Here is a 46,161-nt window from a genome sequence, read left to right as displayed (position 1 = left end):
TCGCTCCCACAGGGGTATACACAATCCTGTGGGAGCGAGCCTGCTCGCGATTATGAGCGAAGCGAATGCTGCTTAAGAAACCTGAACCCGCCGCTTCTCGACAATCCGGCTACGGCCATACAGCACGATAATCGCAATGATCGCCACCGCCTGAGCACTCAGCGAATACGCATCCGCGTGAATCCCCAACCAGTCGAAGTCAAAGAACGGCACCGGCCGGGTACCGAAGATCCCGGCTTCCTGCAACGCTTTCACACCATGCCCGGCAAACACCACCGACAAGGCGCACAGCAAGCCGGCGTTGATGCTGAAGAACAACGCCAACGGCAACTTCGCCGAACCGCGCAGAATCACCCACGCCAGCCCGACCAGCAGCACCAGCGCCGTCGCACCACCGGCCAGCACCGCGTTATGCCCCGCAGGACCGGCCTGCAACCACAGGGTTTCGTAGAACAGAATCACTTCGAACAATTCGCGGTACACCGAGAAAAACGCCAGCGTCGCAAAGCCGAAGCGTCCACCGCCGCCCACCAGGCTGGTCTTGATGTAATCCTGCCAGGCCGCCGCGTGGCGACGGTCGTGCATCCACACGCCGAGCCAGAGCACCATGACCGCGGCGAACAGCGCAGTCGCACCTTCCAGCAACTCACGTTGCGAACCGCTGACATCGATCACATAAGCCGCCAGCGCCCAGGTGCCCAGACCGGCCAACAACGCCAGGCCCCAACCGACGTTGACGCTGCGTACCGCCGACTGCTGGCCGGTGTTGCGCAGGAACGCGAGGATCGCCGCCAGCACCAGAATCGCTTCAAGCCCTTCGCGCAGCAGAATCAGCAGCCCGGAAATGTAGCTCAGGGACCAGCTCAAACCATCGCTGCCCAACAGGCCGGCGGACTCTTTCAGTTTGGCCTTGGCCGTGTCCAGACGCTGCTGGGCCTGAGCCACCGGCAAACCATCCTGGATCGACTGACGGTACGCCATCAGCGATTTCTCGGTGTCTTTACGAACGTTGGCGTCGACGTTGTCCAGCGAGCTTTCGACCAGCTCGAAGCCTTCCAGATACGCCGCTACCGACAGGTCATAGGCCTGGTCGTGATCACCCGCGCGGTACGCTGCAATGCTCTTGTCCAGGGTTGCAGCGGTGTAATCGAGCAGCTGCGCCGGGCCACGCTTGACCTGCGGCGGCTGAGCGCGTTGCGCGCGGTAGGTCGCTGCGGCTTGCGGGCCCTCGGCGGCCTGCACTTCGGCCGGCGTCTGGCGGGCCAGATCGGCGATGTTAAAGGTTTTCTCGCTCTGCGCTGCCGCCGGATCGGCACTGAAGCTGGCGATGTAGGTGGCCAGGTCCCAACGTTGACGTTCATCCAGCTGATCAGCGAAGGCCGGCATGTCGGTGCCTTCGACGCCCAGGCCCAAGGTGCTATAGATCGCGTAGAGGCTAAGGTGATCCATCCGCGCGCTATCGCGCAGATTGGACGGCGGCGGCGTCAAGCCGAGGCCGGCCGGGCCGTCACCGGCACCGGTATCACCATGGCAGACCGAGCAATGTTGAGCGTACAGCGGCGCGCCACGGGTCGGGTCCGGGGTGATGATCGGCGCCTGGCTGATTTCATAGGCGACGGCCAGCTTCGCACCGAGCTGCCGGGCCTGGCGAGCGACCTCCGCGCCGTCCTGATGTGCAGCGATCGCGTTGCGCAGCGTGCTGACGCCCTGCTCCAGCGCGGCTTTCTCCGGCTTGGCCGGCATCGCGGCGATCACACCTTGCAACGCTTTAATGGACTCCAGCTGTGCGTGGTAGTCGGACTCATTGGTGACCTTGCCCGCTTGCACCGACTCAGGGTAGTCCGCCCCAATGTAATCGAGCATGTGAAGCGCTTGCGGCGCGCCTTCCACGGTGTCGGCCAGCAGATTGAGGCTGCACATGGCAAACAGCGGGAACACCAGCCAGGCCAGGAAACGGGACGGGGCAGTCATGAATGAATCTCAATTGAAAATACGAAGTAACACATTGTTCCCTCCCAATGACTTTCACTCAAGCTTTGTTGTGCGAGAGGATCCGCGCTCAGCGACATGAACCGGCCGGTTGCGTGCCCCATGGATAGTGGCACTTGGCAACAGTATGGGATTAAAAAGCCATTACATTGCCAGCATCCTTCCCTATAATGCCGCGCCCTCGTTATTACGATTGGGCATTTAAGCTCCTCTTTTTATGAGGAATTGGCAGGACGCCAGACGCCGCCAATAGGTCCTATCAGCCGACCCGCATTCGCGGCTGCTTACTTTCAGGGAAGAAGTACCCCATGGCATCCCGCGCCCTTACCGTGATTGCGCTCAGCGCTGTCACCCTGCTTTCCGGCTGCTCGGCCTTTCGCAACTACGACTCCGAACTCGCCCAGACCAACCAGCAACTGGCCTCCGGCAATGTCGACGCCGCGCTGACCCTGCTGGAAAAGAACAACACAGGCACCGACAAAGACCTGCTCTATTACTTCGAAAAGGGTGAACTGCTGCGCGCCAAGGGCGATCTGTCCGGCAGCCAGAACGCCTGGGGCAGCGCCGACGTTGTCGTCGGTCAATGGGAAGACGCGGTCAAGCTGGACACCGGCAAGTACCTCGCCCAGTTCGGCAGTTTCCTGGTGAATGACAAGGTTCGCCGCTACGAAGGCTACGACTACGAAAAAGTCATGCTGACCACGCAGATGGCCCTGAACCTGCTGGCCGTGAACGACTTCGACGGCGCACGCACCGCGATCAAGAAAACTCACGAGCGCGAAGCGGTGATCGCCGACCTGCGCGACAAGGAATACCTCAAGAGCGAAGAGGAAGCCGAGAAAGAAGGCATCAAGACCGAGTACAAAGACCTGCAAGGTTACCCGGTCGCCAGTCTTGACGCGCCAGAAGTGGTCAGCCTGAAAAACAGCTACCAGAGTGCGTTCAGCCATTACCTGGCCGGTTTCGTCTACGAAGCCCTGGGCGAAAAAGACCTGGCCGCGCCGGGCTATCGCAAAGCGGCCGAGCTGCGCCCTAACACTCCACTGCTGGAGCAAGCGCTGAAGGATCTCGACAAGCCAAATGGCAAGAGCGAAGACAGCGACATCCTGATCGTCGTGCAAAGCGGACTGGCGCCGGCCCGGGATTCGATTCGCGTCCCGCTGCCGCTGCCCATCAGCGGCAATGTGGTGATCACCCCGCTGTCGTTCCCGATCATCAGGCCTGACAGCTCCACCGCCACGCTCGCCCAGATCGGCGTCGATGGCCAGCAACTCACCCTGACCCAGCTCAACAGCACCACCGCCATGTCCCGCCGCGCCCTGCGTGACGACATGCCGGGGATCATCGTGCGTACCGCCGTCCGCGCCATCAGCCGTGGCGTCGCGCAAAAGAAAATCAACGAAACCAACCCGCTCGCAGGCCTGGCCGTTGGCATTTCTTCAGCCGTGCTCGAAGGCGCCGACACCCGCACCTGGCGCACCCTGCCGGACTACACCCAAGTGGTGCGCCTGCGCCTGAAGAAGGGTGAACACCAGATCACGCTGCCGAATGCGGTGGGCGGTTCGGTGGTCAAGGTCAACGTGGATCAACGCTATCAGGTCATCAGCCTGCGCGCCGTGGGCAATCAGGTCTTCGCCAGTGGCGTGGCCGCTCATGTGATGCCGAGCGCCAGCCAAACCGCTGTTGCCAGCCTTAAACCTTAAGAACGGAGTCTTCAGATGCGCTTCAAACTCATCGCTGTCGTCGCCCTGGCCCTGCTGGCCGGTTGCGCCACCCCGCCACCGCCGGAGCCAGGCAGCGCCGCCAGCAAGGTCGTGGCCATGGGCAAGCTCAAGAACATCGTGGTCGGCGCCATGCGCGTGGCCCGGGAAAACGGCTTCATGACGGTCAACGTGCAGCTGAGCAACACCAGCTTCAACAACAAGACCTTCTACTACCGCTTTGCCTGGCTCGGCCCTGAAGGCTTCCCGATTGCCGAAGAAGAAACCTGGAAAAGCCAAACGATGTACGGCGAACAGACCAGCTTCATTCAGGCCATCGCGCCCACCCCTAAAGCCGTGGATTTCCGTCTCGAAATCAAAACGCCTTAACCCCTCTTCGTTCAGTTTCAGAGAGCACTCCCATGTTTGCACGCTTTTCGTTCATCGCCGTTATCGTCCTCCTGGCCAGCGGTTGCGCCAACACTTCACCGACGCTGGGTAGCAAAAACATCAGCTACGGCGACACCAAGGCGGTAGAAACCGTCACCAACGAGTTCGGCTCCACCGACCTGCAGATGATCGCGGAAACCATGACGCGCTCCCTGGCCCAGTCCGGCATTCTGCAGGGCCGTCCGGTGGTTCAGGTCTACGACGTGAAGAACAAGACCAGCGAATACATCGACACCCGTGAAATCACCACCAGCATCAAGACTCAGCTGATGAAGTCCGGCACCGCGCGTTTCGCCAGCGACAACACTGCGATGCAGAGCCAGGTCGACCAGCTCAAGCTGCAGAACCAGAGCGGCCTGTACAAGAAAGGGACCGTGGCCAAGACCGGCAACATGATCGCTGCCAAGTACCGTCTTGAAGGCTCGATCAGCTCGATCGTCAAGCGCAGCGCCGACTACAAGGACGTCTTCTATAAATTCAGCCTGCAATTGATCGATGTTGAAAGTGGTCTGGCCGAGTGGATGGACGAGAAAGAGATCCGCAAGACCACGGAGCGTTAATCAATGCGCGCATGGATTGGCATGATGGCCCTGGCTTGTTCGTTCAGCGTGCAGGCAGCGCCTAAAGTTGCGGTGACGGACCTCGCGTACCAGGAGCGGGTGGAGCAGTACATCCACATCGTTTCGGCACAGAGCAACTTCCAGGCAAATCGCTTCAGCGCCAGCGGCTCTTCGAGCTACAACGAAATCGAAGCCACCAGCAGCTATATCGAGCAAGGTGAGTTGCGCAAGTTCACCGGCGACATCAAGGGCGAAATGCTGCGCTCCGGGATGTTCCAACTGGTGCAAGGCACGCCGTATACGGCGGCGTCCAAGGGTGACGTCTATGACGTGATCAAGCGGATCAAGGCCGGCAACTTTAAGGGGGCAGACTACGTGCTGTTCGGCACCGTGTCGGACATCGATTTCAACCGCGACGTCACCGAGCTCGCCAACACCGACAGCTACTCGGCAGTGCTGGCGTTGACCCTCGTGGCGGATTTCAGCTTGATCAACACCCGGACCTTCGCCATCACCTCCGCCTTCACGGCGATGGGCGAAGGCCAAGACACCAAGCTGATGAACCAGCGGGACGTTCGCGTTTCACTGAACCGTCCCCGGGTGGTGCGTGACGTGTCCAAATCCTTGGGCGAAGACGTGGCCCGCCAGTTGAGCCAGCAACTGGGTGGCGGCGTTGATGAGCAACCGGGGCAAGTCCCGCAGCGCAACAACCTGCCGCGGGATACGGCGCCGGTGATCCTGAATTGACTTGCGTTTGATACCTCTGTGGCGAGCGAGCTTGCTCGCGCTCAAGTGCGCAGCGCTCACAAGATATTGGGGCCGCTTCGCGACCCAGCGCGAGCAAGCTCGCTCGCCACAAAATGAAAAAGGCGACCGCCAGGGTCGCCTTTTTTGTGCCAGAACGCTTTACGTCGCAGCTCTGCGCAGCGTAGCCATAAACGCCGCAGCACCAATGAACAACCCAGCGAAGGTACGGTTCATTCGTTGTTGCTGCTTGGGCGTACGCAACAGGCGCAACACTTTGGACGCCAGCCCGGTATAGCCGGCCATGACGATCAGATCGACGCAGACCATGGTCACGCCAATGATCAGGTACTGCGCCAGCAGCGGCGCATGGGGGTCAATGAACTGCGGCAGCACGGCCAGCATGAACACCAACGCCTTGGGGTTACTGATGTTCACCAGGAAACCACGGAACACCAGGACAAGCGGTTTGCCAATTGGGCGCACCGCCGCGTTATCACTCATGTCGCTAGGTAGCGCGCGCCATTGCTTGACCGCGAGGTAAACCAGGTACGCCACGCCGAACCATTTGATCGCATGGAAGGCCGTGGCCGACGCCGCGAGAATCGCACCGACACCGGCGCCGACAATCGCAATTTGCAACGCCAGGCCCAATTGCAGGCCCAGGGCGTTCCAGTAACCGCGCCAGAAACCGTATTGCAGACCACTGGACATCGACGCAATGGCGCCGGCACCGGGAGACAGGCTGATCACCCAGCAGGCGGCAAAAAACGCCAGCCATGTTTGAAGCTCCATCGCACACCTCGACTCAGACTCGTAACAGACGTCTAAGCTAATGCGGCTTTGGGCGGATGACTACCGATTTTTTGCAGGATGTTGCGACTGCCGACCAGCGTTTTATGGCCTCGGGCCTCATCGTCGGGACAGGCAACAGAAGACTTACTTTTCAAACCCGCTGGAAGGAAACACATCACTGCCGCGCCAACGGCGAACCGAACGCTGGAAGAACAGGCTGTTGGGGACTTGCACCATCGCACTGCCCGTACCGAGTTCTTCAGCTTCGATCAGCGTGGTGTACAGCAGATTGATCGCCACCACCCGACCTTTGACGCCGGGCTTGTCGGTGGTGTCCACCAACTCGACCACGTCGCCGAGGCGGAACGGGCCGACAGTGAAGATCAGGATCGCGCAAAGCAGATTGGAGAGCACGCTCCACATGGCGAAAAACGCCACCGCCGCAACCGCGACAAAGCCCGACAACGCCGTCCAGAGCACCGTCGCCGACACCCCGAGGCGTTCCAGCACAAAGATCAGCGCACTGCCCATGATCAGCCAGCGCAGGCCGCCACGCAGCGGCATCAGCAGCTGCGGAGGAAACGGGTAGCGCTCGCCCAGACGGGTCAGGCCTTTTGCGACAAACCGCTGGGCGAAATAACCGGCCAACAGAATCAGCAGGATCTGCACGACAAGCCAGATCGGCTCGACCCACACCGCAGGCAATGGCAGCTTGAACGCCTCCATCAGGAGAGCGCCTCCAGCTCCGCCTGCATGCTTTCGAGCAGTTCCAGGGCTTCCATCCAGGCTTCTTCCAGCTCGGCTTCACGCACCTTCAGTTTGGCCTGTTCCGCCAGCAGATCGCGCAAGTCGTTCTTGCGCGCTGGCTCGTAAATATCGCTGTCGCCAAGGCTGACATCGATTTTCGCCAGCTTCTCGTGCAGCTTGCCCAACTCGGCTTCGAGCTTGTCCGCTTCACGCTTGTGCGGTGCCAGTTGCTGACGCAACGCTGCCGCCGCCTGGCGCTGGGCCTTCTTGTCGGTTTTGTCCGGGTTGACCGGGGTGGTGCTGACCGGGGCATTGCGCTGGCGATAATCCACCAGCCAGCGGGTGTAATCCTCCAGATCGCCGTCGAACTCCTCGACCTTGCCGTCCGCCACCAGATAGAAATTGTCGGTGGTGCTTTTAAGCAAATGACGATCGTGAGAGACCACCAATACCGCGCCACTGAATTCCTGCAGGGCCATGGTCAGCGCCAGGCGCATTTCCAGGTCCAGATGGTTGGTCGGTTCGTCGAGCAGCAACAGGTTCGGCCGGCCCCAGGCGATCAATGCCAGTGCCAGACGGGCCTTCTCGCCACCCGAGAAATTCAGTACGGGCTCGTCGATCCGCGCACCACGGAAGTCAAAACCGCCGAGGAAATCGCGCAGGGTCTGCTCGCGCTCGGTCGGGGCCAGGCGCTGCATGTGCAGCAACGGGCTCGCCTTGGAGTCGAGAGAGTCCAGCTGATGCTGGGCGAAATAGCCAACAACGGTGTTCTCGCCACGGGTCAGTCGGCCGGACAACGGCTCAAGCTCACCGGCGAGGTTTTTGATCAGGGTCGACTTGCCTGCACCGTTAGGGCCGAGCAAACCGATCCGCGCGCCGGGGGTCAGTTGCAGCCTGACCTTCTCCAGCACGGCTCGCTCACCGTAACCCAGGCGAGCGTCGGAGATATCAATCAGCGGGCTGGAAATCTTGTGCGACTCGCGGAAAACGAAGTCGAACGGCGAATCAACGTGGGCGGCGGACAGCTCTTCCATCCGCTCCAGCGCCTTGATCCGGCTCTGGGCCTGACGGGCCTTGGTGGCCTGGGCCTTGAACCGGGCGATGTAGCTTTCCATGTGCGCACGTTGCGCCTGCTGCTTCTCGTACGCCTGCTGTTGCTGGGCCAGACGTTCGGCGCGGGCGCGCTCGAAGGCGCTGTAGCCGCCGCGATAGAGGGTGATCTTGCGCTGATCGACATGCGCCACGTGGTCGACCACGGCATCGAGGAAATCCCGGTCGTGGGAAATCAGCATCAAGGTGCCGGGATAGCTTTTGAGCCACTCTTCGAGCCAGATGATGGCATCGAGGTCCAAGTGGTTGGTCGGTTCGTCGAGCAGCAACAGGTCCGAAGGACACATCAATGCCTGCGCCAGATTCAGACGCATCCGCCAGCCACCGGAGAAATCTCCTACCTGACGATCCATCTGATCATTGGTGAACCCAAGGCCGGCCAGCAATTTTCGGGCGCGGGCGTCGGCCGTGTAACCGTCGGCGCTGTCGAGCTCGGCATGCAGGCGGGCCTGAGCGGCACCGTCATGCGCCGCTTCGGCGGCGGCGAGGTCGCGTTGCACCTCGCGCAGGCGCAGGTCGCCATCGAGCACGTAGTCGACCGCCACGCGATCGAGGGTGTCGATCTCCTGACGCATGTGGGCGATGCGCCAGTCTGCCGGCAAGAAGCAATCGCCCGAATCCGGGTGAAGGTCACCCAGAAGCAAGGCGAACAGGCTCGATTTGCCGGCGCCGTTGGCACCGATGAGGCCGGCTTTGTGGCCGGCGTGCAGGGTCAGCTCGGCGTCTTCTAGCAGACGTTGCGGGCCACGCTGTAAAGTCAGGTTCTGAAGTCGAATCATAATGGCGGCGGAGTCTACCAGCTTCGCTCGCAACTGGCGCGAGTAGCACAATGTCCTCTGACCTGTGGAGCTTTTCCATTACCGCTTATTCCCGGCCCGGCGTTGAACGCGCCTGCCTGGACCTGCAAGCCGGGGGTGCGAACGTGTGCCTGCTGCTGTGCGGTTTGTGGCTGGGAGAGCGTGGCGTTACCTGCAACGAACACCGTTTGCAGCTGCTTCGCGATATTGCCGGGCCTTGGGATGCGGACGTGGTTCAACCGTTACGCGCCTTGCGCCTGCAATGGAAAGCCGCCGCCAGCGAGGATGCCGGGCTGAATGATTTGCGCGAAGAAGTGAAGTCACTGGAGATCGAGGCCGAACGGCATCTGTTGTTGCGACTGGAGCGTTTGGCCCAAAGTTGGCCGCAGTCTGAGGCGACCGATTTATCGGCCTGGCTGGAAGGCATGGCGGCTGGCGCCGCCCACCTGGACCGCGACGCGCTGCATCAGCTGCGCGTCGCGGCAACCGGCACTTAGGAAGCGCTGGTTGGTGTGGAGCTGTTGCTCGACGATGCGGCTGGCGTTGGCGCAGGCGTTACTGTCGAGGTGGTTGCCGCTGGAGCAGGCGAGACCGAAGCAGAAGGTGCTGGCGTCGCTGGCTTGGCAGCAGGCGCAGGGGTCGGCTTCGCAGCGGTGACCGGTTTTTTCACGGCCGGTTTTGCCGCAGGCTTGGCGGCTGGTTTTGCAGCCGGTTTGGCAGCGACTGGCTTGGCTGCCGGTTTGGCAGCGGTGGCTGGCTTGGCGGCAGTCGCAGGTTTTGCGGCGGCAGTTCTGGCAGCCGGTTTGGCAGCGGGTTTAGCCGCAGCAGGCTTAGCCGCAGGTTTCGCAGCGGCAGTTTTTGCAGCGGGTTTAGCAGCGGGTTTAGCAGCCGGTTTCGCGGCTGGTTTTGCAGCTGCGGTTTTCGCCACGGCCGGTTTCGCAGCAGCGGTTCTTGCAGCCGGTTTAGCGGCGGCCGTTTTTGCAGCGGCAGGCTTGGCGGCAGGTTTTGCAGCTGCAGTTCTGGCCGCTGGTTTCGCAGCACTGGCAGCGACTGGTTTTTTAGCGGCTGGTTTGGCTGCAGGCTTGGCGGCGGCTTTCACCGGCGCTTTGGCGGCAGGCTTGGCCGGTGCTTTTGCAGCAGCCGGTTTGGCAGCGGCTTTCTTGGCAGGAGCCGCAGCAGGCTTGGCCGAACGCAGGGACAACGCCTTGCCGACAGCCTCTTGTACACGACCGACGCCTTGGGCCAGTTTCAGGCTTTCTTGAGCATCGCGCTTGAGTTGCAGAATGTAGGTGCGTGTTTCGGACTGACGATCCTTGAGCGCATCGAGCAGGTCCTCAAGCTCCGTCACTGCATCCTTGGCTTTGGTTTGTGCCTTGGCTTTGCCGGCCGCCGCAGCGTCCTGCAATTTGGTGCGGGATTTGTGCAGTTTTTCTTGCGCTTTTCCGCGCTGCTTTTCCAGTTTGGCGAGCAGTTTTTCAGCATCAGCCATGGCTTGGGAACAAGCGTTTTCCAAATGCTCGAGCAGGCTGCCCGAGAGTTGTTGGAGTAAGTGCAACGGGGTATTTACAGGCTTCTTGGTGGCCGACATGGTTTACCTCCTGGCTGACGTGGGTGCGGCTCATACTAGACCTCTGCTGCTACCGCCGCTAGGGCATGTTGACAGTATCCAAAGCGCTGCGTTGCAACGGATTGAAAATCTTCTGCGCTTGCGCAAAACCAGTTCACCGTTGAGAGCATTCACACTGGCATAATCCTCCGCATCTCAGGTCGGAGAGTGCCCATGTCGCGCTACCTTTTTTTATCGCTGTGCGTGTTTTTTTCCGTGGCTCACGCCGCCGAAAAAACCAAGGAAAATGACGCTCACGATCTTGCCTACAGCCTCGGCGCCAGCCTCGGCGAACGCCTGCGCCAAGAGGTTCCCGACCTGCAACTGCAGGCGCTGGTCGAAGGCTTGCAGCAAGCTTATCAAGGCAAACCTCTGGTACTGAAGGACGAGCAGATCGAACAGATTCTGGCGGAGCACGAAGCGCAGATCGCCATGCAACCTGCCGCTCCCCAAAGCGAAATCGCACTCGAAAAAGAGCGACGCTTTCTTACCGAAGAAAAAGCCAAGCCGGGTGTTCGTGAATTGGCGGACGGGATTTTGTTGACGGAGCTGACACCGGGCACTGGCCCCAAGGCCGGCCCCAACGGAAAAGTCCAGGTGCTGTACGTAGGCCGCCTTCCCGATGGCACGGTGTTCGATCAGAACAGCCAGCCACAGTGGTTCAGTCTAGACAGCGTGATCACTGGCTGGCGCAGTGCACTGCAAAACATGCCGGTCGGTGCGAAATGGCGCCTGGTGATTCCATCGGCTGAAGCCTATGGCGCTGACGGTGCCGGCGACTTGATTGCGCCGTTCACGCCGCTGGTGTTCGAAGTCGAATTGCGCGGCGCCACGAGCTAACCCCACAAACGAAAAACGGCGCGCAGAGCGCACCGTTTTCTTTGGTCTTGCTGGAAGGGGTTCAGGCTTGAACCGAGTCCTCTTCCTTGTGAGCGGTGTGCAGCACTTCGATCAGGCAATCTTCCAGTTCGAAGCGCTCGTGCAACAGGCCACCCAGCTCCTTGAATTTCTCTGCCACGCACTTGCCTGCATCACACAGGTCGTTGAACGCGAGCAGCTTCTCGGTGATGACGTCGATGCGAGGGTAGATGGTCTCGGCCAGTTCAAGCCCGCGCTTGTCGCCGAACGCCTTGGCTTCCCCGGTCAGCTGTTCGTAGATCTCGAAATGCCCGGCAGACACGTAGTCGACCAACACTCCGCAGAATTCCTGCAACGGCTTTCGGTCTTCGCCCAGCGTTTCAGGCTTGGCGCCGAGAGCATCATAGGCCCGAACCAGTTCGTGACGCTCCTGCAACCAGCGATCAATCAGCAGATGCACTCCACCCCAACGTTCCTGAGCATTCTGACAACTTTCGAGCATGGTGATCTCTCTTCCCTTGTGGGTCATGCTGCTCTACACCTGTCGCCCACTTGAAGACCAAGAGGCGGCCAGGCAGAGCGTCATTCGAGCAACATAATTCCAATGACACGTGCGGGCCAGATTATGCCCGCGCGACACTGGCTTCAAGGTACGCACGAGATAAAGTTCATACAAGTGTTTAATCGCCTACCAGTGCCCGGTGCGACGACTCGCCGCTGAGTGGTCGCTGACACGCGAGCCAGACACGGCGCAGCGATTGGTAAACGCCCTGGATCGTCATCGCGACGAAAAACAGCAAACTCCACTCCGGGATACTCAGGTCGAACAGTGTCCACGAAATCCCGGCACTGTCGGGATCACCCTGCAACAACACCTGGCGCCCTGCCGTAACTGTGCCGGCCAGACTGCAGCACAGGCCAAGCAACCAATACAGGGACGTTCCCAGATGGCCTGGGCCGTGCACCGAAGCCATCAGGCAGACACCCATGAGCAACGTCAGGTAGACCCGCTGCAACGAACATATCCCACACGGTTTGAGGCCAACGGCAAATTCCAGGTAATAGGAAATACCCAAGGCCACCGCACCCGCAATGAAAGTCATGAAAAACAAGGAACGTGAGCAGGCCAACGACATGGTTTTTCCGTAACAGTTGAGACAGGCCGTTACGGTAGAGGAAAGCGTGCCAGCCTTACAAGGCGGGCCAGCACGGACACTTCCTCAGAACTGTAGGGAAATCCCGACAGGAACGAGAGGATTAGGTGTAGTCGTGCGTAGGACTTTGCCGATGAAGGACTACGCGCGTAAGAAATCGGAACAAATTCGAGCCTGAAAAACCTGTTAACACCCCTCCTGTAGCATCTGGCGCAGACTGCGTTCGGCTGCGCAGCAGACGTACATTCGTGTTGTTTGAGGTAGATCGGCGGGAAAAATTCAGCGACTGCTGCGCAGCCGGACGCAGGCTGCGCCAGCTGCTGCAGTTGAAACATCAGGCGCGTGCTAGAACCGGCAACGGGGCCGCCAGCAGGCGTTCGTCGAGTAAACCTAGCCCTTCCTGGAACAACTGATTACTGCGTTCGGTGTCGCCCAACTGAGCCAGCAACCGCGCCAGTTCCGCGCAGGCTTCCGGGTTGCGCTGCACGCGAAGGCTGTTTTCCAGATAATCCCTGGCCTTGCCCCAAAGACTGTTCTGCAGACACAACCGGCCCAGGGTCAGCAGCAGGCTTGGATCGGCCGGATGATCCTTCAACCAACCTTCGGCGGTTTGCAGTTGGCGCGCAGGGTCACTGCCGCGAACCAGTCCGTACAGACGCGCCAGATGGCTGTCGTAGCTGCGTTTGAGGGCCGTGCGCAAAACCTCTTCGGCCTCGACCTGTGCACCCAGTTGGCGCAATTGCTCGGCGTAAGCGAGCACCAATGGAGGCTCCTGGCGCTGAGCCGAAGACAGCTGTTGCCAGGCACGGTTGAGTGATTGCAGGCCGACCGTTCCGTCCTCTTCCTGATGGGCAGCCAGGGACAGGTTTTCACCCCAGGCCCGGCGTTCCAGCTCAGTCAGCTCAGCCGGTGGCAGGACCTTGTCCTTGCGCAGCTCCGGCAGCAGGCGAATAACCGCCGACCAGTCGCCGCGCTGTTGATGCAGGCGCTGCAACTGGCGCAAAGTCTGTGCGTTGTGAGGATGACGCTCGTGCATGGCTTGCAGCGTCGCCAAGGCGCCTTCGGTATCGCCGCGATCCGTCTGCAATTGGGCGTGACTCAGGGCAATCGCCAACTCGGCCTGGGGTTGGCGTTCGAGAGCTCGCTCCAGCAGATTGTCGCTTTCCTCGTAGTGCCCTTGTTCGTTCGCGGCGCGGGCCGCACCGAGGTAGTACAACAACGGCTGACGCTCGGCTTCGGCGGCGCGGTGCAAGTGGCGCTGCGCGCTGGCCCAGCGACCTTCAGCCAGATCCAGTTGACCGTGCTCAATCGCCACCTGCACCCGACGACTGCGGTTACGCCGCGACCAGGGATTGACCACACCACTGGAAGTCGTCACCAGTTCGATCAACGACTTGATGCCCCAGAACACCAGCCACAGCACCGCGATCAGCGCCAGGGTGGCCCACAGGCTCGATTCGAAACGGAAGCTCTTGTAGGCGATCAGCACGTAGCCGGAATGTTCGGCAATCGCCAGCCCCAACGCGGCGGCAGCGGCGATCATCAAAAACACGATCACATAGAGGCGCTTCATGGCGTGGCCTCCAGCGCAGCGTCCGCGGCAGGTTTCGCCATCGGCTTGATCGAGTCCTCGGCGTTGACATTGCGTCGTTCCAGGTAACCCTGGACCGCGCTCAATGTGCCGGTCAGGTCAGGCGTAACCACGGTGACCGGTTGCTTGCTCAACTCGCCAACCTGTTCGAGCATCACTTTGCTCTTCGGGTTGTCCGGGTTGAAATTGCCTCGCAGCACATCCCGCGCTTCGGCCAGGGCCTGGGTGTAAACGGCTGCCTGGCCGTTGAGCGCGGCCCATTGCGCCTGCTCCAGTGCCAGGCTCAGGGCCAGGCGCACCTGGCTCAGACTCTGACCGGCCAGCAATGGCCGCACATTTTTGTCGGCATCGAAATCGATGCGAATGTAGCGAGAAATCTGATCCCACCACTGCGCCCAGCGACTCGCGCCGTCGCCATCAGCGGTCAGGCCCAGCAGGGATTCGCCACGGTCTTTGTATTCGGGGGCCAACTCGGTGAGACCAATGACCTGGTCACGCAGGGCACCCAGTCGCAGGAACAGCCCGGTGCGGTCCGGCTGCTCGGTGCTGCGCAACGCCACCAGCGTTTTGGCCACTTGCTCGCGAGCGGCAAAAGAGCCCGGGTCGTTCTGTTCACGCAGAATTTCGTCAGCGCCCTGCACCAGGGCCTGAGCGCTGCTGATGTCCTGCAACGCTGACAAACGCAGGCTGGCCAGGCGCAACAAGTGTTCGGCCTCGGCCAGACGCCAGTCCTTGCGACTGGCGCCGAGGACAGTTTCCAGACGTTGATTCAAGCGTTGCTGATCACCTTGCAACTGCGTCACCAGACGGCTGCGCGCTTCCAGCTCGTCAGCGGGAGGCAGTTGCTCAAGCCGGGCACTCAGGCGCTGCTCATTGAGCTTCAGGCTCTGCGCCTGATCGTTCAAAGCCTGCACTTGAGTCAGTTGCTGCTGATTAGTGGCTTGCAGGTGACGCACCTGCCAGACACCCCAACCGCCCACCGCAACACCGGCAGCGCCGAGCAGCAGCGCGACAATCGCCAGCCCGTTTCCTCGGCGCTGCACAGCAGCAGGCGGCGCAGTTTCAATCGGTGCTTCAACCGGTGCGTCAAGCACGGGCTGGACGTCATCTTTAGGCAAGGCTGTTTCGCTCACGTATCCATCCTTTGCATTAGAGAACGGGTTCGGGGGGCTCCCGTAACGCCGTCAGCAAAGCCGCGGCACTCGCGCCGCGGCAATCCACAACTGTCAGAGCCCCGGCGGCACGTGCCAGCTCGGCGACCCTGGGGCTTGGAACAAACAACGGCAACCGGGCCAATTGCGGCCATGCATCGCCGGCCAATTGATGCAGGTGCTCAAAACCCTGTCCACTGCTGACCACCAGCCCATTCAAGCGTTCCGCTTCAATCCGGTCAGGCAGCGCTGCCGGCGGGTACTGAGGCAGGCCGCGGCGGTACAACTCAAGATACTCGACACTAGCACCTCGCTCACGCAAACGCTCAGCAAGCAACTCGCGACCGCCCTCCCCGCGCATGATCAACACGCGAGGATCAGGCCGCACGATAGCCTCGCGCAGCAGAGGCAGTTCAAGCAAGGCTTCGCTGTCATCGCCCTCCGCCGGGAAGCTCACATCCAGTCGGTGATCTTCAAGAATCTGCGCAGTCGCCGCCCCCACACTGAACCATTTCAGATCCGGTGACTGTGGCCAATACTGACGGAGCAGATCGACGCCGATCCGGGCGGCCGGCTTGCTGACCACGATCACCGCGCAGTAGGCATCCAGATCCTGAATCAGCCGGCGCATTGTGTCAGAGACCGGAATCGGCTCAATTTCCAAAAGCGGCAAGCTGCTGCTGAAAATCCCCGCTTCGGCCAGCACATCGCTCAGCGCCGCCGACTCATCCGCGGGACGCGTCAGCAGCAGGCGCCAGCCCGTCACTCGTGACCTGCCTCACCATAAACCGCTTTGAGAATGTCGTTGGCGCCTTGACCCAGCAGGTCCTCGGCCACACGCACACCCAAGGCTTCGGCATCGCCGCGCGGCGCACGCGCATCGGCGCTCAACAACAGGCCGCCGCTCGGATCGCCGACCAGGCCACGCAACCAGACCTGCTCGCCTTCAAGTACGGCGTAGCAGGCGATCGGCACTTGGCAGCCGCCATTCAAATGTTTGTTGAGGGCGCGTTCGGCCATCACGCGGGTGGCGGTGTCCTGGTGGTGCAGCGGCGCCAGCAACGCGTGGATCTCGCTGTCGGCTGTGCGACATTCGATACCGACGGCGCCCTGGCCGCCCGCGGGCAGACTGTCGTCGACACTGATGGGCGAAGTGATGCGATCCTCAAAGCCCAGGCGAATCAAGCCAGCGGCGGCGAGGATGATGGCGTCGTATTCGCCGGCATCGAGCTTGGCCAGGCGCGTATTGACGTTGCCCCGCAGAAAGCGGATTTCCAGGTCCGGGCGACGGGTCAGCAACTGGGCCTGACGGCGCAGGCTGGACGTGCCGACGATGCTGCCTTGCGGCAACTCATCCAGGCTGGCGTAGGTATTGGAGACAAACGCGTCGCGCGGGTCTTCGCGCTCGCAAATGCAGAACAGCCCCAGGCCTTCCGGAAAATCCATCGGCACGTCTTTCATCGAATGGACGGCGATGTCGGCTTCGTTTTCCAGCAGTGCGGTTTCCAGTTCTTTGACGAACAGACCCTTGCCGCCGATCTTCGACAGCGGCGAGTCCAGCAGCTTGTCGCCGCGACTGACCATGGGCACCAACGTCACGAGCAGACCCGGATGGGCCTCTTCCAGACGGGCTTTGACGTATTCGGCCTGCCACAGGGCAAGAGCGCTTTTGCGGGTGGCGATGCGGATTTCGCGAGAGGACATGGATCAATCCGTACTGAATAGATACGGCGGATAATAACAGCTCAGTCAAATCCACTTTGACTTGTATCAGATGCTGCGTGGCCTCCCTGGCCCCCGGATGTCCGGCAAGCGGGTGTGTGATTGACTGAGAACGGCGGTTTAAAGCTGTTGCATCATCTTTCGCACGCCGGCCACATGACGTCGACTGACGATCAAGGCGTCCCCGTTCAGGCCTTTGAGGAACAGCTGAAAGTGCCCCAGTGGCGTGCGCTGCAGGCGCTCGATACGCTCACGAGCGACCAGTGCATTGCGGTGGATACGCACGAAACGGTCGCCAAATTCGTCTTCGAGGGCCTTGAGCGGCTCGTCCAGCAGCACTTCGCCGCTTTCGTGGCGCAAGGTCACGTACTTATGGTCCGCGATGAAGTACACCACCTGATCCAGCGGGATCAGTTCGATGCCTTTACGGGTGCGGGCGCTGATATGGCTACGCGGGCCGCTGCCACTTTCGGCGGCAGGTCGGGTCAGGGCGGCGAGCTGGACACGATTAGGCCGCTCGGCTTTCTTTAACGCATCATGCAAATGTTCAGTACGCACAGGTTTCACCAGATAGCCTACGGCGCTGGCCTGTAAGGCTTCCACGGCAAATTCATCGGGCCCTGTGCAAAACACAACGGCGGGCGGGGTTTCGCGTTCGCACAACCGGGCAGCCACTTGCAGACCATCAAGGCCTGGCATGCGGATATCGAGCAAGACGATATCCGGTTTGTGGCTGTCGATCAGTGCCAACGCCTCTTCGCCGTTCGTGGCGCTAGGCTCCAGGACGCTGTATCCCTCGAGTTCGCCGACCATTCGGCTCAGGCGCTCGCGGGCCAGGGGTTCGTCATCAACGATCAGGACATTCATATTGCGCTGGATTCCTGCGTGAGTCTCGCACAAGGATAGCGTAGACAGGTGAAGTGACGTCCGTCACCGCGATCCACGCTAAGACTAGCGCGAAGGCCAAAAAGTGCCGCTTGTCCGACGGCTAAATTTTCATTTGCCTGGCAATTGGCGGTCCAGGCCCGCGTTGGCGAGGCATCGCCACAGGGTTTGCTGATACACAATATGAACACCCCCTATTCTTATAGTCAGCTGCAGCGCCTGGAAGTGCGCTGATCCTACTGTCCAACTGTAGACGGTTGCCGGGACGATATTGCTCAATCGAAAAATATCGTTGCACTAACAGCCTGCGCGCGGCCCGGAGTATGGGCCGGGCCATGAGAAAAAAACGTGTCGACCAGTGTCACCGACAGGATTGGCAACCCTGTTATTATCCGCAGCAGCTTTCAACGCCATCTTTCTTCAGCCGATACGAGCGAATTCATGAGCACTGACAAGACCAATCAGTCCTGGGGCGGCCGCTTCAGTGAACCCGTCGACGCCTTCGTCGCCCGCTTCACCGCCTCCGTCACCTTCGACCAGCGCCTGTATCGCCACGACATCATGGGCTCGATCGCCCACGCTACCATGCTGGCCAAGGTCGGCGTGCTGACCGATGCCGAGCGCGACCGCATCATCGATGGCCTGAAGACCATCCAGGGTGAAATCGAGGCCGGCCAGTTCGACTGGCGCGTCGACCTCGAAGACGTGCACATGAACATCGAGGCGCGCCTGACTGACCGCATCGGCGTGACCGGTAAAAAGCTGCACACCGGCCGCAGCCGTAACGACCAGGTCGCCACCGACATCCGCTTGTGGCTGCGTGACGAAATCGACCTGATCCTGGGCGAAATCACCCGTCTGCAAAAAGGCTTGCTGGAGCAGGCCGAGCGCGAAGCCGGCAGCATCATGCCGGGCTTCACCCACCTGCAAACCGCGCAGCCGGTGACTTTCGGGCACCACATGCTGGCCTGGTTCGAAATGCTCAGCCGCGACTACGAACGCCTGGTCGACTGCCGCAAACGTACCAATCGCATGCCACTGGGCAGCGCCGCGCTGGCCGGCACCACCTACCCGATCGACCGCGAATACACCGCGCAGCTACTGGGCTTCGACGCAGTAGGCGGCAACTCGCTGGACAATGTGTCCGATCGCGACTTCGCCATCGAATTCTGCTCGGCCGCCAGCATCGCGATGATGCACTTGTCGCGCTTCTCCGAAGAGCTGGTGCTGTGGACCAGCGCTCAGTTCCAGTTCATCGATCTGCCGGACCGTTTCTGCACCGGCAGCTCGATCATGCCGCAAAAGAAAAACCCGGACGTCCCGGAGCTGGTGCGCGGCAAGTCCGGTCGAGTGTTCGGCGCGCTGATGGGCCTGCTGACCCTGATGAAAGGCCAGCCATTGGCCTACAACAAGGACAACCAGGAAGACAAGGAGCCGTTGTTCGACGCCGCCGACACGCTGCGCGATTCGCTGCGCGCCTTTGCCGACATGATCCCGGCGATCAAGCCCAAGCACGCGATCATGCGCGAAGCAGCGCTGCGCGGCTTCTCCACCGCCACCGACCTGGCCGACTACCTGGTTCGTCGCGGCCTGCCGTTCCGTGACTGCCACGAAATCGTTGGCCATGCGGTGAAGTACGGCGTGGAAAGCGGCAAGGACCTGGCGGAAATGAGCCTGGAAGAACTGCGCAAATTCAGCGACCAGATCGATCAGGATGTGTTTGCGGTGCTGACCCTGGAAGGCTCGGTGAATGCCCGTGACCATATCGGCGGCACTGCGCCGGCGCAGGTCAAGAAAGCCGTGATTCGCGGTCAGGCACTGCTCGCCAGCCGCTGAGTCGCCTGTAACACCTGAGCTCGATGGCCGTCCGGCCATCGAGCTTTTTTATGCTCAGCCTTTCCCGCCCCCCACTGCCCGCACCCGATCCAGAAAGGCGGGAGCTTCGGCCAGCCTGTCAGCGGCGATTTTTTGTACGTTCGGGTTTTCCGCCAGACGCTTCTGCAGAGCTATTGCGCCAGGCATGTCGCGCAGGAAATCGACGTTAAACAAACGCTTCCCGACGTCCACCGCCAGATCGACGCTGTAGAGAAAGTACAAATCCGCCAGGGTGAATTGCTCACCGGTCACATAGGGAGCAAACCGCGCCCGGTGCTTCAACGCGGCAAATCCTTTGATCAAGTCTCGCTCGGACTTGGCCTTCAGCGCATCGGGTGTCGGCCTGCCACCAAAGAACACTTCGACATAACAGACTCGCGCCGGCAGCTCGATGTACAACTCGATTTCCTTGGCCAACGCCCGAACGCTTGCCCGTGCAAACGGGTCTACCGGCAACAGCGACATGCCCGGCTGGGTGTCTTCGATGTAATCCAGGATGGCGTCGGTCTCGCTCAGGAAACCGTGTTCGGTCTCCAGCACGGGTACTTTCCCCCGCGGGCTGACGGCAAGGATGTCCGGGTTCTGGCACCCATGGAACGGGACAGTTTCAAACGGCACGCCTTTTTCAAGAAGTGCCAGTTTGACCATGTTGAAATAATTGCTGGCAGCAAAGCCGTATAGCTTGAGCATCGTCCGGTTTCCTTGACCGTATGGGTTCGATGCTCAAGGTAAACACTGCCCGGGTTCCTGAAAGTGTTCGGTTATTACCGTATGCGACGAAATCGTGCGTGAGCGCCGCCCGACAAGGATGGCGGCCAAATGGGACAAAAGATTACGAATCTTCTGACACGCACAATGATTGCGCCTTGTTTATCGCTTGGACGCGACCATCGCCATGAACGCTGGCATCGCCGCTTCCTTGTCCGCGGCAATCCGCTGCACGTTCGGGTTCTGCTCCAGTCGCTCCAGCAGCGCCTTGGCTGCCGGCATTTCAGCCAACAGATCGATATCAAACAGCTTTTTCGCCACCCCGTACGCCAACGGCACGCTGTACAGGAAATACAGATCCGCAATGCTCAAGCTGTCGCCCGCCACATAAGGGGCGAATCTGGCATGCCTGCCCAACGCGGCAAACCCTGCCAGCAACTCGGCCTTGGTCTTTTCCTTGATTGCATCCGGTAATTGCATCCCGAAAAACGCTTCGGGGTAACAGGCCCGAGCCGGCAATTCGATGTACAGCTCGATTTCCTTGGCCAGCGCCAGCACCTGGGCGCGCTTGAAAGGATCGCTCGGCAACAGGGGCACGCCTTTCTGGCTTTGTTCGATGTACTCGAGAATCACCGCCGTTTCGTTGATGAAGCCCTGCTCGGCGTGCAAGACCGGCACCTTGCCGCGCGGGCTGATGGCCAGCGCCTCCGGGCTGGTGCCGCCATAAAACGGCACTTCTTCGAATGGCAGGCCCTTCTCGAGCAACCCCAGTTTCACCATGTTGTAGTAGTTACTGACGGAAAATCCATAAAGCTTGAGCATCACAAAGCCTCCAGGCCGTGCGGGGTTGGCAGTCCTGTTTTATAGATCGCTCGGACCATTCTTGCCAGCAGCATCACGATGCTGAATGCGGGTAAACTGGCCGCCTTAACTTTAGGAGCCTGCCATGAGCGAGCCAACCGACATCGACAGCGACGAAGAAGAATTCACCGAAAACACTCTGATCGAAGCCATCGAAAACCAGATCGAAAGCGACAACCCGCCAGCGGCCAAGGCGACGTTCAACAAGCTGACGCTGGTGGGATACGAGCGGGATGAAATCCTGAACCTGATGGCTCACGTGTTGGCAGTAGAAATCGACGCGATCCTCGAAGAAGACCGCGCGTTCAATACCGAATGGTATGAAACTGCGTTGCGGGCATTGCCAGAGTTGCCGCCGGAAAAGAAATAAGCGAAGAACTTGTGGGGCTGGGCTGGTGCTCCAGTGTGTAATGGCCCCACAGCCTGGCGACTGCTGCGCAGCCGAGCGGGAGCAAGCTCCCTCGCCACAGGGGATCTTTTTAGCCACAGAAAATCTTCTTGGTCAGAACTATCTCCTTGGCTTCAAGCAGCTTTCGTAGTCTTGGAATCTGCTTCTACACAGATTGTCACCAATCAAACCTGCCTTCCCCCAACCCCTGACTACACTGGTACGCACCCCGCTGCCGGGGAATGCTTCCCGAGGCGAAAAAACCCTGATGCAGGCACTGGACATGCCGCACAAGTGGGCTCACCTTAGGGGCGCTGTCGTCCAATTCCTAGAAAGTCTGGAGTCCTTATGTCGCTTACCCCTGAGTTGGTTGCCGAACTGGAAATCCTCGCACTCTTCAACCTGGACAGTTCCCAGGAAGGTTTGAAAATTCATCAGACCGCTGCCCCGAAAGCCATTGCCGCTGCCCAACGCCTGTTCGAAAAAGAGCTGATCGACCAGCCCGATGGCGGTTACCTGACCAGCCTGGGTCGTGATGCCGCGCAAAATGTGCAAACCGTTCTGACCATACTGAGCGTCCAGGAAACAGCCTGAGCAAGACCGTAGCGCCCACGGAAACCCCTGTGACGGGATTTCCGCGGGCACACTCTGTTATCTGCCGTGTCGCCTCGCGATAGAAATCTGACGCCAGAAAAACAAAATCAGCTTAATTGTCCCGGGGCCGAGGCGCTAAACTGCCCCTCATCCTGAGACCTTCCACGTCCGAGCCCTGCGAGCCGGTTTGAGCTGACATGACCCGCACCCACGAAATCCGCCCCGATCTGGACGAGGGAATCGACCGCAAGGTTCTGAGCCAACTGCGCGCACGTTTTCTTAAGCTCAACGAAGGACGCATGGCGCGCGCCATGGAAGGGCTGTCGCCCCGCCAGCAGGGCTTCTTGAACCTGCTGCCGTTGTTTTTCCACGTCAATCATCCACTGCTGCCGGGTTACGTGTCGGGCAGCACACCGGCCGGGCTGTCCAACTATGAGCCGGATGCCAATGCCCTCGCCGACGCTCAGCGCTTGACCCGTTCGTTTTCCTACAAACCACGCCACGGCAGCAATCCACCGCGACCGATTCACGGCCTGTTCCTGATGGGCAGCCTCGGCACACTGGCCCAAGCCGATCAGAGCGACATGGACGTGTGGGTCTGCCATGGCCCGGACCTCAGTGAAAACGAACTCAACGAGCTGAGTAAAAAATGCCAGCTGCTTGAAACCTGGGCCGCCAGCCAGGGCGCCGAGGCCCACTTCTTCCTGATCGACCCGACGCGTTTCGTGCGCGGCGAACGCGATACGCAATTGAGTTCTGAAAACTGCGGCACTACCCAGCACTACCTGCTGCTGGACGAGTTTTATCGCACCGCGATCTGGCTGGCCGGACGCACGCCGATCTGGTGGCTGGTGCCGGTGTACGAAGAATCAAGCTACGACCGCTACACCCACACACTGCTGTCCAAGCGCTTCATCCGTGCCGATGAAACCCTGGACCTTGGCCATATGGCTTACATCCCCCCGGGTGAATTCGTCGGCGCCGGGCTCTGGCAGCTGTTCAAGGGTATCGAGTCACCCTACAAATCAGTGCTCAAGTTGTTGCTGACCGAGGTCTACGCCAGCGAGCATCCGAGGGTCCATTGCCTGAGCCTGCGCTTTAAACAGGCGGTGTTCGCCAATCAGGTCGACCTCGATGAGCTGGACCCTTATGTCGTGGTCTATCGGCGTATCGAGGAATACCTCATCGCGCGTGGCGAGCCGGAGCGGCTGGAGCTGGTGCGTCGTGCGCTGTACCTGAAGGTCAATCGCAAGCTCACCGGCAGCGGCAGTCGTAGCCAGAGCTGGCAACGTTCGCTGCTGGAGCGCCTGGCCCGTGAATGGCACTGGGATCAACGGCAACTGGCCGTGCTCGACAGTCGCAGCCAGTGGAAGATCCGTCAGGTCAGCGCCGAACGACGGGCCCTGGTCAATGAACTCAACTACAGCTATCGCTTCCTGACCCAGTTCGCCCGCAGCGAACAAACCGTCAGCCTGATCAACAAACGCGATCTGAACGTGCTGGGTCGCCGGCTGTACGCCGCCTTCGAACGCAAGGCCGACAAGGTCGAGTTCATCAACCCGGGCATCGCCCCCGACCTGGCTGAAGACACGTTGACGCTGGTACAGGCGCCCAACAGGAAGGAAGCCGGGCAAACCCAATGGGGCTTGTACAACGGCAGCCTGACGGCCCAGGAGTGGGAGCATTTCGCGCCGATCAAGCGCAGCCGCCAGTTGCTTGAACTCCTGACCTGGTGCCACCGCAACGGCGTCATCGACAGCAGCACGCGTCTGGCCTTGCATCCTGGAAGCAGCGACCTGAGCGAGTTCGAACTGTTCAACCTGCTGGGCAGCCTGCAGCAGAGTATCGCCCTGCCCTTGCCCACCGTGGACGAAGAGCCGTTGCTGCGCGCCAGCGTGCCGAGCGAGGTGCTGATTCTGGTGAACGTGGGCGTCGACCCGCTCAAGCATCACCGCGACCTGAATATTCTGATGACCACCGAGCGCACTGACTCGCTGAGTTATGCCGGTGTCAGGGAAAACCTGGTGCTGACCCTGGACCAGGTCACGCTCAATAGCTGGAATGAGGTGCTGGTCAATCGCTTCGACGGCCCTCATGCGCTGCTCGACTGCGTGCGCGATTACCTCAACAACCTGCCAAAAGGCCCGCAGCAACCCACGTTGCGCGTACGTTGCTTCTGTCATAACCGCGCGCAGTTCATCGCCCGGCGCGTCGAAGAAATTCTCGACACCGCGCAGAACCTGCTGCTGAGCAAACTCAATCATCGCTACCTGATTCAGGTCCAGCAGCATTACCACGTGCTCGAACTGGTGCCGGGCCAGGTCAATCACGTGGCCCTCGCCACGCTGCCGGCACTGCTCGATTACCTCGGCGAGGAGCTGGCGAGCTACAGCCCGCTGCATCTGGACCCCATGGCCCTGGAAGACCACGACATTGCGCTGATCCTGCCCATGGGCCAGCCCGAATGCATCCAGGTGTTCTACCGGGTCAACGAAGATCAAGCCGACCTGTACGTTCTGGATGAATTCAACGCCTTGTGGCAGCAGCGTTTGCCCTATCACGATGAACAGAGCCTGCTGGTGCCGTTGCAGCGTTTCCTGCAATCGATCCAGTTCCGGCGCGAAGCCTTGCTGCCAATGGATGCCGCCCAGCCGCTGAGCCTGGACACGTTGTATTACCAGCTGCTGCCGTCAGGCCCTGGCCGGGCGCGTCGGGTCGAAGCCCGTCCGGCACCCCGAAATCCGATCGACAAACCGTTTTACGACGTGCAGGCGATCGTCGGCAAAGCCACGCCTGGCCAGGTTCAGGTCACGTTGTATTGCAATCAGCGGGAGTTTTCGGAGCTGGAACATGGCGACCAACTGTTCAGTGTGGTCGCCCGGGAGATCGTTGAGCAGCGCCGCGAGACCGAACGCTACCGCTGCTACATCACCGACCTGGACCTGTCAGGCCTGTCCGGTGACAGTCAGAGCTCAAGCAATCTGTATCTGCGCTACAAAGCCGACCTGGAGCGCGCACTGAACGAGGCGCTCGAGCAGGTCTGAGGCGTCTTACTCCGGGAAATCGCCGCCGTTGGCCGGCTGCGATTCGACTTCAAGCAGGGTCAGTTTCAGGGTTTTACCGCCCGGCGCCGGCCAGTCGATATGCTGACCGACCTTCAGGCCCAACAATGCGCTGCCGACCGGAGCCAGAATCGAGACCTTGCCTTCGTCGGCGTTGGCGTCCTTGGGGTAAACCAACGTCAGGTGATAGTCCTTGCCGCTGCTCTCTTCGCGGCAATGCACACGGGAATTCATGGTCACGACATCGGCGGGCACTTCTTCGTGGCTGACCAGGGTGTCGGCGCGGTCGAGTTCGGTTTGCAGCGCGATAACGCCCGGCAGCGTGTCATCCAGGCTGTCGATCAGGCGCTCCAGACGTTGAACGTCCAGACGGGTAAGGGTGATGGAAGGTGCGGTCATGATGAAGGCAGACTCCTTTCTTCTGCACAGAAAAAGCAAAACCCCGCCAGAAAAAGGCGGGGTTTTCACGAGCCTCGATGGGTTGAGGCGTTTCTGGACACTATCACAGCTCAATAAATATACAAGCCAAGCGCGACGGACCCGATTTTGCGATGGTTCAAAGCACCCTGTAGGAGCGAGCTTGTGTGGCGAGGGAGCTTGCTCCCGCTCGGCTGCGAAGCAGACGCAAAGCATTTGGGGCCGCTTCGCGACCCAGCGGGAGCAAGCTCCCTCGCCACACAAGCTCGGCTCCTACAGGTTTATGCATCAAGCCACGGTTTTGCGTTCGGCCGCCTGGGCACAAATGACCCGGCGGCGCTCGTCATCGGCCGAGCGCCACTCGCGGATGTCTTCGACATGGCGAAAACACCCCAGGCAGACCTTCTGCTCATCCAGCCGACACACGCCGCTGCACGGCGAGGGCACCGCCGGGCTGACGTTGCTGTAAAGCGGCTTGGGCGGACGAACCGGTGCAGGTTGGGTCACGACCTTACAGGCCTTCGAAATCGAGTTCGACGTCAGCTTGCTGCTTGACGATGCGCTCAAGCATCTCGCCCAACTGCTCTTCGCTCTTGTCGCACATCCAGCGCTCGCTCTCTTCGTCGTAGTCGAAGTGGAACCCGCCGGAGACCGCCGCCAGCCACAGCTGACGCAGGGGTTCCTGACGGCTGAAGATCAACTGGCTGCCGTTTTCGAACTTGACGGTGAGCACACCGGCCGAGCTCTCAAGATCGATATCCAGGTCACTCTCGTCGAACACATCCTCCAGCGTTTGCTGGGTGGCATCGACCAGATCGTGGAAACGGGCTTCGGTCAAACTCATTGCGGCAACCTCAAAAAGTGTCTGTTCACGCTCAAGCGCCGCAAGATACGGGCGAGCCCCGGTGATTGCAAAGGATAACGACCAAGGGCCGATTTCGGTACACCCAACACTATCCCTTTGGGAGCGGGCTTGTGTGGCGAGGGAGCTTGCTCCCGTTCGGCTGCGAAGCAGACGCATAGCTTTTGGGGCCGCTTCGCGACCCAGCGGGAGCAAGCTCCCTCGCCACACAGGCCTGCTCCCACTAGGTTCCATGTGATTGCGGCCAAGCCCCGCCGGACGGAAACCCCGTCGCATAGGCAAGCTGCCGGGTGGCCGGTATACTCCGGCGCAATTAACGCATTTTCAAGGATTTCGCCATGAAGCGCCTGATCTCTTCCTTCGCTGCGCTCGTCGCGGTTGCTTGTCTATTGTCGGCCTGCGGTCAAAAAGGCCCGCTGTACCTGCCTGACGATTCCCAGGACCCTGCCGAGCAGGCCCAGTCCTCGCAAAAGCAACCGTCGAAAGCACACAAGCACGACGTCTACCAATAAGGGATCGCCATGGACGCTTTTAACTACCGTGACGGCGAGCTGTTTGCGGAAGGTGTTGCCTTGTCCGCCATTGCCGAACGCTTTGGCACGCCGACTTACGTCTACTCCCGCGCCCACATCGAAGCCCAGTACCTGGCGTACGCCGATGCGCTGGCCGGCACGCCGCACCTGGTTTGCTTTGCGGTCAAGGCCAACTCCAACCTGGGCGTGCTGAATGTCCTGGCGCGATTGGGCGCTGGTTTTGACATCGTCTCCCGTGGCGAGCTGGAACGTGTACTGGCCGCTGGCGGCAGTGCCGACAAGATTGTGTTTTCCGGTGTCGGCAAGACCCGTGACGACATGCGTCGCGCCCTGGAAGTCGGCGTTCATTGCTTCAACGTCGAATCCACCGATGAGCTGGAACGCCTGCAACTCGTCGCCGCCGAGCTGGGCGTTCGCGCCCCTATCTCGCTGCGCGTGAACCCGGACGTCGATGCCGGCACCCACCCGTACATTTCCACCGGTCTCAAAGAGAACAAGTTCGGCATCGCCATTGCCGACGCCGAAGACGTGTACATCCGCGCCGCGCAGCTGCCGAACCTGGAAGTGGTTGGCGTCGATTGCCACATCGGTTCGCAACTGACCACCCTGCCGCCGTTCATCGATGCCCTCGACCGCCTGCTCGGCCTGGTCGACCGCCTCGGCGATTGCGGGATTTACCTGCGTCACATCGATCTCGGTGGTGGCCTGGGCGTGCGTTATCGCGATGAAGAGCCGCCCTTGGCTGCCGATTACATCAAAGCCGTGCGCGAGCGTCTGGACGGCCGTGACCTGGCGCTGGTCTTCGAGCCGGGCCGCTTCATCGTGGCCAACGCCGGCGTGCTGCTGACCCAGGTCGAGTACCTCAAGCACACCGAACACAAAGACTTCGCCATCGTCGATGCCGCCATGAACGACCTGATCCGCCCGGCGCTGTATCAAGCCTGGATGGACGTCACCGCCGTGCGCCCGCGCACTACCGCTGCTCGCGCCTACGACATCGTCGGGCCGATCTGCGAGACCGGCGACTTCCTGGCCAAGGACCGTGAACTGGCCGTGGAAGAAGGCGACCTGCTGGCCGTGCATTCGGCGGGCGCTTATGGGTTTGTCATGAGTTCCAACTACAACACCCGCGGTCGTACCGCCGAAGTGTTGGTGGACGGTGATCAGGCATTTGAAGTGCGTCGCCGTGAGACGGTAGCCGAGTTGTTTGCTGGCGAAAGCCTGCTGCCGGAGTAAAACCATGCTGCTGCGTTTTACCAAGATGCACGGCCTGGGCAATGACTTCATGGTCCTCGACCTGGTCAGCCAGCACGCGCACATCCTGCCCAAGCACGCCAAGCAATGGGGCGATCGGCACACGGGTATCGGTTTTGACCAGTTGCTGATCGTCGAAGCGCCGAGCAACCCGGACGTGGATTTCCGCTATCGGATTTTCAACTCCGACGGCTCCGAGGTGGAACAGTGCGGCAACGGCGCGCGTTGCTTCGCGCGTTTTGTGCTCGACAAGCGCCTGACCGCAAAACGGCAGATTCGCGTCGAGACCAAAAGCGGCATCATTGAGCTGGATATTCGCAGCGACGGCCAGATTGGCGTCAACATGGGCGCACCGCGCCTGGTGCCCGCCGACATTCCGTTTCAGGCACCGGAGCAGGCGACGAGCTATCAGGTCGACGTCGACGGCACCCTCGTCGACCTTGCCGCCGTGTCCATGGGCAACCCCCATGCCGTGCTGCGGGTCAGCGACATCAACAACGCACCGGTGCATGAGCTGGGCCCGAAAATCGAACACCACCCGCGCTTCCCGGCGCGGGTCAATGTCGGCTTTCTCCAGGTCATCGACCGGAACCGTGCGCAGCTGCGCGTCTGGGAACGCGGGGCCGGGGAAACCCAGGCCTGCGGTACCGGCGCCTGTGCTGCCGCAGTGGCCGCGATCAGCCAGGGGTGGATGGATTCGCCGCTATTGATCGACCTGCCCGGCGGGCGCCTGTCCATTGAATGGGCAGGCCCTGGCCATCCGGTCTTGATGACCGGCCCGGCAGTCCGAGTCTACGAAGGACAAGTGCGTCTTTGAGGGAGTCAAACCCATGACCGATAAGCCCCAGGTTCCCGCCCTACAGCCCGACGAATCCCCTTCCGAAAGCCTTGAGGCGGCGGCGATTGCCGCGTACCTGGAGGCTCATCCGGATTTCTTTGTCGGCCACGAAGAACTGCTCGCCACCCTGCGTATTCCGCACCAGCGTGGCGACACCATTTCGCTGGTCGAGCGCCAGATGACGATCCTGCGCGACCGCAATATCGAGTTGCGTCATCGCCTCTCGCACTTGATGGACGTGGCCCGCGACAACGACCGCCTCTTCGACAAGACCCGCCGCCTGATTCTCGCGCTGATGGACGCCACCAGCCTGGATGACGTGGTGATCAGCGTCGAAGACAGCCTGCGCCAGGATTTCCAGGTGCCTTTTGTCAGCCTGATCCTGCTCGGTGATAACCCGATGCCCGTGGGCCGCTGGGCGACCCACGCCGAAGCACAAACCGCTATCGGCGGCTTGCTCACGGAAGACAAAAGCGTCAGCGGTAGCCTGCGTGAACATGAGCTGGACTTCCTGTTCGGCGAAGAACAACGCAAGCAAATCGGCTCCACGGCCGTCGTCGCCATCAGCCATCAAGGCATCCATGGCGTCCTGGCCATCGCCAGCCGCGATCCGCAGCACTACAAGAGTTCGGTGGGCACGCTGTTCCTGAGCTACATCGCCGAAGTCATGGGCCGCGTGCTGCCACGGGTCAATACCTCCCTGCGCTCGGTACGCTGAGCATGGAACGGCAACTGGACGCTTACTGCGAACACCTGCGCAGTGAGCGGCAGGTGTCGCCCCATACGCTGTACGCCTACCGCCGTGACCTCGACAAAGTGCTGGGCTGGTGCGTCAAACAGGACATCGGCAGCTGGGCCGCGCTGGATATCCAGCGCCTGCGCAGTTTGATCGCCCGCCTGCATTCACAGGGTCAATCGTCCCGCAGCCTGGCGCGGCTGCTCTCTGCAGTGCGCGGGCTTTATCACTACCTGAACCGCGAAGGTCTCTGCGACCACGACCCGGCCAACGGCCTGGCACCGCCAAAGGGTGAACGCCGCCTGCCAAAAACCCTCGACACCGACCGCGCGCTGCAACTGCTCGAAGGCGCGGTGGAGGATGATTTTCTGGCACGTCGGGACCAGGCCATTCTGGAGCTGTTTTATTCCTCCGGCTTGCGGCTTTCGGAGCTGACAGGCCTGAATCTCGATCAGTTGGACCTGGCTGACGGCATGGTCCAGGTCCTCGGTAAAGGCAGCAAGACCCGACTGTTGCCGGTGGGCAAAAAGGCGCGCGAAGCATTGGAACAATGGCTGCCACTGCGCGCCATGACCAACCCGGCGGACGACGCGGTGTTTGTCAGCCAGCAGGGCCGGCGTCTGGGGCCACGGGCGATTCAGGTTCGGGTCAAGGCTGCCGGTGAGCGCGAGCTGGGGCAGAACCTGCATCCACACATGTTGCGACACTCATTCGCCAGCCACTTGCTGGAGTCCTCGCAGGACCTGCGAGCGGTGCAGGAACTGCTCGGCCACTCGGACATCAAGACCACCCAGATCTACACCCACCTGGATTTCCAGCACCTGGCGACGGTTTACGACAGCGCCCATCCACGGGCCAAACGCATTAAAGGCGATGATTCATGACCCTCCAATTGATCACCTTCGACCTTGACGACACCCTGTGGGACACCGCCCCGGTAATCGTCAGCGCAGAAGCCGTATTGCGTGAATGGCTGACCGAGCACGCACCGAATCTGGGCGCCGTGCCAGTGGAGCATCTGTGGGCCATTCGCGAGCGAATCCTGAGCACCGAACCCGGACTCAAGCACCGGATCAGCGCCCTGCGCCGGCGGGTGCTGTTCCATGCACTGGAAGAGGCCGGGTATGAGCACGGGCAGGCGTCAGATCTGGCCGATCAGAGTTTTGAAGTGTTTCTGCATGCTCGGCATCAGATCGAAGTGTTTCCCGAGGTCGAACCGACACTGGAAATCCTGGCCAAGCACTACGCCCTGGGCGTGGTCACCAACGGCAATGCCGATGTGCGTCGGTTAGGCCTGGCGGATTACTTCAGGTTTGCCTTGTGCGCCGAAGACATCGGCATTGCCAAGCCGGATGCGCGGCTGTTTCACGAGGCATTGAAACGCGGTGGCGCGACGGCTGAAACCGCCGTGCACATCGGCGATCACCCGGGCGATGACATTGCGGGCGCGCAGCAAGCAGGGTTGCGGGCGATCTGGTTTAACCCGCAGGGAAAATTGTGGGAAGCGCAACGGGCACCGGACGCCGAAATTCGCAGCCTGACCGAGTTGCCGGCCCTGCTGGCGCGGTGGAATTCAGTTTCGGCCTGACACAAAACCCCTGTAGGAGCGAGCCTGCTCGCGATGGTCGTCAACGATAACGCTGGAAACCTGGCACCCAGCGGCGCTCTTGAGCTTTTCGCGAGCGAGCTCGCTCCTACAGGAATAGCGCTGAACCCAAGAGTTTTGTTTCAGGCATGAAAAAGCCCGCAGCGACGGCGGGCTTTTTCGGCAAGCAAGCAGGCAACAGGCGCTTAGATAGGCCGGCTACCGTACTTGTTGTCAGGCTTCTTTGGCGGATCAGCGACCACATTGGCCTCCACTTCCTGAACCTTGCCGCCCTTGGCCAGGAACTCTTCCATGGCCTTGGCCAGGGCATCACGTTCCTTGTTTTTTGCTTCAACGCTCGGCAGTTCATCGACCGACACCGCAGCCTTGGCTTTGCCTTTGGCGGTCGGAACGGGCGCATCACCGCCGTCGTCTTCAGCGACGTCTTCCGCCGCTGCTTCCAGACCTTCTTCGGTTTCGTCGTCGTCGCCTACTTCGAGGTCGTCGTTTTCCAGATCATCGTCGCTCATGTTCTACCTCATGACTTGCGAAAAGCAGATTAGTTATAGCCCAGCTTTGCCGTCTGTCGACGGCTGCCGGAAAAAATTCAACTGCCATTGGTGACCAATGGCTTATGCCTCTTCACCGTGCACGGTGGCGAGGACTTTACGGGCACCGCCATGATCACGGTGCTCGCCCAGGTAAACGCCTTGCCAGGTCCCTAACGCCAATCGGCCTGCCGCAATCGGCAAACTGAGCTGACAGCCAAGCACGCTGGCCTTGAAGTGCGCCGGGAGGTCGTCCAGGCCTTCGTCGTTATGCTCATAGCCGTCTGTTCCTTGTGGGATCAGACGATTGAAAAATCGTTCGAAGTCGCGACGTACCGCCGGATCGGCGTTCTCGTTGATGGTCAACGACGCCGAGGTATGTTGTAGCCACAAGTGCAACAGACCGACCCGACATGCCTTCAGTTCAGGCAGGCCAGCGAGTAACTCGTCCGTTACCAGATGAAAGCCCCGGGGCCTCGCCCGCAGAGTAATCAGAGTCTGCTGCCACATACAGTTCTCCGCACGTTCGGGGCGCATTCTAGCGCGCTCTGGGAAAAAACAAAGGCCCTAATAATCCTTCCGTCCTGTAAGCCTTCGCCGGTACAAAAACCCGTGTCGTAAACGTTCATGAAGCTGTCAGAAAAAACCTTTCAGCTGCACCTTCAATGATAAATCGTGGACAAAAAAATGCCCGGCAAGCCGGGCAAGTTTTTTATGCGCGTGCTTACAAGTTGTAGCCGCGTTCGTTGTGCAGTGCCAGGTCGATGCCGACAGCCTCTTCTTCTTCCGTGATACGCAGGCCCATGACAGCGTCCAGGACCTTGAGAATGATGAAGGTGACGATCGCGGTGTAGATCACCGTGAAGCCCACGCCTTTGCACTGAATCCAGACTTGTGCGGCGATGTCGGTCACGGTGCCGAAGCCACCCAGCGAAGGTGCAGCGAACACACCGGTCAGGATCGCGCCAAGGATACCGCCGATACCGTGCACGCCGAAGGCGTCCAGGGAGTCGTCATAACCGAGTTTGCGTTTCAGGGTCGTGGCGCAGAAGAAGCACACGACGCCAGCAGCCAGGCCGATCACCAGGGCGCCCATCGGGCCCACGGTGCCCGCGGCCGGAGTGATTGCAACCAGACCGGCCACAACACCCGAAGCGATACCCAGTGCACTTGGTTTGCCGTGGGTGATCCACTCAGCGAACATCCAGCCCAGTGCAGCGGCAGCGGTTGCGATCTGGGTAACCAGCATCGCCATGCCGGCAGTGCCGTTGGCCGCAGCAGCGGAACCGGCGTTGAAACCGAACCAGCCGACCCACAACATCGCGGCGCCCATCAGGGTGTAACCGAGGTTGTGCGGGGCCATCGGGGTGGTCGGGAAGCCTTTGCGCTTGCCCAATACCAGGCAGGCAATCAGGCCAGCCACACCGGCGTTGATGTGCACCACGGTGCCGCCAGCGAAGTCGAGCACGCCCCAGTCCCACAAAAGGCCGCCGTTACCGGACCAGACCATGTGTGCAATCGGTGCGTAAACCAGGGTGAACCACACGCCCATGAAGATCAGCATCGCGGAGAACTTCATCCGCTCGGCGAAGGCACCGACGATCAGCGCGGGGGTGATGATGGCGAAGGTCATCTGGAAGGTGACGAACACCGCCTCAGGGAACAACGCCGCTGGCCCGGTCAGGCTGGCTGGCGTGATGCCGGCGAGGAACGCCTTGCCCATGCCGCCGAAGAACGAGTTGAAGTTGACGACGCCCTGCTCCATGCCGGTGGTGTCGAACGCGATGCTGTAGCCATAAATGACCCACAGGACGCTGATCAGACCGGTAATGGCGAAGCACTGCATCATCACGGAAAGAATGTTTTTCGACCGAACCATGCCGCCGTAGAACAGCGCGAGGCCGGGAATGGTCATGAACAGCACGAGGGCTGTCGAGGTCATCATCCAGGCGGTGTCGCCGGAATTGAGGACTGGGGCCGCCACTTCGTCTGCCGCCATGGCCAGGCTGGGCATTACGAGGGACAACAGGGCTCCTAGCCCTGCGAATTTACGCAGAGTCATATTGTTTTCTCCTGGGGCGTTGGGTTTGTGGCGGCTTAGATTGCGTCGGTATCGGTTTCGCCGGTACGGATGCGAATAGCCTGTTCCAGATTGACCACGAAGATCTTGCCGTCACCGATCTTGCCGGTATTGGCTGCCTTGGTTATCGCCTCGATAACCCGGTCAAGATCCTTGTCGTCAATGGCGACATCGATCTTCACCTTTGGCAGGAAATCGACCACGTATTCCGCGCCGCGATACAGCTCGGTGTGACCCTTCTGCCGACCGAAGCCTTTGACTTCAGTAACGGTAATGCCCTGCACGCCGATCTCGGACAGCGATTCGCGCACGTCGTCCAGTTTGAACGGCTTGATGATGGCAGTGACTAGCTTCATGAAAACTCTCTCCCGAATTGGTGGACTTGCCCCAGGAAAACAAACCCGACTCAAGTCTAAGCGCAGTGCCTGGCTTTGTAACGCATCGTCGGCCTTACCTGCCCGTCCGACGCCAGCTAACCGCTCCGCACGAAACACTTCCCCCGTTTCGCTTGGCGCACTGCATTCGTCACAGCGACTGCATCAGTGCATGGGTCACTAGGCACTAAGCAGAAACCTTGCCATGTCCGCAAAACGCTCTGTTTTCAAGCGGTTGGCGGTAGATGCCAACCACATCAACGCAACACCCCGCGCGTTACGCACAACAACGGTGCGACGCCGTCCGTCCCCATGCGCGAAAAGCGTGCGCTTGCGTCGGGCGAGATTGACTATAGACACTGCGTGATACACTGCCCGCCATTGTTTCCAGGACCTTTCCCATGCTCGCGCCCAAAGACTTCCTCGACGCCCTGAGCGGCACCGCCTCCCGCCTCTTCAGCGGCGAAACCCCGTTGCCGAAAGCCGAAATCGAAAGCCAGTTCAAGATGCTGCTGCAAAGCGCCTTCAGCAAACTGGATCTGGTGAGCCGGGAAGAGTTTGATAGTCAGATGGTGGTGCTGGCGCGCACTCGCGCCCGCCTCGAGGCTCTCGAGACGAAGGTGGCGGAGATGGAAGCGAAGCTCAACCCACCCACCGAGAACACGCAAAACCCACAGTAAAAACCCAATCCGCTGTGGGAGCGAGCCTGCTCGCGATTGAAGGTCGGCACGACCTTCAGCTTCACCTGTAGGCGTTGTCGCAAGGGTCGAACTTCTGATCGCAAACCCTGCAAAAATCCCGGCAACGTCCTACAAGAAAACCGCCGCCGTCTGATTGCGTCGCAATGCCTCGGGTTTCTATGCTCATACCCAGCTGAATGTTCAGCACTGGGTTTGGCGACCTGGAAAACCACAACGTATCGCGACCGCATTCGACCGAGGAATTTGTTCTCATCTCGAATTATGGCGGCTATGCGTGGGAGACTTTCGGGTCTGCCGGTTTGGTGCGTTACCGGTTCGCCAACCCGCGCATGGCTGCCACCCTTTTCGTTTGGCGACGATCAGAGGCAGTTTTCTTAATCGCACCTTGAGAACTGCACCATGGACGAAAACTATTTAATTCCCCACGTCTTTACCCGCTACAAACTTTACCTACACGCGCTTTTACTCGAAAACCAAGCCTGGTTCTGCGCTCGTGACCTCGGCCGCCTCCTGCGCCTCTACCTCGACGAACGAGCCGTCCGCAAACTCGACCCCGACCAGCGCCAGTCCGCGCGAATGCTCATCCACGGCAGCATCGAAGAAACCCTCCTGATCAGCGAATCCGGCGTCTACGCCCTGCTGGTCTACCACTACTGCCCCGAATACCGAAGCCTGCGCGAATGGCTGACGCACGAAGTCGTGCCGGCCCTGAGAGACGCGGAACAACCCACCTCAACCGAACGCCCAGTCCTGAGCCTTTTGAACTGGCCGGAGATGTCGCTGAGTTTGCTGCACTGGAATAATCAGCCGTGGATTCGGTTGCAGGATGTTCCGCAGATGTTGCCGGGTAGAGAACAACCACGAAACCGGGTTAATGCACCATGGTGGAAGCGTGCTTCGAGGGCCCTCCACTCACTGTGATAAACAGCGACCAACGCAACCTTGGTAGCAGCTGCCGAAGGCTGCGTTCGGCTGCGCAGCAGTCGCAAAATCTAAGCACGCGGAGTGTCAGGAAAACTTTGCCTATCGGTTTCACGGCTGCTGCGCAGCCGAACGCAGCCTTCGGCAGCTGCTACAGATCGTGTGTTTCCGCAACATCCTGCGAAGGTTTCACTCCACTCCGGCCGCGCTCAAATCAATCTCTACGACTACCCTTCAAAAAACCGCAGGAAGCGGTGCTCTGCAACTCAAGGAACGACCCATGTCCCTCTCCATCGTCCACAGCCGCGCCCAGATCGGCGTGGATGCGCCCGCCGTCACCGTCGAAGTGCACCTGGCTAATGGTTTGCCCTCGTTGACCATGGTCGGCCTCCCTGAAGCAGCCGTGAAGGAAAGCAAAGACCGGGTGCGCAGCGCGATCATCAATTCAGGCCTGCAATTTCCGGCGCGGCGTATCACGCTGAATCTCGCTCCGGCGGATTTGCCGAAGGACGGCGGTCGGTTTGATCTGGCGATTGCCTTGGGGATTCTGTCGGCCAGCGTGCAGGTGCCAACGTTGACGCTGGATGATGTGGAATGTCTGGGGGAGCTGGCGCTGTCAGGTGCAGTGCGTGCCGTGAAGGGCGTATTGCCGGCGGCCCTGGCCGCGCGCAAGGCCGGGCGCTCGTTGATGGTGCCTCGGGCGAATGCGGAGGAGGCTTGTCTGGCCTCTGGCCTGAGGGTGATTGCGGTGGATCATCTGCTGGAAGCCGTTGCGCATTTCAATGGCCACACGCCCATCGCGCCTTATGTATCCGATGGGTTGATGCATGCAAGCATGCCCTACCCCGATCTGAATGAAGTGCAGGGACAACTCGCCGCGAAACGGGCGTTGCTGATTGCGGCGGCGGGTGCTCATAACCTGCTGTTCAGTGGTCCACCGGGAACGGGAAAAACCTTGCTGGCGAGTCGACTGCCCGGGCTTTTGCCGCCGCTTGCCGAGAGTGAAGCGCTGGAGGTGGCCGCGATCAAATCGGTGGTCAGTTGCGTTCCGTTGAGTCACTGGCCACAGCGTCCTTTCAGGCAACCTCATCACTCGGCGTCGGGGCCGGCACTGGTGGGCGGAGGCTCGAAACCCCAACCCGGCGAGATCACCCTCGCCCACCACGGCGTGCTTTTTCTGGACGAGCTCCCGGAGTTTGATCGCAAGGTCCTGGAGGTTTTGAGAGAGCCGATGGAGATCGGTAGGTGGTATTCTCACACTTTCTAAAACGTCACAGGAAGCTCGGAATGCCTACTGCCTACGCTTATATCCGCTACTCATCCAAGGCCCAAGGCGAAGCCGGTAGAGACTCCGTAGACCGTCAAATGGCTTCAATTCAAGCCATCACCAAGCAACAAGGTATTGAGTTGCCGTCCGAGAATATCTACTCGGATACAGGCATATCTGCACACGATGGAAGCAACAAACGAAAAGGAAAACTAAAAGAACTCATTGATATGATAAGCGACATGCATATCAAAGAGGGTGACTACATATTCGTTGAAAGTATTGACCGGCTAAGTCGCCAAAGGCTTCTACAAGCAAAAGAACTGGTCAATGGCATCCTTGAAAAAGGGGTTATTTTAATAACCACCATTGATGGTCAACGATATGAAAAACCAAACGAAACAAACCGTATTGATGACTTACAGCAAGATATTCTTTTAAGTGTTATCGCAAAGCGAGCATACGAAGAAAGTAAGACAAAATCAGTTCGTAGAAAATCCGCATGGAATAGGGCCAAGAAGTTAGCCGAAGAAGAAAAGGTCATTTTTAACGCTCATAACCCACCATATGGAATTCGATATAATACAGAGCTTAACTGCTTTGAAATCGAGGAAGAAGAAGCTCAGGAAATAAGAGATTTCTTTGAGAGCTTGAAATATGTTGGCGTTTCATTGTCAATTAAAAAGCTCAACGCTTATTCAAAGCGAAAGTGGTCAAGCAGAAATATAAAGCACTTGATAGACACAAAATATGTTTTAGGTGCGTATATGGCTCAAAGAAGAGACGAGAATAAAAAGAAAGTATTTGAGCGATACATTGAAAATTATTATCCGCAAATCGTTTCATATGAACTATTTAATGAAGCAATAGCGGCAATGAAAAACAGAGCACAAAGAAAAAACTATGGCAACCAAAGTGTTGGAAGCCTGAACATTTTTCGTCACAGCATCAAATGTGATTGCTGTGATGCATCTATGCTTTTTGAAAAACAAACAAACCCCAAGGGCGTTGTTTATCCATATTTTCAATGCTACACACGCAAAGAGTTAAAAAATGGATGTGACCAGCCACGCTTCCGTTTTGATTTGGCTTTTGGGTTATTTCTTGAACTCATATATCAATCCACGACACATGAAGACTTCGACGTTCATCCGTGGCAAAACGAAATCGAAGACACTGGAATTCAATATGAATGGATAACTCGCGAAAGCGGTATGAAGTATCGCCTTCCAACACAGGAAGATATTGACGAGGAAGAACGAACAGAAAACTTTAAAGAGTTACTAATCAAGCTCCTGTCAAACAGAGAAACCCAAACCAAAGACAACAAGAAAATTGTTGAACTGAACAACCTTTTGCTTGAACAAAAAAGTTACAGAGACAATCTAATGAAATCTTTTGCTGGCTTCACCAGTGGCGTTATCCCAAAAGAATTCTTAGCGGTAGTTAGCAAAACAGAAGCAAATATCAACGATATTGAACAAAGCCTTGCAGAACTACAAACACAAATAAACATCAAGAAAACCACTATAAACATTTACTCGGAAAACGACATAATTGATTTGTATAAAACAGAAGATGGTCGCTTAAAAATAAATCAATTCTTTGTTGCTAATGACATCACTTTCAAATTCAACTTCGACAAAACCACAAGAACTTTGTTTGCTAAGATTTTCCAGAACGGTTTTGAAATTGACCGCATAGCAAAACAGTTCAGCTTACATAATCCACTTAAAGAGTTTGGCATCAACAATCTCAACGAATACTTTAATTGACGCCATCATAATCAAAGTAGGCCGCCTAAGTAGGTGGCCTTTTTTATGTCTGCTATACGTTACTATACGCTGCTACACACAACTAGCACGCCACCTACTAATTCTTGAACACTATACAAACTTGAAAACATTTTAATATATGGTAACTTGATATTAGTAGTTTGAATTCTTTATATGCGAGCAATGTAAATGTATAGCAAGTTCACTCCGTTCATTGCTTACATTTACGCTCGATTTTTCGCACTACGTTTGAAAAATTAAAATCAAAAACAAATAAACAACCATGAGGAATGTATGAATGACAATAAAAAACCAAGACAATTGAATGTAAGAGTATCCGAAAGTGATTACATCAAAATTGAACATCAACGAGATTTGATAGGTAAGAGCCAGTCCGGCTTTATTTCCCACATCGTTAACAATGGCATCAGTGAAGTTATTGAAGTCACCCATCCTGAGCTTAGACAAGATATTGATAAGATTGAAAAGTTGCTAGGCGGATATGGAAACAACTTAAATCAAATCGCCAAAAGTCTAAATGCAAAAGAAGAACCGCCCCTAGATATTATTCAGCAAATAAATGCTCTTGATAAAAACATAATCATACTTACTAAAAAATTGGACAAGCTAAAAAAGGAGAAGTTAACCATCGTAGGTAAGTCATGATACGTGAAAAGCTAAGCACTCAAAAATCTAAATCAGCGATTTACAAAACAGCCAAATATTTCAACAAAGAAGAAGGCTGTGTTTTATTCGAGTCAAACATCTACATGCCTTTGAATGCTTCAAAGAAAGACATTGCGAAAGCAATATCAAAATCAATTGAAAGTGATGTTACTGACAACAAGAAAGGTAGAAAGCATTCAGTTAGAACTCAACATGACGTTGTTAGCTTTCACACAAATGACAATATCACACCGGAGCAAGCCCGAGATATTGCAAAAGAACTTTATGAGGCTACGCATAAACTTTCAAATAGAAAGTATGCGTTAGGTGTTCACATCGACACAAACGAGGTTCACGTTCACATTGTATGGTCGATAAAAGATTTTGATGGTAATTGCTATAACGTTGGCAACGACTATCGCAAGATAGAAAGAGAATGTGACAAGTTAGAAAACAAATATGGACTAATGAAACCAGAAAACAGGATTGCAACAGACATTGATAGATTGGAAAAACATCCAGACCTAAAAGGTAAAAGTGAAGCCGTTAAGAAAAGAGCAATTGCCAATGCAATCAATAAAAAGTATTCCGAGAAGCTTCCATCATCTAATGAACGCATGCTTGAAGTACGCGGAATAATTTCAAATAAAGAAGAAATGAAAACTGATTTAAAAGTCTTCCTGCAACAGTCTAGCTCTCCAAGTGACTTCATAAACAAAATCACAGATAACGGATACAACATCATTCATAATGGGCAATCTTCCTTTTCCGTTCAACATGAAGACCAGATATTCAAAGCATCCGAGCTTGGCTTATCTTACAAAACACTCAAAGCAAAATTAGGTGAAGACACTGACTTTGAGCAAACTTTGAAAAACAAGCATAACGTTAAGGAATACGAAGGCTGTTCTATTGCTTCAACCGAAGCAGAACCCGACTACATGAAAAAAATTAAGCCTAACTCAGTGCTTGCCACTAAGTTCAAGTTTATTCAGCATAGTGACAAGGTTGAATATTTCTATAATTCAGTCAGCAGCAAGAAATCATTCGAGTATTACAAAGACCCGTCAAAAGTCTCATTCAGTGACTTATCAAGACAGTCAGCAAAGGCTGGTATTCAAAGGCTTGTTGCCGACGCCAAACCACCGCAATCGTTCACAGTGAATGGCCCTAATTTCTTTAAGAAAAATATATGGCTTGAATTTCAATTGATGGGCTTGGAAAACAAAGGGTTCAAGTTAGAAGGCTATAAACCTACACCAGCGGATTTAGAAGAATTGAAAAAAATCCAAGAGCACTACGCTTCTATGAACAAGAAGCCAGAACCTAAACCAGAAGCTGCTACGGTGGCCATAGAAGCACCTACCCCAGTTGAGCCTGTCACTGTTCCACCTGTCATGCCTACACCCGTTCAAAAACCATCAGAGAAGCCGCCTGAGCCTAGAAAGCAGGTTGAACAAGAACAGGTTGCACCTACCAATGAGGACTTGATTGATGACTTGATTAAAGAGTTTGAGCCATCGAACCCTACACGAATCGCAGAAGCTCCTACGGAAGCCATAGAACCATCAAAGTCAGTCGAACCTGTCGTAGATGACCTTTACACACCGATGACACCAGAACCGCTTGCAGAGCCTGAAAATCATAAGATTGATGGAGACTATTCAACATATTCGAATGATGAACTTGTTGAAGAATTTGAATGGTTACAACCGAGACTAAAGAAAAGTTCATTTCCGGGGAATAGCAAGAGAGACATTGCCGGACATAGAGAGATGGACAACATCCCAGAAAATCGTAATGGAATAAAAACTGGCGAGGTTAAACGTCAATATGAATTCAGAGAGAAGCTCTATAATCTATTTGATGAAATTAAAGAAAGAGACCCAGCGGCAGCAAAACAGCTTGAACAAGCTTTTAAAGCACAGATGGCAAACAAAAGAGCGGTTACGTTTGACTTAAAACCACAGTTAACAAAATAGCCCCAACAGGGCTATTTATTTGTTAATTCTTTCAAACTTCCTTATTGGCACCTTGATTGATACTTCATCTTTAAATCCATCATTATCGTAGGATTTCAAGTATTGCTCAATGCAGTCATTGATGTATCGGGACATAGGGAAATCATTCATTTTGGCTATCTCTTGAAAGCGTTGCATTGTTTCCTTCTCTGATTTAAGCAGGTATCTGTTTGTCTTGTTGCTCTTCATATTGTTCTCGGCTGTTTATATATCAATTAGAACATATATTTTAACCAAGTCAATAATGTATATACTTGCAATAAGAAAAAACCAGCATTTGCTGGCTTTATTGTTGTTCTCTTAAACACTCATCTTGATATTGATAGGGCACATTGCTTTGGTTTACCAGCACTTTAAACTCGCAATCCACCGTATCAAAGAGCAAATGATACTCGCTACTACTATGCAAGCTGCTAATGTTCTTATACATCTCAGTAAGCCCCAATTGCTTAATAACCCTTAAAACTTTCTTTTTCCCACTCGCCATCCTAATTAGTTCCATAACTCATCCCCCAGTCTGTTATTTACAACATAACATGCTGCAATCATAAATCAATACATTAGTATATATTTATTTATGTAATTTCAATATCTAACCACTCAGCGGGCACAACCTTGCAGTTTGCTTTTATGCTTAAAACTTCATCACTTGTTAAATCTAAAATATATTTATCTACTAGACTTTTCCCAAATACATCACCCAGCAAATCATTTTTCATGATTTGTATTTCACTAAATACTCTCTTTATTTTGAGCTTTCCATTAACAAACATAGAGAACCCTATGAAGTTATTTATTTCAACAAACGCGAACGCCTTGTCTATTGTTTCATTTTTACCTTTTAAAAATGGTTTCCTTTTCAACTCTCTCCACAGCGATAATGTATTTTTAACGCCGAACATCGCATATCTACGGACAGACCACAACGCTTGAACCGCTCTAACTTTTTTGTGGTTTGATATTTCCAGCTTATCAATATTTAACACGCCACCTTTCAATTCGAAATCCATATTGAATGACTTGGTTAGATATTTCATCACATATGACGTTGCTTTACTTTTCTTTGTGTCTATCTCTTCAATTCTAACGGCATTCTCCGAGTGCTTAAAATGCTTGTTAATCAATACAATCAATCCATCGAAATGTTTCTTGTTAACATACATTAAAGCGTGTTTATGAAAGCACTGGTCTTTGTGTGGCTCGACCGCCCAGAAACCATTCATTTCAATCTTATGCCTATGGATGTCTTTTCTAAAAGCATTCCATAAGCCTTTCAAGTAATCATTACTTTCTTTTGGAGTTGAACCATCCCAAGAACTCACGCCATTTGAAGGCTTTGGGTGAAATCTAGCGGGTGCAGTGAACGTGATGAAAAGAGGCTTGTAATCAAGTTGCTTGGCGTATAAGTCCAAAGAAGTAACTTGAATAAATATCTCAGCAAATCTTTGTTTTTCAGTGCTCGCTATCTTTGACAAAGGGACTTTCTTTTTATTCTCATAAACCACAGAATTTTTCATGATGTAATCAAGTTGCTTGGCTTCGTCCGCTTCTCTATCTCGAACAACTTCATCGCTACATATTTCATAGTCACGACCAGCACCAATCACCCCCAACTTCAACTTGTAGAGTTCATTCCTTTGTTTTTGTATTCTTCTAATCTGCGTTTTTAGTTTCTTTTCATCAGCTATGTTTATCAATTTATCTTTAAGCGTTGAGCCTTTAATATCCTTTATTTTAATGCCATATCCAATGTTCCATTCAGGGTTTACATATGTAAATACATCACCAGCAACGCCATCATTATTAAGGTTTCGTTGTTTAACTATAAGAATGTCTTGTATATTGCCGAACACAAATGAGATATTTTTGACAATTTCATTTAATTCGCTGTTTTTGCAAATGGAATACTTTTCTTGTATTTTCCAGCAAGTGTATTCAGGGCATTGTGAAACCCAATTGAATTTCTCTTTAATATGGCGAATTTCTTTCGCAATACTTCCGGCTTTCCTTTTTGATGAGTTGTTATTCTTGTTATTAAAGTTTTCTTTTAAAGCCATATTCCTTTCAATTGCACTCTCAAAGAAATACTGACGCTCACATTCTTTGAAGAAGAATTCGATGTTTGCTTTGTCAGTGGATATCCTTTGAGGTATAAAAATCATATCTGTATTTTAAGTTTATACATACAGATATATCATGCGATTTTTATAAGTCAAATATAGATATACGTTTTATTGACTTCACCCTCAATAGAAAGCCAAGTCAAGAACGCTCAAAAAACCTTATAAATTTAACTTGCGACACTTATTTAAGAGTTATCCAAGAAGGTCAAAATCAAAAGCATCTGGGTATTGCGAAACAAGTTCGCATATCAAAATCAAAAGCGTCTTGGGCAGAAAGATTTCAAAAAATCAAAACTTATGGAATAGCCATTTTCAGGTGATTTACTATCTTATGCGTATGTTAATACAGAGAATTAAAAGACGCCGTTTTTTACCTATTTCTGTTAACGCACTAAAAAAGTGCATTGGTTTTTTTATAGGTTTTTAGGTCATTTTTTGAGTTTTCATTTTCTTGGATAGTCGTTTTTTGGCTTAAACTCAATGAAAAACGCTGTCAATAGTAAACCAAAAATATATTTAGGGTCGAACCCTAATCATCAAATAGGGTTCAACCATATTCTTGAAATTTCAAAAAATATGAACTGTCCATCCACTGCATTCATCTGTTCATTTTTCACACTCGAACAAGTTCAAGCGTTCAAAACGACCTTAATTATTTATCCTCTACTAACTCATAGTTCATTTTGAAAGTTTTCCGGTCGTGCTTCATCTTATAAACTTTAACATTTTTGTGCTTTGCTATTTTTATCAGAGCGTTTTCATCGGCAGAGCATATTCTTGAGCCGAGATAAATAGCCTTCGGAATTGGTAGCGATATGAAGTCTTGACTGGCATCCAAAGATATAAATCGCCACTCTGCTTCATACTCCCAGTCGGTCGATTTGTGGAGTGCAGCAACCAGCGGACCCAAATTACTACGGGGCTTTTGGGAGAGTAGTGGTAAAAAATCGAATAGCTTGTCACCGTAAAATACCGGCCATAAACTCTGCTTAATTCCAGTTATTTGGTGCAGGTTATACTCGACGGCAAAACCTCTATGTTCGTCGCTATAATGCGTCCACATCAACATAGATTCAATGGAATTACTAAAGCAACAAATCTTCATAATCTTCTTGATTTTGTCACGAAAGAAAAAATCAAGTAAATCTTCTTCTAATTCATTTGATGCAATGGCAATACTGAAAGACGAGTCATAGGGGTCATTGAAGTTTTCTGGGAAAGACAACCATAGTCGATTATTCTCAAAGTTCTCTATGTTCAATTTTGTACAACTGCGATATTTGAACAGTTTTTTGGGTATAGAGCTTTCTTTTAGTTCTTGTACTTTGCGTATGTCAACTTTTCCATCCTTATCAACAGTTAGGAGGCCATCAACAATCTTATTATATAAATCGTCCATATTATCCTTTCCATGTTATGAACAAAGGTTGAATTTGGATACTCGCACGGCAATTCATCGGCGTCCACGCATCCATAAATGTGGAAAACACCCCTACCATTCGAGTCGGGTCATATCGTGATTTCCCGGGCGAAAGACCGCGTACGGTTCCCGGCGCGTTTCCAGCTGGTTGCGGCGATGAATCCCTGCCCCTGTGGGTATCTTGGCGAGCCGAGTGGTCGCTGCTCCTGCACCCCGGACATGGTTCAACGCTACCGCAACAAGCTCTCCGGTCCGCTGCTGGATCGAATCGACTTGCACCTGACGGTCGCTCGCGAAGCGACGGCGCTGAATCCGGTGGTCAAACCGGGTGACGACACCGCCGCCGCTGCCGTGCTGGTCGCCGACGCAAGGGAGCGGCAACACAGGCGCCAGGGCTGCGCCAATGCCTTCCTTGACCTGCCCGGCCTGCGCAAGCATTGCCAGTTATCCACAGTCGATGAGCGTTGGCTGGAGACAGCTTGTGAGCGACTGACGTTGTCGCTGCGCTCGGCCCATCGGTTGCTCAAGGTTGCGCGCACGCTGGCGGACCTTGAGCGGGTTGATGGCATTAGCCGGGAGCACCTGGCGGAAGCGTTGCAGTATCGGCCGGCAACGCAGTGACACTGGAGACCGAGTCGCCTCATTCGCGGGCAAGCCCGCTCCCACAGGTTTTGCGCAATCCTTGTGGGAGCG

44 protein-coding genes and 2 pseudogenes are annotated in these 46,161 nt (G+C 56.4%); 23 read left to right on the top strand and 23 right to left on the bottom strand.

Translation table 11 applies throughout. The features are described 5' to 3' along the window. Nucleotides 1-72: 72 nt before the first annotated feature. Complete coding sequence (locus EJA72_RS13225; protein WP_157711879.1) at nt 73-1,971, bottom strand: FTR1 family protein; 1,899 nt, start codon at nt 1,969-1,971, stop codon at nt 73-75. Between the two features lie 326 nt (nt 1,972-2,297). Here EJA72_RS13225 and EJA72_RS13220 point away from each other — a divergent pair, with 326 nt between their 5' ends. From EJA72_RS13220 to EJA72_RS13205, 4 genes are read left to right on the top strand one after another with little or no spacing between them, the layout of a single operon-like run. Next, nucleotides 2,298-3,692, top strand: coding sequence for a COG3014 family protein (locus EJA72_RS13220; protein ID WP_157711878.1), 1,395 nt, complete (start codon nt 2,298-2,300; stop codon nt 3,690-3,692). A gap of 15 nt (nt 3,693-3,707) precedes the next feature. Beyond that, entirely contained in the window at nt 3,708-4,079 is a 372-nt protein-coding gene (locus EJA72_RS13215) for a YcfL family protein (RefSeq protein WP_157711877.1), read from the top strand. Between the two features lie 32 nt (nt 4,080-4,111). Continuing rightward, a complete protein-coding gene (lpoB, locus tag EJA72_RS13210) occupies nt 4,112-4,699 on the top strand; it encodes a penicillin-binding protein activator LpoB (protein WP_157711876.1) in 588 nt (195 codons plus the stop codon). Nucleotides 4,700-4,702: 3 nt separating this feature from the next. Next, nucleotides 4,703-5,446 (top strand): penicillin-binding protein activator LpoB, encoded by a 744-nt coding sequence (locus tag EJA72_RS13205; RefSeq protein WP_157711875.1) that lies wholly within the window; start codon nt 4,703-4,705, stop codon nt 5,444-5,446. A gap of 159 nt (nt 5,447-5,605) precedes the next feature. On the opposite strand, the gene EJA72_RS13200 is transcribed toward EJA72_RS13205, so the two are convergent. The 3 genes from EJA72_RS13200 to abc-f all read right to left on the bottom strand — a co-directional run bounded on the left by EJA72_RS13200 (nt 5,606) and on the right by abc-f (nt 8,874). Further along, the gene (locus EJA72_RS13200) at nt 5,606-6,238 is read right to left on the bottom strand and encodes a LysE family transporter (protein ID WP_157711874.1); all 633 of its coding nucleotides are present in this window, start codon (nt 6,236-6,238) and stop codon (nt 5,606-5,608) included. A gap of 144 nt (nt 6,239-6,382) precedes the next feature. Next, complete coding sequence (locus EJA72_RS13195) at nt 6,383-6,964, bottom strand: mechanosensitive ion channel family protein (protein WP_157711873.1); 582 nt, start codon at nt 6,962-6,964, stop codon at nt 6,383-6,385. Then, complete coding sequence (gene abc-f / locus EJA72_RS13190; protein WP_157711872.1) at nt 6,964-8,874, bottom strand: ribosomal protection-like ABC-F family protein; 1,911 nt, start codon at nt 8,872-8,874, stop codon at nt 6,964-6,966. The genes EJA72_RS13195 and abc-f overlap by 1 nt, the downstream gene beginning before the upstream one ends. 50 nt (nt 8,875-8,924) lie before the next feature. Between abc-f and EJA72_RS13185 the strand changes: the two genes are divergently transcribed. Then, a complete protein-coding gene (locus EJA72_RS13185) occupies nt 8,925-9,389 on the top strand; it encodes a TIGR02444 family protein (RefSeq protein WP_157711871.1) in 465 nt (154 codons plus the stop codon). On the opposite strand, the gene EJA72_RS13180 is transcribed toward EJA72_RS13185, so the two are convergent. Beyond that, on the bottom strand, nt 9,386-10,480 hold the full coding sequence (locus tag EJA72_RS13180; RefSeq protein WP_157711870.1) for an AlgP family protein: 1,095 nt from the start codon (nt 10,478-10,480) through the stop codon (nt 9,386-9,388). The two genes, EJA72_RS13185 and EJA72_RS13180, sit on opposite strands and share 4 nt — an antisense overlap. 192 nt (nt 10,481-10,672) lie before the next feature. Here EJA72_RS13180 and EJA72_RS13175 point away from each other — a divergent pair, with 192 nt between their 5' ends. After that, the gene (locus EJA72_RS13175) at nt 10,673-11,338 is read left to right on the top strand and encodes an FKBP-type peptidyl-prolyl cis-trans isomerase (protein WP_157711869.1); all 666 of its coding nucleotides are present in this window, start codon (nt 10,673-10,675) and stop codon (nt 11,336-11,338) included. Between the two features lie 61 nt (nt 11,339-11,399). Here the strand turns inward: EJA72_RS13175 and rsd are convergent, their stop codons facing one another. From rsd to EJA72_RS13140, 7 genes are all read right to left on the bottom strand, one after another. Then, a complete protein-coding gene (rsd, locus tag EJA72_RS13170; RefSeq protein ID WP_157711883.1) occupies nt 11,400-11,858 on the bottom strand; it encodes a sigma D regulator in 459 nt (152 codons plus the stop codon). A 178-nt stretch (nt 11,859-12,036) separates the two neighbouring features. Then, nucleotides 12,037-12,492 carry a disulfide bond formation protein B gene (locus tag EJA72_RS13165; protein ID WP_157711868.1) on the bottom strand — a complete coding sequence of 152 codons (456 nt, stop codon included), beginning with the start codon at nt 12,490-12,492 and terminating at the stop codon, nt 12,037-12,039. Nucleotides 12,493-12,844: 352 nt separating this feature from the next. Beyond that, nucleotides 12,845-14,083 carry a heme biosynthesis protein HemY gene (locus EJA72_RS13160; RefSeq protein ID WP_157711867.1) on the bottom strand — a complete coding sequence of 413 codons (1,239 nt, stop codon included), beginning with the start codon at nt 14,081-14,083 and terminating at the stop codon, nt 12,845-12,847. Next, nucleotides 14,080-15,234: a uroporphyrinogen-III C-methyltransferase gene (locus EJA72_RS13155; RefSeq protein ID WP_178129346.1), complete on the bottom strand. Its 1,155-nt coding sequence runs from the start codon at nt 15,232-15,234 to the stop codon at nt 14,080-14,082. Before EJA72_RS13155 ends, EJA72_RS13160 begins: the two co-directional genes overlap by 4 nt. A 16-nt stretch (nt 15,235-15,250) precedes the next feature. Further along, nucleotides 15,251-16,018 (bottom strand): uroporphyrinogen-III synthase, encoded by a 768-nt coding sequence (locus EJA72_RS13150; protein ID WP_178129345.1) that lies wholly within the window; start codon nt 16,016-16,018, stop codon nt 15,251-15,253. Further along, a complete protein-coding gene (gene hemC / locus EJA72_RS13145) occupies nt 16,015-16,956 on the bottom strand; it encodes a hydroxymethylbilane synthase (protein WP_157711866.1) in 942 nt (313 codons plus the stop codon). The genes EJA72_RS13150 and hemC overlap by 4 nt, the downstream gene beginning before the upstream one ends. A 138-nt stretch (nt 16,957-17,094) precedes the next feature. Continuing rightward, nucleotides 17,095-17,841 (bottom strand): LytTR family DNA-binding domain-containing protein, encoded by a 747-nt coding sequence (locus EJA72_RS13140; RefSeq protein WP_157711865.1) that lies wholly within the window; start codon nt 17,839-17,841, stop codon nt 17,095-17,097. Between the two features lie 459 nt (nt 17,842-18,300). Here EJA72_RS13140 and argH point away from each other — a divergent pair, with 459 nt between their 5' ends. Beyond that, nucleotides 18,301-19,695 carry an argininosuccinate lyase gene (gene argH / locus EJA72_RS13135; RefSeq protein WP_157711864.1) on the top strand — a complete coding sequence of 465 codons (1,395 nt, stop codon included), beginning with the start codon at nt 18,301-18,303 and terminating at the stop codon, nt 19,693-19,695. Between the two features lie 54 nt (nt 19,696-19,749). Here the strand turns inward: argH and EJA72_RS13130 are convergent, their stop codons facing one another. After that, the gene (locus tag EJA72_RS13130; RefSeq protein ID WP_157711863.1) at nt 19,750-20,424 is read right to left on the bottom strand and encodes a glutathione S-transferase family protein; all 675 of its coding nucleotides are present in this window, start codon (nt 20,422-20,424) and stop codon (nt 19,750-19,752) included. Nucleotides 20,425-20,604: 180 nt separating this feature from the next. Beyond that, nucleotides 20,605-21,264 (bottom strand): glutathione S-transferase, encoded by a 660-nt coding sequence (locus tag EJA72_RS13125; RefSeq protein ID WP_157711862.1) that lies wholly within the window; start codon nt 21,262-21,264, stop codon nt 20,605-20,607. A 124-nt stretch (nt 21,265-21,388) separates the two neighbouring features. Between EJA72_RS13125 and EJA72_RS13120 the strand changes: the two genes are divergently transcribed. The 3 genes from EJA72_RS13120 to EJA72_RS13110 all read left to right on the top strand — a co-directional run bounded on the left by EJA72_RS13120 (nt 21,389) and on the right by EJA72_RS13110 (nt 25,329). Further along, the gene (locus EJA72_RS13120; protein ID WP_157711861.1) at nt 21,389-21,673 is read left to right on the top strand and encodes a hypothetical protein; all 285 of its coding nucleotides are present in this window, start codon (nt 21,389-21,391) and stop codon (nt 21,671-21,673) included. Nucleotides 21,674-22,039: 366 nt separating this feature from the next. Beyond that, nucleotides 22,040-22,285, top strand: a complete 246-nt coding sequence (locus tag EJA72_RS13115; protein WP_157711860.1) for a TIGR02647 family protein — start codon at nt 22,040-22,042, stop codon at nt 22,283-22,285. 197 nt (nt 22,286-22,482) lie between these two features. Next, nucleotides 22,483-25,329 (top strand): class I adenylate cyclase, encoded by a 2,847-nt coding sequence (locus EJA72_RS13110; protein ID WP_157711859.1) that lies wholly within the window; start codon nt 22,483-22,485, stop codon nt 25,327-25,329. Between the two features lie 6 nt (nt 25,330-25,335). Here the strand turns inward: EJA72_RS13110 and rnk are convergent, their stop codons facing one another. From rnk to cyaY, 3 genes are all read right to left on the bottom strand, one after another. Beyond that, the gene (gene rnk / locus EJA72_RS13105; protein WP_157711858.1) at nt 25,336-25,746 is read right to left on the bottom strand and encodes a nucleoside diphosphate kinase regulator; all 411 of its coding nucleotides are present in this window, start codon (nt 25,744-25,746) and stop codon (nt 25,336-25,338) included. 306 nt (nt 25,747-26,052) lie between these two features. Next, nucleotides 26,053-26,271: a DUF1289 domain-containing protein gene (locus EJA72_RS13100; protein ID WP_178129344.1), complete on the bottom strand. Its 219-nt coding sequence runs from the start codon at nt 26,269-26,271 to the stop codon at nt 26,053-26,055. A 4-nt stretch (nt 26,272-26,275) separates the two neighbouring features. Further along, nucleotides 26,276-26,608, bottom strand: coding sequence for an iron donor protein CyaY (gene cyaY, locus EJA72_RS13095; RefSeq protein WP_157711857.1), 333 nt, complete (start codon nt 26,606-26,608; stop codon nt 26,276-26,278). Between the two features lie 356 nt (nt 26,609-26,964). Between cyaY and EJA72_RS13090 the strand changes: the two genes are divergently transcribed. Genes EJA72_RS13090 through EJA72_RS13065 form a run of 6 tightly spaced genes read left to right on the top strand, consistent with a single transcriptional unit; the run spans nt 26,965 to nt 31,575 of the window. Then, nucleotides 26,965-27,138 (top strand): lipoprotein, encoded by a 174-nt coding sequence (locus tag EJA72_RS13090; protein WP_008040632.1) that lies wholly within the window; start codon nt 26,965-26,967, stop codon nt 27,136-27,138. A gap of 9 nt (nt 27,139-27,147) precedes the next feature. Continuing rightward, nucleotides 27,148-28,395: a diaminopimelate decarboxylase gene (lysA, locus tag EJA72_RS13085; protein ID WP_157711856.1), complete on the top strand. Its 1,248-nt coding sequence runs from the start codon at nt 27,148-27,150 to the stop codon at nt 28,393-28,395. Between the two features lie 4 nt (nt 28,396-28,399). Next, entirely contained in the window at nt 28,400-29,230 is an 831-nt protein-coding gene (gene dapF / locus EJA72_RS13080) for a diaminopimelate epimerase (RefSeq protein WP_157711855.1), read from the top strand. Between the two features lie 13 nt (nt 29,231-29,243). Next, entirely contained in the window at nt 29,244-29,969 is a 726-nt protein-coding gene (locus EJA72_RS13075; RefSeq protein ID WP_157711854.1) for a DUF484 family protein, read from the top strand. Between the two features lie 2 nt (nt 29,970-29,971). Next, the gene (gene xerC / locus EJA72_RS13070) at nt 29,972-30,871 is read left to right on the top strand and encodes a tyrosine recombinase XerC (protein ID WP_157711853.1); all 900 of its coding nucleotides are present in this window, start codon (nt 29,972-29,974) and stop codon (nt 30,869-30,871) included. Next, complete coding sequence (locus EJA72_RS13065; RefSeq protein WP_157711852.1) at nt 30,868-31,575, top strand: HAD family hydrolase; 708 nt, start codon at nt 30,868-30,870, stop codon at nt 31,573-31,575. Before xerC ends, EJA72_RS13065 begins: the two co-directional genes overlap by 4 nt. A gap of 203 nt (nt 31,576-31,778) precedes the next feature. Here EJA72_RS13065 and sutA read toward each other — a convergent pair whose 3' ends face one another. From sutA to glnK, 4 genes are all read right to left on the bottom strand, one after another. Further along, on the bottom strand, nt 31,779-32,102 hold the full coding sequence (sutA, locus tag EJA72_RS13060) for a transcriptional regulator SutA (RefSeq protein ID WP_008030496.1): 324 nt from the start codon (nt 32,100-32,102) through the stop codon (nt 31,779-31,781). 102 nt (nt 32,103-32,204) lie between these two features. Beyond that, nucleotides 32,205-32,630 (bottom strand): secondary thiamine-phosphate synthase enzyme YjbQ, encoded by a 426-nt coding sequence (locus EJA72_RS13055; RefSeq protein WP_150724915.1) that lies wholly within the window; start codon nt 32,628-32,630, stop codon nt 32,205-32,207. A 214-nt stretch (nt 32,631-32,844) separates the two neighbouring features. Further along, entirely contained in the window at nt 32,845-34,182 is a 1,338-nt protein-coding gene (locus tag EJA72_RS13050; RefSeq protein ID WP_157711851.1) for an ammonium transporter, read from the bottom strand. 35 nt (nt 34,183-34,217) lie between these two features. Continuing rightward, entirely contained in the window at nt 34,218-34,556 is a 339-nt protein-coding gene (glnK, locus tag EJA72_RS13045) for a P-II family nitrogen regulator (protein WP_002555808.1), read from the bottom strand. A 419-nt stretch (nt 34,557-34,975) separates the two neighbouring features. On the opposite strand from glnK, the gene EJA72_RS13040 reads away from it, so the two are divergent. The 6 genes and pseudogenes from EJA72_RS13040 (at nt 34,976) to EJA72_RS13015 (ending at nt 41,886) form a co-directional block, all read left to right on the top strand. Beyond that, nucleotides 34,976-35,254, top strand: a complete 279-nt coding sequence (locus EJA72_RS13040) for an accessory factor UbiK family protein (protein WP_157711850.1) — start codon at nt 34,976-34,978, stop codon at nt 35,252-35,254. Between the two features lie 420 nt (nt 35,255-35,674). Continuing rightward, entirely contained in the window at nt 35,675-36,196 is a 522-nt protein-coding gene (locus tag EJA72_RS13035) for a Bro-N domain-containing protein (protein ID WP_157711849.1), read from the top strand. 280 nt (nt 36,197-36,476) lie between these two features. Continuing rightward, nucleotides 36,477-37,439, top strand: a pseudogene (locus tag EJA72_RS13030) (YifB family Mg chelatase-like AAA ATPase); the annotation flags it as partial. Nucleotides 37,440-37,483: 44 nt separating this feature from the next. Next, nucleotides 37,484-39,238: a recombinase family protein gene (locus EJA72_RS13025; protein ID WP_157711848.1), complete on the top strand. Its 1,755-nt coding sequence runs from the start codon at nt 37,484-37,486 to the stop codon at nt 39,236-39,238. Between the two features lie 294 nt (nt 39,239-39,532). Next, nucleotides 39,533-39,904, top strand: coding sequence for a plasmid mobilization relaxosome protein MobC (gene mobC / locus EJA72_RS13020; RefSeq protein ID WP_157711847.1), 372 nt, complete (start codon nt 39,533-39,535; stop codon nt 39,902-39,904). Then, nucleotides 39,901-41,886, top strand: coding sequence for a relaxase/mobilization nuclease domain-containing protein (locus EJA72_RS13015; RefSeq protein ID WP_157711846.1), 1,986 nt, complete (start codon nt 39,901-39,903; stop codon nt 41,884-41,886). The genes mobC and EJA72_RS13015 overlap by 4 nt, the downstream gene beginning before the upstream one ends. 614 nt (nt 41,887-42,500) lie before the next feature. Here EJA72_RS13015 and EJA72_RS13010 read toward each other — a convergent pair. After that, the gene (locus EJA72_RS13010) at nt 42,501-43,982 is read right to left on the bottom strand and encodes a replication endonuclease (RefSeq protein WP_157711845.1); all 1,482 of its coding nucleotides are present in this window, start codon (nt 43,980-43,982) and stop codon (nt 42,501-42,503) included. Nucleotides 43,983-44,700: 718 nt separating this feature from the next. Then, nucleotides 44,701-45,447, bottom strand: a complete 747-nt coding sequence (locus EJA72_RS13005; RefSeq protein ID WP_157711844.1) for a DUF2971 domain-containing protein — start codon at nt 45,445-45,447, stop codon at nt 44,701-44,703. Nucleotides 45,448-45,543: 96 nt separating this feature from the next. Here EJA72_RS13005 and EJA72_RS13000 point away from each other — a divergent pair. Further along, nucleotides 45,544-46,089: pseudogene (locus EJA72_RS13000) on the top strand (ATP-binding protein); the annotation flags it as partial. Nucleotides 46,090-46,161 lie beyond the last annotated feature (72 nt).

The sequence above is a fragment of the Pseudomonas sp. PB120 genome, assembly GCF_009761815.1.
GTDB lineage: Bacteria > Pseudomonadota > Gammaproteobacteria > Pseudomonadales > Pseudomonadaceae > Aquipseudomonas.
The sequence above is the reverse complement of the archived record's forward strand: the minus strand, read 5'-3'. Positions and strand labels throughout refer to the sequence as shown.

Bases quoted from the DNA above. Each gene is read 5' to 3' on its own strand.
- EJA72_RS13225 (WP_157711879.1), bottom strand. From the start codon at position 1,971: ATGACTGCCCCGTCCCGTTTCCTGGCCTGGCTGGTGTTCCCGCTGTTT.
- EJA72_RS13220 (WP_157711878.1), top strand. From the start codon at position 2,298: ATGGCATCCCGCGCCCTTACCGTGATTGCGCTCAGCGCTGTCACCCTG.
- EJA72_RS13215 (WP_157711877.1), top strand. From the start codon at position 3,708: ATGCGCTTCAAACTCATCGCTGTCGTCGCCCTGGCCCTGCTGGCCGGT.
- lpoB (WP_157711876.1), top strand. From the start codon at position 4,112: ATGTTTGCACGCTTTTCGTTCATCGCCGTTATCGTCCTCCTGGCCAGC.
- EJA72_RS13205 (WP_157711875.1), top strand. From the start codon at position 4,703: ATGCGCGCATGGATTGGCATGATGGCCCTGGCTTGTTCGTTCAGCGTG.
- EJA72_RS13200 (WP_157711874.1), bottom strand. From the start codon at position 6,238: ATGGAGCTTCAAACATGGCTGGCGTTTTTTGCCGCCTGCTGGGTGATC.
- EJA72_RS13195 (WP_157711873.1), bottom strand. From the start codon at position 6,964: ATGGAGGCGTTCAAGCTGCCATTGCCTGCGGTGTGGGTCGAGCCGATC.
- abc-f (WP_157711872.1), bottom strand. From the start codon at position 8,874: ATGATTCGACTTCAGAACCTGACTTTACAGCGTGGCCCGCAACGTCTG.
- EJA72_RS13185 (WP_157711871.1), top strand. From the start codon at position 8,925: ATGTCCTCTGACCTGTGGAGCTTTTCCATTACCGCTTATTCCCGGCCC.
- EJA72_RS13180 (WP_157711870.1), bottom strand. From the start codon at position 10,480: ATGTCGGCCACCAAGAAGCCTGTAAATACCCCGTTGCACTTACTCCAA.
- EJA72_RS13175 (WP_157711869.1), top strand. From the start codon at position 10,673: ATGTCGCGCTACCTTTTTTTATCGCTGTGCGTGTTTTTTTCCGTGGCT.
- rsd (WP_157711883.1), bottom strand. From the start codon at position 11,858: ATGCTCGAAAGTTGTCAGAATGCTCAGGAACGTTGGGGTGGAGTGCAT.
- EJA72_RS13165 (WP_157711868.1), bottom strand. From the start codon at position 12,492: ATGTCGTTGGCCTGCTCACGTTCCTTGTTTTTCATGACTTTCATTGCG.
- EJA72_RS13160 (WP_157711867.1), bottom strand. From the start codon at position 14,083: ATGAAGCGCCTCTATGTGATCGTGTTTTTGATGATCGCCGCTGCCGCC.
- hemC (WP_157711866.1), bottom strand. From the start codon at position 16,956: ATGTCCTCTCGCGAAATCCGCATCGCCACCCGCAAAAGCGCTCTTGCC.
- EJA72_RS13140 (WP_157711865.1), bottom strand. From the start codon at position 17,841: ATGAATGTCCTGATCGTTGATGACGAACCCCTGGCCCGCGAGCGCCTG.
- argH (WP_157711864.1), top strand. From the start codon at position 18,301: ATGAGCACTGACAAGACCAATCAGTCCTGGGGCGGCCGCTTCAGTGAA.
- EJA72_RS13130 (WP_157711863.1), bottom strand. From the start codon at position 20,424: ATGCTCAAGCTATACGGCTTTGCTGCCAGCAATTATTTCAACATGGTC.
- EJA72_RS13125 (WP_157711862.1), bottom strand. From the start codon at position 21,264: ATGCTCAAGCTTTATGGATTTTCCGTCAGTAACTACTACAACATGGTG.
- EJA72_RS13120 (WP_157711861.1), top strand. From the start codon at position 21,389: ATGAGCGAGCCAACCGACATCGACAGCGACGAAGAAGAATTCACCGAA.
- EJA72_RS13115 (WP_157711860.1), top strand. From the start codon at position 22,040: ATGTCGCTTACCCCTGAGTTGGTTGCCGAACTGGAAATCCTCGCACTC.
- EJA72_RS13110 (WP_157711859.1), top strand. From the start codon at position 22,483: ATGACCCGCACCCACGAAATCCGCCCCGATCTGGACGAGGGAATCGAC.
- rnk (WP_157711858.1), bottom strand. From the start codon at position 25,746: ATGACCGCACCTTCCATCACCCTTACCCGTCTGGACGTTCAACGTCTG.
- cyaY (WP_157711857.1), bottom strand. From the start codon at position 26,608: ATGAGTTTGACCGAAGCCCGTTTCCACGATCTGGTCGATGCCACCCAG.
- EJA72_RS13090 (WP_008040632.1), top strand. From the start codon at position 26,965: ATGAAGCGCCTGATCTCTTCCTTCGCTGCGCTCGTCGCGGTTGCTTGT.
- lysA (WP_157711856.1), top strand. From the start codon at position 27,148: ATGGACGCTTTTAACTACCGTGACGGCGAGCTGTTTGCGGAAGGTGTT.
- dapF (WP_157711855.1), top strand. From the start codon at position 28,400: ATGCTGCTGCGTTTTACCAAGATGCACGGCCTGGGCAATGACTTCATG.
- EJA72_RS13075 (WP_157711854.1), top strand. From the start codon at position 29,244: ATGACCGATAAGCCCCAGGTTCCCGCCCTACAGCCCGACGAATCCCCT.
- xerC (WP_157711853.1), top strand. From the start codon at position 29,972: ATGGAACGGCAACTGGACGCTTACTGCGAACACCTGCGCAGTGAGCGG.
- EJA72_RS13065 (WP_157711852.1), top strand. From the start codon at position 30,868: ATGACCCTCCAATTGATCACCTTCGACCTTGACGACACCCTGTGGGAC.
- sutA (WP_008030496.1), bottom strand. From the start codon at position 32,102: ATGAGCGACGATGATCTGGAAAACGACGACCTCGAAGTAGGCGACGAC.
- EJA72_RS13055 (WP_150724915.1), bottom strand. From the start codon at position 32,630: ATGTGGCAGCAGACTCTGATTACTCTGCGGGCGAGGCCCCGGGGCTTT.
- EJA72_RS13050 (WP_157711851.1), bottom strand. From the start codon at position 34,182: ATGACTCTGCGTAAATTCGCAGGGCTAGGAGCCCTGTTGTCCCTCGTA.
- glnK (WP_002555808.1), bottom strand. From the start codon at position 34,556: ATGAAGCTAGTCACTGCCATCATCAAGCCGTTCAAACTGGACGACGTG.
- EJA72_RS13040 (WP_157711850.1), top strand. From the start codon at position 34,976: ATGCTCGCGCCCAAAGACTTCCTCGACGCCCTGAGCGGCACCGCCTCC.
- EJA72_RS13035 (WP_157711849.1), top strand. From the start codon at position 35,675: ATGGACGAAAACTATTTAATTCCCCACGTCTTTACCCGCTACAAACTT.
- EJA72_RS13025 (WP_157711848.1), top strand. From the start codon at position 37,484: ATGCCTACTGCCTACGCTTATATCCGCTACTCATCCAAGGCCCAAGGC.
- mobC (WP_157711847.1), top strand. From the start codon at position 39,533: ATGAATGACAATAAAAAACCAAGACAATTGAATGTAAGAGTATCCGAA.
- EJA72_RS13015 (WP_157711846.1), top strand. From the start codon at position 39,901: ATGATACGTGAAAAGCTAAGCACTCAAAAATCTAAATCAGCGATTTAC.
- EJA72_RS13010 (WP_157711845.1), bottom strand. From the start codon at position 43,982: ATGGCTTTAAAAGAAAACTTTAATAACAAGAATAACAACTCATCAAAA.
- EJA72_RS13005 (WP_157711844.1), bottom strand. From the start codon at position 45,447: ATGGACGATTTATATAATAAGATTGTTGATGGCCTCCTAACTGTTGAT.